Annotated in this window: 53 protein-coding genes (2 of these 53 only partly in view); 17 read left to right on the plus strand and 36 right to left on the minus strand. The window is 71.3% G+C overall.

Annotation, left to right across the window (positions count from 1 at the left end):
• Positions 1–72, plus strand: partial view of an aromatic ring-opening dioxygenase LigA gene (locus R0146_RS13200; protein WP_317690314.1) — the 3' portion only. It extends 387 nt beyond the left edge of the window; 72 of the gene's 459 nt are visible here — the last part of the coding sequence; the start codon falls outside the window, past its left edge; it ends in the stop codon at positions 70–72.
• A 32-nt stretch (positions 73–104) separates the two neighbouring features.
• On the opposite strand, the gene R0146_RS13205 is transcribed toward R0146_RS13200, so the two are convergent.
• Genes R0146_RS13205 through R0146_RS13230 form a run of 6 tightly spaced genes read right to left on the minus strand, consistent with a single transcriptional unit; the run spans position 105 to position 6,477 of the window.
• The gene (locus R0146_RS13205) at positions 105–1,136 is read right to left on the minus strand and encodes an ABC transporter ATP-binding protein (protein ID WP_317690315.1); all 1,032 of its coding nucleotides are present in this window, start codon (positions 1,134–1,136) and stop codon (positions 105–107) included.
• On the minus strand, positions 1,136–2,272 hold the full coding sequence (locus R0146_RS13210) for an ABC transporter permease (protein WP_317690316.1): 1,137 nt from the start codon (positions 2,270–2,272) through the stop codon (positions 1,136–1,138). The genes R0146_RS13205 and R0146_RS13210 overlap by 1 nt, the downstream gene beginning before the upstream one ends.
• A complete protein-coding gene (locus tag R0146_RS13215; RefSeq protein ID WP_317690317.1) occupies positions 2,269–3,414 on the minus strand; it encodes an ABC transporter permease in 1,146 nt (381 codons plus the stop codon). The genes R0146_RS13210 and R0146_RS13215 overlap by 4 nt, the downstream gene beginning before the upstream one ends.
• Entirely contained in the window at positions 3,411–4,430 is a 1,020-nt protein-coding gene (locus R0146_RS13220; protein WP_317690318.1) for an ABC transporter ATP-binding protein, read from the minus strand. Before R0146_RS13220 ends, R0146_RS13215 begins: the two co-directional genes overlap by 4 nt.
• The gene (locus tag R0146_RS13225) at positions 4,427–5,215 is read right to left on the minus strand and encodes an HlyD family secretion protein (RefSeq protein ID WP_317690319.1); all 789 of its coding nucleotides are present in this window, start codon (positions 5,213–5,215) and stop codon (positions 4,427–4,429) included. The genes R0146_RS13220 and R0146_RS13225 overlap by 4 nt, the downstream gene beginning before the upstream one ends.
• Positions 5,216–5,217: 2 nt before the next feature.
• Positions 5,218–6,477, minus strand: coding sequence for an HlyD family secretion protein (locus R0146_RS13230; RefSeq protein ID WP_317690320.1), 1,260 nt, complete (start codon positions 6,475–6,477; stop codon positions 5,218–5,220).
• A 74-nt stretch (positions 6,478–6,551) separates the two neighbouring features.
• Between R0146_RS13230 and R0146_RS13235 the strand changes: the two genes are divergently transcribed.
• Together R0146_RS13235 and bluB are read left to right on the plus strand one after the other, a co-directional pair.
• The gene (locus tag R0146_RS13235; protein ID WP_317690321.1) at positions 6,552–7,034 is read left to right on the plus strand and encodes a DUF309 domain-containing protein; all 483 of its coding nucleotides are present in this window, start codon (positions 6,552–6,554) and stop codon (positions 7,032–7,034) included.
• Positions 7,035–7,282: 248 nt separating this feature from the next.
• Positions 7,283–9,058 carry a 5,6-dimethylbenzimidazole synthase gene (gene bluB / locus R0146_RS13240; protein WP_411567157.1) on the plus strand — a complete coding sequence of 592 codons (1,776 nt, stop codon included), beginning with the start codon at positions 7,283–7,285 and terminating at the stop codon, positions 9,056–9,058.
• Between the two features lie 120 nt (positions 9,059–9,178).
• On the opposite strand, the gene R0146_RS13245 is transcribed toward bluB, so the two are convergent.
• The 4 genes from R0146_RS13245 to R0146_RS13260 all read right to left on the minus strand — a co-directional run bounded on the left by R0146_RS13245 (position 9,179) and on the right by R0146_RS13260 (position 14,015).
• Positions 9,179–10,228, minus strand: coding sequence for a zinc-dependent alcohol dehydrogenase family protein (locus R0146_RS13245; RefSeq protein WP_317690323.1), 1,050 nt, complete (start codon positions 10,226–10,228; stop codon positions 9,179–9,181).
• A 203-nt stretch (positions 10,229–10,431) separates the two neighbouring features.
• Positions 10,432–12,129, minus strand: a complete 1,698-nt coding sequence (locus R0146_RS13250; RefSeq protein WP_317690324.1) for a glutamine--tRNA ligase/YqeY domain fusion protein — start codon at positions 12,127–12,129, stop codon at positions 10,432–10,434.
• Between the two features lie 72 nt (positions 12,130–12,201).
• On the minus strand, positions 12,202–13,275 hold the full coding sequence (locus tag R0146_RS13255; RefSeq protein WP_317690325.1) for a hypothetical protein: 1,074 nt from the start codon (positions 13,273–13,275) through the stop codon (positions 12,202–12,204).
• Positions 13,272–14,015 (minus strand): hypothetical protein, encoded by a 744-nt coding sequence (locus R0146_RS13260; protein ID WP_317690326.1) that lies wholly within the window; start codon positions 14,013–14,015, stop codon positions 13,272–13,274. The genes R0146_RS13255 and R0146_RS13260 overlap by 4 nt, the downstream gene beginning before the upstream one ends.
• A gap of 177 nt (positions 14,016–14,192) precedes the next feature.
• Between R0146_RS13260 and R0146_RS13265 the strand changes: the two genes are divergently transcribed.
• Positions 14,193–14,927 carry a glutamine amidotransferase gene (locus R0146_RS13265; protein ID WP_317690327.1) on the plus strand — a complete coding sequence of 245 codons (735 nt, stop codon included), beginning with the start codon at positions 14,193–14,195 and terminating at the stop codon, positions 14,925–14,927.
• Positions 14,928–14,931: 4 nt separating this feature from the next.
• Here R0146_RS13265 and R0146_RS13270 read toward each other — a convergent pair whose 3' ends face one another.
• Positions 14,932–16,068 (minus strand): hypothetical protein, encoded by a 1,137-nt coding sequence (locus R0146_RS13270; RefSeq protein ID WP_317690328.1) that lies wholly within the window; start codon positions 16,066–16,068, stop codon positions 14,932–14,934.
• Between the two features lie 87 nt (positions 16,069–16,155).
• Entirely contained in the window at positions 16,156–16,539 is a 384-nt protein-coding gene (locus tag R0146_RS13275; protein WP_317692411.1) for an FKBP-type peptidyl-prolyl cis-trans isomerase, read from the minus strand.
• A gap of 92 nt (positions 16,540–16,631) precedes the next feature.
• On the opposite strand from R0146_RS13275, the gene R0146_RS13280 reads away from it, so the two are divergent.
• Complete coding sequence (locus R0146_RS13280) at positions 16,632–17,288, plus strand: DedA family protein (RefSeq protein WP_317690329.1); 657 nt, start codon at positions 16,632–16,634, stop codon at positions 17,286–17,288.
• 55 nt (positions 17,289–17,343) lie between these two features.
• Here R0146_RS13280 and R0146_RS13285 read toward each other — a convergent pair whose 3' ends face one another.
• The 5 genes from R0146_RS13285 to glpX all read right to left on the minus strand — a co-directional run bounded on the left by R0146_RS13285 (position 17,344) and on the right by glpX (position 22,184).
• Positions 17,344–17,871 carry a DUF1697 domain-containing protein gene (locus tag R0146_RS13285; protein ID WP_317690330.1) on the minus strand — a complete coding sequence of 176 codons (528 nt, stop codon included), beginning with the start codon at positions 17,869–17,871 and terminating at the stop codon, positions 17,344–17,346.
• A 24-nt stretch (positions 17,872–17,895) separates the two neighbouring features.
• Complete coding sequence (locus R0146_RS13290; protein WP_317690331.1) at positions 17,896–18,528, minus strand: GtrA family protein; 633 nt, start codon at positions 18,526–18,528, stop codon at positions 17,896–17,898.
• A 100-nt stretch (positions 18,529–18,628) separates the two neighbouring features.
• On the minus strand, positions 18,629–20,041 hold the full coding sequence (locus R0146_RS13295) for a decaprenylphosphoryl-beta-D-ribose oxidase (protein WP_317690332.1): 1,413 nt from the start codon (positions 20,039–20,041) through the stop codon (positions 18,629–18,631).
• Positions 20,042–20,119: 78 nt separating this feature from the next.
• Positions 20,120–21,049 (minus strand): proteasome assembly chaperone family protein, encoded by a 930-nt coding sequence (locus R0146_RS13300; RefSeq protein ID WP_317690333.1) that lies wholly within the window; start codon positions 21,047–21,049, stop codon positions 20,120–20,122.
• A gap of 130 nt (positions 21,050–21,179) precedes the next feature.
• Positions 21,180–22,184: a class II fructose-bisphosphatase gene (gene glpX, locus R0146_RS13305; RefSeq protein ID WP_411567206.1), complete on the minus strand. Its 1,005-nt coding sequence runs from the start codon at positions 22,182–22,184 to the stop codon at positions 21,180–21,182.
• A 448-nt stretch (positions 22,185–22,632) separates the two neighbouring features.
• Here glpX and R0146_RS13310 point away from each other — a divergent pair, with 448 nt between their 5' ends.
• The 3 genes from R0146_RS13310 to R0146_RS13320 all read left to right on the plus strand — a co-directional run bounded on the left by R0146_RS13310 (position 22,633) and on the right by R0146_RS13320 (position 25,711).
• Positions 22,633–23,409 (plus strand): transposase, encoded by a 777-nt coding sequence (locus R0146_RS13310; protein WP_317690335.1) that lies wholly within the window; start codon positions 22,633–22,635, stop codon positions 23,407–23,409.
• A complete protein-coding gene (locus R0146_RS13315) occupies positions 23,406–23,945 on the plus strand; it encodes a hypothetical protein (protein WP_317690336.1) in 540 nt (179 codons plus the stop codon). Before R0146_RS13310 ends, R0146_RS13315 begins: the two co-directional genes overlap by 4 nt.
• 239 nt (positions 23,946–24,184) lie before the next feature.
• Positions 24,185–25,711: an Hsp70 family protein gene (locus tag R0146_RS13320; protein ID WP_317690337.1), complete on the plus strand. Its 1,527-nt coding sequence runs from the start codon at positions 24,185–24,187 to the stop codon at positions 25,709–25,711.
• A gap of 50 nt (positions 25,712–25,761) precedes the next feature.
• Here R0146_RS13320 and R0146_RS13325 read toward each other — a convergent pair whose 3' ends face one another.
• Entirely contained in the window at positions 25,762–26,241 is a 480-nt protein-coding gene (locus tag R0146_RS13325) for a Rieske (2Fe-2S) protein (protein WP_317690338.1), read from the minus strand.
• 95 nt (positions 26,242–26,336) lie between these two features.
• Here R0146_RS13325 and R0146_RS13330 point away from each other — a divergent pair, with 95 nt between their 5' ends.
• The gene (locus R0146_RS13330; RefSeq protein ID WP_317690339.1) at positions 26,337–26,972 is read left to right on the plus strand and encodes an HAD-IA family hydrolase; all 636 of its coding nucleotides are present in this window, start codon (positions 26,337–26,339) and stop codon (positions 26,970–26,972) included.
• Here R0146_RS13330 and R0146_RS13335 read toward each other — a convergent pair.
• The 14 genes from R0146_RS13335 to R0146_RS13400 all read right to left on the minus strand — a co-directional run bounded on the left by R0146_RS13335 (position 26,945) and on the right by R0146_RS13400 (position 44,933).
• Entirely contained in the window at positions 26,945–27,361 is a 417-nt protein-coding gene (locus tag R0146_RS13335) for a YchJ family protein (RefSeq protein WP_317690340.1), read from the minus strand. The two genes, R0146_RS13330 and R0146_RS13335, sit on opposite strands and share 28 nt — an antisense overlap.
• Before the next feature lie 106 nt (positions 27,362–27,467).
• Positions 27,468–27,965: a thiol peroxidase gene (gene tpx / locus R0146_RS13340; protein WP_317690341.1), complete on the minus strand. Its 498-nt coding sequence runs from the start codon at positions 27,963–27,965 to the stop codon at positions 27,468–27,470.
• A gap of 86 nt (positions 27,966–28,051) precedes the next feature.
• Entirely contained in the window at positions 28,052–28,582 is a 531-nt protein-coding gene (locus R0146_RS13345) for a flavodoxin family protein (RefSeq protein ID WP_317690342.1), read from the minus strand.
• 186 nt (positions 28,583–28,768) lie between these two features.
• Positions 28,769–30,613: a dihydroxy-acid dehydratase gene (gene ilvD, locus R0146_RS13350; protein ID WP_317690343.1), complete on the minus strand. Its 1,845-nt coding sequence runs from the start codon at positions 30,611–30,613 to the stop codon at positions 28,769–28,771.
• A 153-nt stretch (positions 30,614–30,766) separates the two neighbouring features.
• Complete coding sequence (locus R0146_RS13355) at positions 30,767–35,623, minus strand: NAD-glutamate dehydrogenase (protein ID WP_317690344.1); 4,857 nt, start codon at positions 35,621–35,623, stop codon at positions 30,767–30,769.
• A 142-nt stretch (positions 35,624–35,765) separates the two neighbouring features.
• Positions 35,766–36,485 carry a sirohydrochlorin chelatase gene (locus R0146_RS13360; RefSeq protein ID WP_317690345.1) on the minus strand — a complete coding sequence of 240 codons (720 nt, stop codon included), beginning with the start codon at positions 36,483–36,485 and terminating at the stop codon, positions 35,766–35,768.
• The gene (locus tag R0146_RS13365) at positions 36,485–37,780 is read right to left on the minus strand and encodes a sulfate adenylyltransferase subunit CysN (RefSeq protein WP_317690346.1); all 1,296 of its coding nucleotides are present in this window, start codon (positions 37,778–37,780) and stop codon (positions 36,485–36,487) included. The genes R0146_RS13360 and R0146_RS13365 overlap by 1 nt, the downstream gene beginning before the upstream one ends.
• Positions 37,780–38,652: a sulfate adenylyltransferase subunit CysD gene (gene cysD, locus R0146_RS13370; protein ID WP_411567207.1), complete on the minus strand. Its 873-nt coding sequence runs from the start codon at positions 38,650–38,652 to the stop codon at positions 37,780–37,782. The genes R0146_RS13365 and cysD overlap by 1 nt, the downstream gene beginning before the upstream one ends.
• Before the next feature lie 65 nt (positions 38,653–38,717).
• Positions 38,718–39,395 carry a phosphoadenylyl-sulfate reductase gene (locus R0146_RS13375; protein WP_317692412.1) on the minus strand — a complete coding sequence of 226 codons (678 nt, stop codon included), beginning with the start codon at positions 39,393–39,395 and terminating at the stop codon, positions 38,718–38,720.
• A gap of 128 nt (positions 39,396–39,523) precedes the next feature.
• Entirely contained in the window at positions 39,524–41,245 is a 1,722-nt protein-coding gene (locus R0146_RS13380; RefSeq protein WP_317690348.1) for a nitrite/sulfite reductase, read from the minus strand.
• A 179-nt stretch (positions 41,246–41,424) separates the two neighbouring features.
• Positions 41,425–42,384 carry a ferredoxin family protein gene (locus R0146_RS13385; protein WP_317690349.1) on the minus strand — a complete coding sequence of 320 codons (960 nt, stop codon included), beginning with the start codon at positions 42,382–42,384 and terminating at the stop codon, positions 41,425–41,427.
• Positions 42,385–42,503: 119 nt separating this feature from the next.
• Entirely contained in the window at positions 42,504–42,947 is a 444-nt protein-coding gene (locus R0146_RS13390; RefSeq protein WP_317690350.1) for a (deoxy)nucleoside triphosphate pyrophosphohydrolase, read from the minus strand.
• Positions 42,948–43,080: 133 nt separating this feature from the next.
• Positions 43,081–44,223, minus strand: a complete 1,143-nt coding sequence (locus R0146_RS13395; protein WP_317690351.1) for a bifunctional metallophosphatase/5'-nucleotidase — start codon at positions 44,221–44,223, stop codon at positions 43,081–43,083.
• The gene (locus tag R0146_RS13400; protein WP_317690352.1) at positions 44,220–44,933 is read right to left on the minus strand and encodes a metallophosphoesterase family protein; all 714 of its coding nucleotides are present in this window, start codon (positions 44,931–44,933) and stop codon (positions 44,220–44,222) included. Before R0146_RS13400 ends, R0146_RS13395 begins: the two co-directional genes overlap by 4 nt.
• Before the next feature lie 122 nt (positions 44,934–45,055).
• On the opposite strand from R0146_RS13400, the gene R0146_RS13405 reads away from it, so the two are divergent.
• Complete coding sequence (locus R0146_RS13405; RefSeq protein WP_317690353.1) at positions 45,056–45,796, plus strand: copper homeostasis protein CutC; 741 nt, start codon at positions 45,056–45,058, stop codon at positions 45,794–45,796.
• Between the two features lie 50 nt (positions 45,797–45,846).
• On the opposite strand, the gene lpdA is transcribed toward R0146_RS13405, so the two are convergent.
• A complete protein-coding gene (lpdA, locus tag R0146_RS13410; protein ID WP_317690354.1) occupies positions 45,847–47,253 on the minus strand; it encodes a dihydrolipoyl dehydrogenase in 1,407 nt (468 codons plus the stop codon).
• A 218-nt stretch (positions 47,254–47,471) separates the two neighbouring features.
• On the opposite strand from lpdA, the gene R0146_RS13415 reads away from it, so the two are divergent.
• From R0146_RS13415 to R0146_RS13435, 5 genes are all read left to right on the plus strand, one after another.
• Complete coding sequence (locus tag R0146_RS13415) at positions 47,472–48,995, plus strand: UDP-N-acetylglucosamine 1-carboxyvinyltransferase (protein WP_317692413.1); 1,524 nt, start codon at positions 47,472–47,474, stop codon at positions 48,993–48,995.
• Between the two features lie 53 nt (positions 48,996–49,048).
• Entirely contained in the window at positions 49,049–49,903 is an 855-nt protein-coding gene (pdxY, locus tag R0146_RS13420) for a pyridoxal kinase PdxY (protein WP_317690355.1), read from the plus strand.
• A 122-nt stretch (positions 49,904–50,025) separates the two neighbouring features.
• Positions 50,026–50,874: a glycerophosphodiester phosphodiesterase family protein gene (locus R0146_RS13425; protein ID WP_317690356.1), complete on the plus strand. Its 849-nt coding sequence runs from the start codon at positions 50,026–50,028 to the stop codon at positions 50,872–50,874.
• Positions 50,861–52,222: an MFS transporter gene (locus tag R0146_RS13430; RefSeq protein WP_317690357.1), complete on the plus strand. Its 1,362-nt coding sequence runs from the start codon at positions 50,861–50,863 to the stop codon at positions 52,220–52,222. The genes R0146_RS13425 and R0146_RS13430 overlap by 14 nt, the downstream gene beginning before the upstream one ends.
• A gap of 71 nt (positions 52,223–52,293) precedes the next feature.
• Positions 52,294–52,683, plus strand: coding sequence for an RNA polymerase-binding protein RbpA (locus tag R0146_RS13435; RefSeq protein WP_317690358.1), 390 nt, complete (start codon positions 52,294–52,296; stop codon positions 52,681–52,683).
• 132 nt (positions 52,684–52,815) lie between these two features.
• Here the strand turns inward: R0146_RS13435 and R0146_RS13440 are convergent, their stop codons facing one another.
• Together R0146_RS13440 and R0146_RS13445 are read right to left on the minus strand one after the other, a co-directional pair.
• Positions 52,816–53,631: a glycosyltransferase gene (locus tag R0146_RS13440; protein WP_317690359.1), complete on the minus strand. Its 816-nt coding sequence runs from the start codon at positions 53,629–53,631 to the stop codon at positions 52,816–52,818.
• 9 nt (positions 53,632–53,640) lie between these two features.
• A complete protein-coding gene (locus tag R0146_RS13445) occupies positions 53,641–54,246 on the minus strand; it encodes a hotdog fold domain-containing protein (protein ID WP_317690360.1) in 606 nt (201 codons plus the stop codon).
• A gap of 131 nt (positions 54,247–54,377) precedes the next feature.
• On the opposite strand from R0146_RS13445, the gene R0146_RS13450 reads away from it, so the two are divergent.
• Together R0146_RS13450 and R0146_RS13455 are read left to right on the plus strand one after the other, a co-directional pair.
• Positions 54,378–55,331 (plus strand): 5'-3' exonuclease, encoded by a 954-nt coding sequence (locus R0146_RS13450; RefSeq protein ID WP_317690361.1) that lies wholly within the window; start codon positions 54,378–54,380, stop codon positions 55,329–55,331.
• Complete coding sequence (locus tag R0146_RS13455; RefSeq protein WP_317690362.1) at positions 55,328–55,954, plus strand: antibiotic biosynthesis monooxygenase; 627 nt, start codon at positions 55,328–55,330, stop codon at positions 55,952–55,954. The genes R0146_RS13450 and R0146_RS13455 overlap by 4 nt, the downstream gene beginning before the upstream one ends.
• A gap of 205 nt (positions 55,955–56,159) precedes the next feature.
• Here R0146_RS13455 and R0146_RS13460 read toward each other — a convergent pair whose 3' ends face one another.
• Positions 56,160–56,714: the end of a sensor histidine kinase gene (locus R0146_RS13460; RefSeq protein WP_317690363.1), read on the minus strand. Its footprint extends 645 nt past the window's final position; the window shows 555 of its 1,200 coding nt (coding positions 646–1,200); its start codon lies beyond the right edge, outside the window; its stop codon occupies positions 56,160–56,162.

Below are 56,714 nucleotides of genomic sequence, written 5' to 3' on the forward strand. Positions count from 1 at the left end.
ATGGGCGTCGGCGTGCTCAGCTGCGCCACCGCCAGCGTCACCCGCACGCCCCGCGCCGCCCGCAAGCACTGATCCCGCTCCGCCCGGTGGCACCGGATCGCGTGCTACCGGGCGGTGACGAGCCCGACGAACACGTCTTCCACGGAGGGCTCGACCGATCGTACGGTGACGTCGGGGAAGCCGGCCGCCGCCAGGCGTCGGGTCAGGTCGTCGGGATCGGTCCCGGGCGCGGTGACCCGGAGCGCCCCTTCGGAGAGGTGGACGTCGCGGACGTCGCTGGCGGCCTCCAGCCAGGCGTGCACCGCGTCCGGTTCCGGGCCGTGGACCTCGAGCACCGGTGTCCCGCCGGTGACCAGGTCGCGTGGTGTGCCGTCGGCGACGATCCGGCCGCGATACATGAAGGCCAGCCGGGTGCAGTTGGCCGCCTCGTCCATGTAGTGGGTGGTGACGAAGAGCGTCACCCCTCGCCCGGCCAGGTCGTGGAGCAGGTCCCAGAACTGTCGGCGGGCGACCGGATCGACGCCGGAGGTCGGTTCGTCGAGGAACAACAGCTCCGGCTCGTGGATGGTCGCCGTCCCCAGCGCGAGGCGCTGGCGCCAGCCGACCGACAGATCCGCCGTCAGCTCCCTCTCGCGGCCGCGCAGGTCGGCCATCTCCAGGACGTATTCCCGCCGCCGTGCGTACGTCTCCCGGGAGATCCCGTGGACGCCGGCGTAGAAGCGCATGTTCTCCTCGACGGTGAGATCCTCGAAGGGGCTGAACCGCTGGGACATGTAGCCGATCCGGTGGTGGATCGCCTCCGGATGACGGGCGACGTCGGTGCCGAGCACCTCGATCTCCCCGGAGCTGGGGGCCAGCGCGCCGGTGAGCATCCGGATCGTGGTGGTCTTGCCCGATCCGTTGGGGCCGAGGAAGCCGAAGACCTCCCCGCGCCGGACCGCGACACTGATCCCGTCGACCGCCGCGAAGCTCCCGAACGTACGACGCAGGTCCTGCACCCGGACCGCGAGGTCGGGATCGGCGGCCGGTGCCGGCTCGGCACGGCCGCGTGGGACCGGCTCGGCACGGCCGCGTCGGACCGGCTCGGCACGGCCGCGTCGGACCGGCTCGGCACGGCCGCGTCTGAACAGCCTCATCACGCCCCCCGCAGTCGGCGGCGGACCGCGAGCAGCGCCGCGCCGAAGATCAACACCGCGAATCCGACCAGGGCCAGCAACGGACCTGCCATCGCGGCGAACCCCGCACCGTGCACGAAGGCGCCCCGCAGGACGATCAGCACATGGGTGAGCGGGATGGCGTACGCCACCGGCAGCAGCACCCGGGGCATCGACTCCAACGGGAAGATGTAGCCCGACAGCAGCATCGCCGGCAGCAGCAGGAACATCACCGTCTGTTGGGCCTGGTGGCGGGTGCGGGAGACCACCGAGATCAGCAGGCCCAGGCCGAGCGCCGTCAGCATGAACAACAGCAGGCCCACGACGACCACTCCGACGGCGGCCGGACCGCCGTTGAAGGGCACCCGGAACCAGGTGACGGCGACGACCGCCACCAGGGTGGCCTGGGCCAGGGCGACCAGCGTGTAGGGGATCACCTTGCCGATCAGGTACTCGGTGTGGGTGATCGGGGTGACGAACATCTGCTCCAGGGTGCCGGATTCGCGCTCCTTGACCACCGCCTGGCTCATCACCACGGTGATCGAGATCATGCAGATGATGCCGATCAGCCCGGGCAACATGCTGTTGACGGCGCGGATCGACGGGTTGTACGCCACCCGGATCCGGGCGTCCAGTCCGGGGGCGGCCGTCGTGTCCACGCCGTACGCCGCGAGCCGGTGGGCGTTGACCTGCTGGACGATCTGGGTCGCGTAGCTGAGCGCCACCCCGGAGGTCTGACCGTCGGCGCCGTCGACGATCACCCCGATCGGCGCGGTCTCGCCACGGTCGAGGGCCGCCTGGGTGCCCTCCGGCACCACCACCGCGACCGAGATCGTCGCGCTGTCCATCAGCGGGCGGATGCCGGCCTCGGAGACCGGATGGGCGTCGACGGTGAAGTAGCCGGAGGCGGTGAACGCCTCCGCCACCTGGCGCGAGACCGCACTGTGGTCGAGGTCCACGATGGCGGTGGGCAGGTGGGTGACGTCGGCGGCCACCACGTAGCCGAACATGATCAGCTGCAGCACCGGCATGGCGAAGATGATCCGCAACAGGAGTGGGTCGCGCCGCAGCTGTTTGAACTCCTTCCAGACCAGCAGCCGGATCCTCGCCGGGCTCATGGCGTCCTCCGGCGCGCGAGCACGGTCGCGACCAGGCCGACCAGACCGGCGTACGCGGCGAGCTGGATCAGCGGGACCCACAGCTCGGCGAATCCGGCACCGCGCAGGAAGACACCGTGCGAGATCGAGACCAGGTAGCGGGCCGGGAAGGCATAGCTCAGCCACCGCAGCCACACCGGGATCGAGGCGAGCGGGAACGCCAGGCCGGAGAGCAGGAAGGAGGGCAGGAAGGCAATCATCAGCGCGAGCACGTTCGCTGTCTCCATCGACGGGCTGACCGCCGACACGATCAGCCCCAGGGCCAGGCAGGCCAGGATGAACACCGCCGAGGCGACGACCAGCAGCGGCACGCTGCCCCGCAACGGGACGCCGAACATCCCGATCCCCAGCGCGACGATGACCGACAGGTCGAGGAAGGCCAGCAGGGTCCAGGGCAGCATCTTGCCGACCAGCAACTCGGCCGGCCGCAGCGGGCTGACCTGCATCTGCTCGAACGTGTGCAGGTCACGCTCCCGAACCAGGCTGGTCGCGGTCTGCTGGACCGTGACGATCATGATGATCACCACGACCAGACCGGGGATGAGGAACAACGACGAGCGCCGCTCGGGGTTGTACCAGGTGCGCGAGCGCGGTTCGAGCAGGCCGACGCCACCGGTCAGCGCGGCCCCCTGCCGGTCGGCCCAGGCTGCGGTGAGCTGACCGCCGTACCGGGCGTTGAGAGCGATGGCGTACGCCTGGCCGATCCGGGCGGCCTGGACGTCGGCACCGTCGACCAGGACCGCCACCTGGGCCTTCTCCCCCGCCGCGACCGCCCGCCCGAAGCCTGCCGGCACGACCACCGCAACCCGGACCCGGTTCTCCCGGAACAAGGTGTCGACCTGTGTCAGGTCGGTCGCATCGGTCTGCACGTCGAAGAAGCCGGACGCGCTGTAGCTGCGGACGTACGCCCGGCTGGCGGCCGACCGGTCCTGGTCGACCACGACGGTCGGCAGTTGGCCGACGTCGAAGCTGACCGCGTAGCCGAAGAGCACCAGCTCGATCACCGGCAACAGCAGCACCACGGCCAGCGAGCGCGGGTCGCGGAGCAAGTGCCGGAACTCCTTACGGGTGATCGCCCCCACCCGGGCCAGGGTCGCTCTCATGGTCGCGATGCCGCCCGCCCGGCCTCGGCCAGCACCACGAAGGCGGCCTCCATGTCGGGCCGCACGACGACGACCTCCTCGGCGGTGATGCCCGCGGCGGCCAACACCGGGGTCAGCTCGTCGGGGGTGTGGCCGGGGGCCAGCAGCACCCTGGCCGCGTTTCCCCGCAGGTGTGCGGAGCGTACGCCCGGTCGGCCGGTCAGCACGGCCACCACCTCGCGCGGGGCCGGCGCCCGTACCTCGCACAACACTCCCGGCACGTCGGCGGTGATCTGCTCGGGCGTCCCGCGAGTGGTGATCGTGCCAGCCGCCATGAACGCCACCTCGGTGCAGCGCTCCGCCTCGTCCATGTACGGGGTGGCGACCAGGATCGTGGTGCCGGCCCGGTGCAGGTCGGCGAGGATCCGCCAGAACTCACGCCTCGACACCGGATCGACGCCGGTGGTCGGCTCGTCCAGCAACAGCAGGTCCGGCTGGTGCATCAGCGTGGCGGCGAGCATGCACTTCTGCTTCATCCCGCCGGAGAGTGTGCCGAAGGGCCGACCGGCGAACTCCGCCATCCCCATGCCCGCCAGCAGCCGGGTGCCCCGTTCCCGCCGCCGACCGGCGTCCACGCCCCGCAGAGTGGCGAAGAAGTCGAGGTTCTCCCGGACGGTGAGGTCGGGGTACATGAAGGTCTGCTGGGACATGTAGCCGATCCGCGGGGTCACCGCCCGGGGCCGGCGGGTCACCGAGGCGCCGCAGACGACGGCGTCGCCGGTGTCGGGGCGCAGCACGGTGGCGAGCAGTCGCAGCAGGGTGGATTTGCCCGCTCCGTCCGGGCCCAGCAGGCCGAACACGGCCCCGGTGCGGACGTCGAGGTCGACCCGGTCGACGGCGACGACCTCCCCGAACCGCCGGGACAGGCCGTGGGCGGAGATCGTTCCGGGCGCGCCCCTGTCGGGGCCGCGGGTGACGTCCGGGGCGTCGGTCCGGTTGTCGTCTCCCGGGCCGCCGAGGCGCCTGGACCTGTTCATCGCAGCGCCACGTCCACCGGCAACCCGGCCTTGAGCGCCCCCGAGGTGTCGTCGATCCGCACCCGCACCTCGTAGACCAGGGTGATCCGCTGGCTCTTCGTGACGATGTCGTGCGGGCTGAACTCCGGGTCGGTGGCGATCGTGATGACCGTTCCGTGCCGGATCGTCGCGTCGAGGTCGGAGGTGATGTCGACCGGCTGTCCCACGCGGACCTCGCCGAGACGGGGCTCGGGCAGGTAGACCCGAACGTACGGCTGGGCAGGGTCGACGAGGGTCACCAGGGTCCGTCCGGGCGACGCATTCTGACCGACGTTCGTGCTCACCGTGGTCACGACGCCGGCGTGTGGCGCCCGGACCGTAGTGAGGTCGCGTTGCACCTCGGCGATCGAGCGGGCGGCCTCGGCCTGGGTCTGCCGGGCCCGGGCAGCGTCCAGATCGGCGGCCGACACCTTGTCGGCCCGGGCCTGGCGGACCGCCGCCTGGGCGGCCGCCACCCCGGCGTCGGCCTGCTGCACCTGCAGTGCCGCCGCCCGGTCGTCGAGGCGCACCACCACGTCGCCCTCCGCGACCCGGGCCCCCTCGACGACACCGACCTCGGTGATCCGGCCGGCGGTGGCGGCGGCGACCTGGTAGGAGGTCGTCTCCACGATCCCGGTGAGTGCTGCCGACGGTGCCGGTGGGGTCCGCGACCGCCACCAGTACCACCCGCCGAGGCCGGCGGCGACCAGCACCAGTGCCGCCACCGCGGCAAGCAGTGCCCTCGGGGGACGATGCGTACGGGCCATGGTCATCGGTCTTTCGGTGTGGTGGGGCAACGCCCCAGGACGAGGTCGAGCGGTGCGCCGGCCGGCAGGGCGTCGCCCTCGGCGGTGAGCCGGAGCGCCACCGCGCGGGTGAGATGGATGTCCTCCCCGGCGTACGAGGACGGTGGCAGCTCCGCGCGGTCCCCGACGACGGTGACGGTGGCGGCCCGGGTGCCGGCCAGCCAGTCGGCCCGTACGGTCGCCGGCGTCCCGGCGCACAGGTCCTGGGCTGCGGCCGGGGTGACCCACGCGGTGACGGTGCTGGCGCCGTCGGGTCGCAGGTCGACCAGCGTCGCCCCGGCCGCCAGGACGTCGCCGACGGTGGCGCTGTGGGTCACCGTGCCGGCGACCGGCGTGGTGACGGTGGTGGCGCGGACGGCCTCTTCGGCGAGCCGGACGGCCGCATCGCTGCCGTCGGTGGCGAGCCGGGCGAGCTCGGTGGCGTTGTCCAGCTGATGCTCGGCGTCGACGAGCCGCGCGTCGGCGGCATCCAGTCGGGCGCGCGCCGTCCGGGCCTGGGCGAGGCCGGTGTCCAGCCTCTGCAGACCGGCCGCCAGCGCGGCCAGGGCCGTGACGGGATCCGCCGCCGGTGAGCGGGGCTGTGCCGCGGCGCCCGAGGGCGGATCGGGGCTGGTCGGTGTCGGAGCCGCTTGTCGAGCGGTGGGCGCCGTGATGGCCCGGAAGGCGGCGAGTTGCTCCGCCAGCCGGCTGCGGGTGGCGGTCAGCTGCGCGATGGTCGCGTCGAGTGTGGCACGCTGATCGGTCAGGTCGCGGCGGGTCGTCGCCACGTCCTGGCGTCGCGACTCCAAGGAGGTGACCAGCGAACGTGCCACCGCCGCGTCGGAGCGGGCGAGACGCAGTGCCGCGGTCACGGCCGAGTCGTCCACACGGGCCACGGTGTCCCCCACCGCCACGTGGGTGCCCGGCCCGACCGCCTGCACGACCCGCACCGGAGCGGCGAGGGGCGCCCCCACACCGGCGGTCGGCGCACCGGTGCCGCTCGCCGTGCCGGCGACCGATGGATCGCTCGCACCCGAGACTCCGGAGACACCGGGAGCAGCGGCCGAGGACGGCGCCGGCGAGGGCAGCATCCCCGGAGCGGCCGCGGGCGGGAGCAGCGGTGCGGCAAGTGTGACCGTGTCGACCTGCACCGTGCCGGCGATCGGGGGTGCCGCCGACGCGCAGGCGGCGAGCGGGAGCACGAGCACACCCCACAGCACCGCGCGTACGCTCGACCTGATCACGGCACCAGCGTCCTCGCCGACCGGACCGCCCGCAAGAGCAACGGCGATTCCCAGGGCGAGTACAGACTGGAGGTATGACGACGCGAGATCGCGATGCCTCCGGACGTCCGGCCAACGCCCGCCCGCGCGATGCACTGGGCCGGCCGCTGGCCCGCGGGCAGCAGGACGTCGGTGAGCGGGTGCCGCAGCGTCTCCGCACCCCGACCGAGGCACTGGACGCTGCGCAGGACTACTTCGACCGGGGTCTGCCGTTCCAGGCCCACGAGGTCCTCGAGGATCAGTGGAAGGCGTCGGAGCCACGGTGGCGTGGTCTCTGGCAGGGGTTGGCGCAACTCGCCGTCGCACTGACCCATCACCGCCGCGGCAACCTCCGTGGCGCCGCCTCGGTGTCGGCACGGGCGGTGACGCGGCTCGAGCCGTACGCGTCCACCGGGCCGTACGACATCGATGTGCCCGCGCTGCTGGCTTGGGGCCGGGCCCTGGCAGCCGACCCGAGCGGTGAGGTGCCGGTCCCGGTGCTGCGCCGGATCGGGGCCGCCGGCCCGATGCCGGTGTGATCTATCCCCGAGTGACCTTCATCGCGGCCGGGCAACCCCACCCGGGATGAAGGATTCCGGAGGACACCCACTCGGATCCGCGAGTCTCGCCGGCGAGGAAGCCCTCGACGGGTGACGATGGGGCGCACACAAAGAAAGGTACAGCTGTGTCGGACGGTCCCCATCCTTCCTCGCCCGATCAGGCCCCGTCGGCCACCCGGACGCCATCGCCGTGGCCCGGTGAGGGGCCCGCGGTGTGGCCCCGGCCGGTGCCGACCATCGGGGACACCAGCTCCGCCCGCTCCCGTGGTGACGATCCGGCCGGATGGGCGTTTCCCCCGGCCGATGTCGCGGCACTACGTCGCATCATCGATGCTCGCCGGGACATCCGTCGGTTCCGTTCCGATCCGGTTCCGTCCGCCCTCGTACGACAGGTGATCACCGCCGGACACCACGGGCCCTCGGTGGGGCACTCCCAGCCCTGGCGGTTCATCGTCGTCGACGACCCGCAGCTCCGTGATCGGGCGGCGGCGATGGCCGATCGGGCGCGGCTGCAGCAGGCCGGTCGACTCGAGGCCGATCGGGCGGCCCGGCTGTTGGATCTGAAGCTCGAGGGGCTACGCGAGGCGCCGTTGGGGGTCGTGGTCGCCTGTGATCGGCGGGTCCCCGCCGTCGGCGTGCTGGGCAGGGCGACCTTCCCCGATGCTGATCTGTGGTCCTGCGCTGCGGCGATCGAGAACATGTGGCTCACCGCCCGGGCGCTGGGGCTCGGCATGGGCTGGGTGACATTGTTCGAGCCCGAAGCGCTGGCCGACCTACTGGGGTTGCCCGACGGCGTGGAGACGCTCGGTTGGCTGTGCCTGGGCTGGCCGGATGAACGCCCGCCCGCCCCAGGCCTCGAACGCGTCGCCTGGTCGAAGCGCCTGCCGCTCGAGGATGTCCTGATGCACGACCGATGGCCGACCGGCGAGCAACCGGCGCGTCCGCCCTCCCACCTGCGGGTCAGTGCACCGTCCCAGGACCGGATGGTCGGGGCCACCGACCGGGCCGACGAGCTGTTGTCACCGCCCGGATCGCTGGGACTGCTGGACCGGGTGCTGGACCGTCTCATCGCCATCGGCGGTGCGGACCTCGACGGTGGCACGCTCGTGCTGGCCGGCACCGATCATCCCGTGGTCTCCCATCGGGTCAGCGCGTTCCCCGCCAGCACCGGCCACGACGTGATGGAAGCGGCAGTGGCGGGACGCTCGGTCGGCGCCGTGGCGGCCGTCTCGGCCGGCCTCGACATCGTGGTCATCGACGCCGGGATGGACGGAGCGCCCGTGCCGGGGGCACGCGCACGGCGGCCCCGCGACACGCGCGGCGACCTGGTCGGGACGGACGCGCTGAGCAGCGCGGACGTGGACCGGCTGCTGGAGGCGGGCCGAGCCATCGGCCGGGAGGTCGCCGGGCGGGGGCTGGTGGCGCTCGGGGAGGTCGGCATCGGCAACACCACCGTGGCCGCTGCGCTGACCTGTGCGCTGACCGGCATCGAGCCTGCGGCGGCCGTCGGATTGGGATCCGGAGCCGATGCCGAGATGGTGGGGCGCAAGCTCCTGGTGGTCGAATCGGCTGTCGCCCGATGGGCGGGGCGGGTGGTCCCGCGCGCCGGCGACCACGCCCCCGTGGTGACCGGACCGGACGTCGTACGTGGACTGCTGGCAGCCCTCGGTGGCGGTGAGATCGCGGTGCTGACGGGCGTGGTCCTGGGGGCCACCGAGGCCGGCTCACCGGTGGTGCTCGACGGCCTGGCGGGCTCCCTTCCGGGATTGTGCGCGGTGCGGATCGAGCCGGCCGCCCAGGCCTATCTGGTGGCCGGCCAGGTCAGCCGGGAGAGGGCCCACCGGATCGTCCTCGACGAGCTGGGCCTGGAACCGGTGGTGGACCTGCGGCTCCGGGCCGGGGAGGGGGTCGGGGCGTGCCTGGCATCCTCGCTGATCCTGCAGGGGTTGGCGATCCGCCGTCATGCCGCCCGGACGACCGACTCCGGGACACCGACGCCCTGAGCCGGCGGCCCTGAAGAGAGACTGACCCCCGAGCATCGGGCCCGGACCGCCGGACCACGGCCGGACGGTGCGGCGCCCCCCACAACTCGGCTCCGGGCGCCGTTCAGCGGCCGACCGGGCTCAGGCGGTCATCACCACCTTGAGCGCCTTCGTCCGGGCCGCGTGCCCGAAGGTGTCGTACGCGTCGACGATCTGGTCGAGGCGGAAACGGTGGGTCGCCAGCCTGTCGACCGGCAGCTTGCCCTCGGCGATCATCTTCAACAACATGTCGCCGGTCACCGCGTTGACCAGGCCCATCGAGATGCGGATGTTGTCGCTCCACTTCTCGTTGACCGGCAGGTCGACCGACGTGCCGTGGACGCCGACGTTGGCCACCTGCCCACCGGGTCGGATGATCGACAGGGCGGCACCGAAGGTCGTCGGCAGGCCGACCGCTTCGATCGCCACGTCGACACCGAGCCCGTCGGTCAGGCCGCGTACGGTGTCGGCCCAGCCGTCGGTCCCGGAGTTCACCGTGTGGGTCGCGCCGAAGACGCTCCTGGCCAGGTCGAGCCGGTTGTCGTCCAGGTCGACCGCGATCACCCGGGACGCACCGTGCAGACCGGCGGTCATGATCGCCGCCAGTCCCACCGGGCCGGTGCCGATCACCGCGACGACGTCACCGGGCTTGACCCCGCCGTCACGGACGCCGATCTCGTAGCCGGTGGGCAGGATGTCGGAGACGAAGAGTCCCTGCTCGTCGGTGACCCCGGCGGGGAGGTGGTAGAGGCTGGTGTCGGCGTACGGGATGCGGACGTACTCGGCCTGGACGCCGTCGATCAGGTGACCGAGGATCCAGCCGATCCCGCCGACCGTCTGGCAGTGACTCGGCAGTCCCTTGCGGCAGTAGCTGCACGTCCCGCAGCTCGTGATGCACGAGATGATCACCCGGTCACCGACCGCGAAGTTGCCGACGGCGGAACCCACCGCGGTGATGGTGCCGACGCCCTCGTGGCCGAGGATCCTCCCGTCGGTCACGGTGGGCACATCGCCCTTCATGATGTGCAGATCGGTGCCACAGATCGTGGTGGTCTCGACCTTGACGACGCAGTCGGTCGGCTCCTGGACGGTGGGGTCCGGCACGTCTTCCCATGCCTGCTGGCCGGGCCCGTGATACACCAGCGCTTTCATGTCCCGCTCCTTTGCGAGTGCCGCGCCGACGCCGATGCATCGGCGACGGGCCACGCGGTGGACGCCCGGGCACCCCCAGGAGGCTCAGGACTCTGGAGGCTCAGGCCCCAGGCTCAGGACCCCAGGCTCAGGACGCTGGGCTGCCCGGATGCCGAAATGTGACCCTCGCCACAAGGGTAATCCGGCGGGGGTCGGCGGGTGGCCTACTTGCCCTGACGCTTCTGGATCGCCGCCCACTCGTCGCGCAGCCCGACCGTACGGTGGAACAGCATCGGCGTCCGCGGATCGTGGGCGAAGTAGCCCAGCCGCTCGAACTGCACGACCTCCCCGGGCGCCGTGTCGGCCAGCGCCGCCTCGACCTTGCAGCCGGTGAGCACCTCGCGGGAATCGGTGTTCAGGTCGTCCAGCGGCTCGCCGGTCGCCGCGCCGGGCGCCTCGGTGGAGAACAGCCGGTCGTAGAGCACCGCGGTGGCGTCGACGGCGTGGGCCGCCGACACCCAGTGCATGGTCGACTTCACCTTGCGGCCGTCGGAGGCGGTGCCGCCGCGGCTGTCCGGATCGTACGTGCAGTGCACCTCGACCACGGTGCCGTCGACGTCCTTCACCACGTCGGTGGCGGTGACGAAGTAGGCACCCCGCAGCCGCACCTCACGGCCCGGGGACAGTCGGAAGTACTTCGGCGGCGGCACCTCGGCGAAGTCCTCCTGCTCGATGTAGAGCTCGCCGCTGAAGGCCACCTCACGGGTGCCGTCGGCCTCGTCCTCCGGGTTGTTGACCACCGAGAAGTGTTCGACGACGGGGCGGCCGTCCGCGTCGGTCGGCCAGTTGGTGATCACCAGCTTGAGCGGGCGGAGCACCGCCATCCGGCGCTGCGCGGTGCGGTTGAGCTCACGGCGGACGAACGACTCCAGCAGCTCGATGCTCGGGCGACTGTTCGTCCGGTTGACCCCGACGTAGCGGCAGAAGTCTCGGATCGCAGCCGGCGGGTAGCCGCGCCGGCGCAGCCCGCTGAGGGTGGGCATCCGCGGGTCGTCCCAGCCGTCGACCAAGCCGTCGCGGACCAGCTTCGCCAGCCGGCGCTTGGAGGTGACCGTGTGGGTCAGCTCCAGCCGGGCGAACTCCATCTGCTGCGGCTGGTCGCCGGGCAGCGGCAGCTGCTCGAGGAACCAGTTGTAGAGCGGGCGGTGCGACTCGAACTCCAGCGTGCACAGCGAGTGGGTGACGCCCTCGATCGCGTCGCTCTGGCCGTGCGCCCAGTCGTACGTCGGGTAGATGCACCAGGCGTCGCCGGTGCGGTGGTGGTGGCCGCGGCGGATGCGGTACATGATCGGGTCGCGCAGCTGCATGTTCTCGTGCTGCATGTCGATCTTCGCCCGCAGCACCCGGGAGCCGTCGGCGAACTCCCCGGCCCGCATCGCCCGCAGCTTGGCGAGGTTCTCCGCCGGCGTGGTGTCGCGGAACGGGCTCTCCACGCCCGGCTGGCCGTAGCCGCCGCGCTGCGCGGAGATGGTCTCGCCGTCCTGCTCGTCCACGTACGCCAGGCCCCGCTCGACCATCAGTTCGGCCCAGGCGTAGAGCTGCTCGAAGTAGTCGGAGGCGTAGACGACCTCCTCGGGGGTGTACCCGAGCCAGCGGATGTCGTCGATGATCGACGCGACGAACTCCTCGTCCTCGGTCTCCGGGTTGGTGTCGTCGAAGCGGAGCTTGCAGGTGCCGCCGAAGTCCTCGGCGACGCCGAAGTCGACGGTGATCGCCTTGGCGTGACCGATGTGGAGGTAGCCGTTGGGCTCCGGGGGGAAGCGGGTCTGCACCCGGCCGCCGTACGTCCCCTGCTCGTTGTCGCGACGCACCGTGTCGCGGACGAAATCGCTGGCGGGAACGGCGGTCTCGGGGGAGGTCATGGCCGCCAAAATATCACGTGGCCCGCCGTGGCCAGGCCCCGCCGACCGGCCCCGACGGGCCACCGACGGGTGCTATGAACTCGTCGAGCCGCTCCGCCGCCGGCGGCGGCGACGCCGCAGTGGCGAGGGTCGTCGCGGGTGGCCCGGCCGGTTGGCCGGCTTGACCCGTGCCGGAGGCGTGCCGGGCGCACGCCACGTCGCCAGCCCCGCCTCGACCAGGGTGCTGCAGATCGTCTGCACGGTGATCTCGCGTCCGGTCGATCCGTCGGGCAGCTTGGTGGCGTTGGACAGATAGCTTCCCCGGCCCAGGTGCTTCAGCGGACCGATGCTGCGGATCGTCAGCCGACCGTCGGCCAGTGCGCGGTTCCACGAGCTCTTCGGCCGGATCGCCCAGCGTCCCGGGAACAGTCCGGCCGCCCCCTGCACCCAGTCACGGCTGCCCTTGAAGTGCCACAGGTGGGTCAGCTTGTCCAGCCCCGGGTCGGCGTCCATGAACCCGCCGACCGACATCAGGTGCACCGGCGCTCCGGTGGCGGCCAGGTACCAGCTGGCGCCCAGGGCGATCTGGGCGCCGCCGCTCCACGACAGCAGCACGATCGGCCGCTTGTCGGCGGGGTGATAGCCGGCGTCCAGCAGCTCGTCCCAGATGACGTTGGCGATGCCCAGGGAGTAGAGCGGCCCGTAGCGCCGGTCGAGCGAGACGAGGACCTGCAGGGCGTTGCGGACGTTGATGACGATCCGGGCCAGCGGGGCCATCGGGCCGCCGTAGGTGTGGCGGTGCACGATCCGCCACCACCAACTGCTCAGCCGCGCCTCCAGCAGGCCCTGGTTGGTCATCGAGTACGGGTAGATCTGGCTCACCAGGCCGATGCCGTCGAGCTTGGTGCGGACAGCGTCGAGCAGTGGCCGTTCCCCGGCCAGACTCGCCTCCGGCTCGAACGCGCCCACTCCCGAGATGTAGACGATGTAGCTGGTGTGCTCGTCCCGGCCGCCCCGCTCCGCGGCGACCAGGTCGTGGACCCGCTCGGCCCGGCGTTCGGACTCCTCCAGGCTCTGCGTGGCCCACCAGTGCATCGACTCGTTGGGGGCCAGCAGGGCGAAGAAGAGCAGCGCCAGCAGGGCGCCGAGCAGGATGTGCCCGATCACCGGCGCTCCCTCTGCTCGACCCGGTCCGGCTCCTGCTCGACCCGGTCCGGCTCGTGCTGGGCCCGGTCCGGCTCGATCAACCAGCCGTTGAGGTCGGCCTCGCTCCCCTCGATGGTGGCCTGCTCCAGCACATAGCGCGACGAGTCGTAGAGCGGCCGGCCGGTCGCCCTACGCCACAACACGTCGCGGATGCGGGCCAGCAGCGGGCTGTAGACCGCCGACAGCGCCCAGACGGCGAGGAACGTGCCGAGGGCGATCGCCCCGCTGCGCCACAGTGTGGTCGCGTAGAGGTCGCGGATGATGCTCCACAGGATCAGCAGTGACCACGCCATCAGGGCCCGGTCGATCGCCGGACCGAGCACAGGGATGGCGGTCGCGAAGCCGAGCACCAGCGGCGAGCAGGCCCACAGCACGGCCCAGACGACCTGTTCGGCGGGAACGTGACTGCCGATCATGAGCACGCCCGTCACCCAGACGAGCAGGCCCAGCAGGGCGTACGTCAGCACCAGGGTGACGAAGTTGAGCGCCATCACGAACACCATGCCGCCCCGGCGCATCCGGTTGACGGCGAGCACGACGGAGCGGCCGAGCAGGATCGAGACACACGCGCCGACGGCCACCAGGATGGCCGCGGTGTGGCCCAGCGGCCCGGCCGAGGCGCGGACCACGTCCAGCCGGAGGGTGAGGGCGTCCAGCCAGCCCGCCGTGGTCTGGGAGAGGATCGCGCCGATCAGTCTCATCGCAGTCCCCTTTCCTTCCGGCGATCATCGGCCCCGTGCCTGAGGCACCACTGCATCCTGAGGCACCACTGCATCCTAATGATCGTTCGGGCCCGATGGCTGCGGACGGGTGGGCGCGGGTGTGCCATTCCGTGGAGCGGTCGGCCGGCTCCTGGGGTGACGCGGCAGACTACCGGCATGCGCCCTTTCCTGCTCCTGGCGACCCGTGCCGAGGACGCCATCGCCGATGACGAGTTCGAGGCCTTCCGCCGTCTCGGCGGGCTGGGCACCGACGACCTGGTGCGGATCCGTGTCGACCGCGAGCCGCTCGGCGAGCTCGATCTGGACGCCTGGTCCGGGATCGTGCTGGGCGGCAGTCCGTTCAACTCCTCCGACCCGGCCGAGGGCAAGTCGGTGGTGCAGCGAGAGGTCGAGGCACTGCTCGCCGGGGTGGTGGACGTGGTGGTCGAGCAGGACTTCCCCTTCCTGGGCGCCTGCTACGGGGTCGGCACGCTCGGCGCCCACGAGGGCGCCGTGGTGGACCGTACGTACGGCGAGGCGGTCGGCCCGGTGACGGTCGAGCTCACCCTGGCCGGTCGCCGGGACCCGATCTGCGCCGGGCTGCCAGCGCGCTTCGACGCCTTCGTGGGGCACAAGGAGGCGGTCCGGGAACTGCCGCCGGGGGCGGTGCTGCTGGCCACCTCCGACCCCTGTCCGGTGCAGATGTTCCGGATCAAGCGCAACCTCTACGCCACCCAGTTCCATCCCGAACTGGACGCCGACGGGCTGAGCCGGCGGATCGAGGAGTACAAGCACAACGGCTACTTCCACCCGCACGAGTCGGAGGGGCTGAAGGAGCTGGCCCACCGCTCCCCCGTCCCGCACCCGCGCCGGCTGCTGCGCAACTTCTTCCGGACCTACGCCAGGGACTGACCGGTCACCGGGGGCGTCGCCGGCCGGTCTCGTCGAGGTAGGACTCGAGTCGCTCCGCGTACACCGACAGGTCCGGGCCGACGAAGGTGCCCGGCGGGACCTCCCGCTGGACCAGAGCCCACGCCGTGCCGCGCACCCGCGCCTCGGCCGCCTCCATCGAACGGACCGCTTCGGCCAGGGCCCGGTGGGTCTCGTTCTCCTCGACCAACACCCGCCGGCCGAGCCGGAGCGCTTCGTCCGCCACCATGTCGCCGACGCTGGGCCAGTAGCTGCGCCGCCAGCGTTCCCGCCGGGAGGTGGGACGGAACTCCCGCTCGAAGCGCACCAGGCTGGCGGTGACGCTCTGCAGGGCGTCCTCGCTGCGGTCCACCAGCTGGTGCAGGTAGGCCGGAGGGACCTGTTGGCCCAGCTCGTCCATCGCGTCGAGCAGCCGCCGACCCTGAGGGCCGGCCGGCCCGGTGGTGAGGGTCGCCGGACCGCCCAGGCCGCCCATCAGGTCAGCCACCGAGCCCAGCCCTGATCCCACCATCCCGGCGATCTTGCCCGGATCCAGGCCGAGGGAGGCCAGGCCGGGCACGTGCCCGAGGAAGCGGTCGACGGCCTGGGCCGCAGCACCGGCGAAGTCGTCGGCCCCGCCTCGCTCCGGAGCCGCCGTCGGGCGGCCGGACTCCAGCGCCCCGGCGATCGCGGGATGTCCTGGCAGGGCGGTCCGGGACAGTGCGGTCAGCAGCCCGTGCGAGACGTCGGCGGCCAGCCGGCGGGTGTCGCCGGAACGGGCCTGCTCCAGCCCGTGGGTCGCCGAGGAGCGGGTGGCCCGGGCGATGTCGAGATCGTCGTGGGTCCGCCGGGCATCGTCACGATGGGCCGGCGGCAGGGCCGCGACGGTCTCCTGGATGACCAGCACCGCCTCGTCGGCGGAGGTGATCTCCGCGGCGGCGACGGCCCGTACGTGCGGGGACTCGCTCAGCTCGCGGGCCCGCCAGAGCACCTCGGCAGGGGTGGTCGTCGTCCCGCCGATCGTCAGCGGCCGGCGGGCGGCGGCGGTGACCCGTGCCCGGTGCACCGCGACGGTGACCCACCCGAGGCCGGCGACCACCACCAGGGCGGCCATCACGGCGACGACGATCAGGGCGATCTCCACAGGGTCCTCCGGTCTCGGGGCGGGGGCGGTCAGGGCGCCTGGGGTCAGGGAACGCCGCCCTGACCCCAAGGGTAGGCCGTGGTCGCCTCAGTCCTGCGCGTCGATGCCGACCAGGTCGCAGACGAACACCAGCGTCTCGCCGGGGCGGATCTCCGGGCCGGCACCACGGTCGCCGTAGCCGAGGAAGGCCGGGATGACGAGTCGGCGGCGGCCACCGACGCGCATCCCCTTCACCCCCATGTCCCAGCCCCGGATCACCTGGCGTCCGCCGAGGGTGAACGAGAGTGCCTCGCCACGTTCCCAGGAGGAGTCGAACTCCCGTCCGGTGCTGAGTGCCACCCCGACGTAGTGCACCCGGACGGTGTCGCCCTTCGCGGCGACGGCGCCGTCACCGACCACCAGGTCCTTGATCTCCAGGTTGGCCGGCGGGCGGCCCTGCGGGAGCTCGACGTCAGGCTTCCCGTTCTGCATATCGGTCATGTCCCGACCCTATCGGTGCCGCCGGCCCGTCCGGCCCGACGTGGGAGACTGGAGGAGCCCCGGCCCCGGACGAAAGCAGGCGCATGCTGCACCAGCTCACCGAGTTCATCCTCGGCGCGACCACCTCGGTGTGGGCGTACGCCCTCCTGGCGGTGCTCATCATCGGCGACGCGCTGATCCCGGCCGTGCCGAGCGAGTCGGTGGTGATCTCGATGGCCTCGCTGCTGGTGCACGAACATCCCTGGCTGCTGCCGCTGCTGTTCCTGGTGTCGGCCGGCGCGGCTTGGTGCGGCGACAACATCGCCTACTCGGTCGGCCGGTCCCGCTGGCTGTCCGGCAGTTCGCTGTGGCAGCGGCCCCGGATCGCCGGGCCGTTCGCCTGGACCCGCGACGAGCTTTTCCGCCGGGGCGCGACCTTCATCATCGTCGGCCGGTTCATCCCGGGCGTACGGATCGTCATCAACCTGGTCTGCGGGGTCGTCGGCTACTCGCGGCGCCGCTACATGCGGGTGGTGGTCGTCAGCTCCAGCCTGTGGGCGCTGTACTGCGTGCTGATCGGCAGCCTGGCCGGCGCCTGGTTCGCGGACAACCCGCTGATCGGCATTCTGGTGGCGATCGCCGCCGGCATGGTGCTGGGGCCGATCATCGACTGGATGTTGCGGCGTACGGTGCTGCGCGGCACGCCCGGGCCGGCGACCGACGCGGTGGACCCTGCGCCGCCGGAGGACGCCGAGTCCTGACGGCGGGACGTACGCCGGGGTCGGTGCCTCCCGCGGTCGTCGGCGTCCCCGCGGGTCAGAGCATCTTCTCCAGGGTGTTGAGGTTGCGGTTGGTCGTGGTGGCGCGGAATCGCCGCTGCCCGAGGACCTTGCTGAACGGCGTGCTGAGGGTCGAGCCCTTCGGGCAGGACCAGTAGACGACGCTGGTGCCGGCGGCCACCCGCTCCCGGTCACCGCCGGGCTCGTGGGCGGCGGTCTGGGCGAGGTCGACCAGGTCGGCCGCGACCTGGTCGGTGGCACAGAGGATCGCATAGCGATGGTGGTCCGGCTCGGCCGGGAAGGGGTAGCCGGCGACGACCGCGGCCAGTTCGGCGCGCGGCAGCACCTGCACGTGGGCCTCGTAACCGAAGGTCGACGTGAGCGCCTCCTCGATCATCGGGCGCAGCGCCCGCGGCTGCTCGGCCGAACTGAACGTCACATTGCCGGTCTGCAGATACGTCCGGACATCGTCCAGGCCGACGTCGGCCAAGCAGTCGCGCAGCTCGGGCATCGGCACCCGTACGCCACTGACATTGATGCCCCGCAGGAACATCGCGTAGTCCATCACTCGACCTCCCGGCTCTCCCGCTCAGCTCCGCACCCGGACCGCGTCCGGCTCGGTGTCGTCCGACCCGGTGCCGTCCGACCCGGACGCGTCGACCTCGGTCCCGGTCGGCTTTGGGTCGGTCGGGGCCGTGGCGCCCGGCGTGGTCGCGGCGGCCCGCACCGGGCGGGTCTCGGCACGGAACACGATCCACCGCATGCCGACGTACGTCCACAAGCCCTCGCAACAGGCGGCGATCAGTCGGGCGAGCTGGAACTGCACGCCGAGCATCTCCAGGCCGGTGCCGACGCCCTGCAGCAGGACGAAGTAGTTCACCAGCACGACGAAGGCGTAGCGGACGGTCTGCGGGCCGACGGGGGCGCGGGAGTGGAAGTTCAGCCACCGGTTGAGCAGGTAGGCCAGCACCAGGGCGGTGCCGTAGCCCACCGTCGTGGCCACCGGATAGGGCGCACGGACTCCCCGGAAGACCAGGGTGAGGACGGCCATGTCCACCCCGAAGGTGAACAGGTTCAGGATGGCGTACCCGATGAAGTCCGGTGGGATGATCCGCCCGATCCGGTCCGGCAACAGGCGCCACAGGCCCTGGCGCATCGACAGGAAGCGGTCGGCTGCGCTGCGACGCGTGGTCGTCGAGGGGTCGGGCGCGGAGGGCTGCACAGCCTCAGCGTACGCGCCGGGTCCAGGATCCGGCCCCGCTGGCGTTCCGGGGTCTCTCAGCGGACCGTGGCAGGCGCCGCCGGGCACCGTCGACGAAGGGTCAACACAGCTCCAGCCGGCGGCCCATGTCGGACAGGAACAGGCCGTCCGGATCGACCCGGCGACGGGTGGCGATCCACTCCCCGATCCGCGGGTACATCCGGTGGAAGTTCGCCGCGCTGGTCCGGGAGTCCTTGGCCGTGTAGAGGCGTCCGCCGAACTCCAGCACCCGCGCGTCGAGCTCGTTGAGGAAGGTGTCCAGTCCGCGGCGGATCGGGAAGTCGACACAGACGTTCCAGCCGGGCATCGGGTAGCTCAGCGGCGCCTGGTTGCCGGGGCCGAACAGCTTGAAGACGTTCAGGAAGGAGTAGTGCCCCGACCGTTGGATGTCACCGATGATGCTCTTGAACTCCTCGACAGCGGCCGGCGGCACGACGAACTGGTACTGCAGGAAACCCTCAGTGCCGTACGCCCGGTTCCACTCCCCGAACAGGTCGAGCGGGTGGTAGAACTGCGTCAGGTTCTGCACCTTGCCGGTGTAGTTGCCGCTCTTCAGATACCAGGCGGTGCCCACGGCGGTGAAGGTGTACTTGTTCGCCAGTCCGTTCGGGAAGATGTCGGGCAGGGTGACCAACGTCGGCGCGTCGAACGCCAGCGGATCCTTGCGGAGCTTGGCCGGGAGTTCATCGAGCTTCGCCAGCGACCCGCGGGAGATCGCGGCACGGCCCAGCTTCGGCGGCGCGCTGATCGCGTCGAACCAGGCGCTGGAGTACTCGTACCGCGATTCCGAGCCATCGGTGTGCACGGCGATCGTCTCGTCCAGGTCGTGGGTGACGACGCCGTCGGCGATGAAGTAGGCCGTCTCCGTACGGGTCATCGACAACCGGGCCCGCAGGATGATGCCGGTGAGGCCGATGCCGCCGATCGTCGCCCAGAAGATCGAGGCGTCCGGGTCGTCGGGAGTGCCCTCCGGGGTGAGCTCCAGCACCCGACCGTCGGCCACCAGCAGTTGCATCCACCGCACGTGGTCGCCGAACGAGCCGGCACTGTGGTGGTTCTTGCCATGCACGTCGTTGCCGATCGCACCGCCCACGGTCACCTGGCGGGTGCCGGGCAGGACGGACACCCACAGCCCGTACGGCAGGGCGGCCTTGATCAGCGTGTCCAGGCTCACCCCGGCGTCGACGTCCACCGTGGCGGTGTCCGGATCGATCGAGTGGATGGTCGCCAGCGCGGTCATGTCGATGACGAGGCCGCCGCCGTTCTGCGCGACGTCACCGTACGATCGGCCGAGTCCGCGGGCCAGGACGCCGCGGCCGCCGTCGGCCCGACGGTCGGCGGCGGCCCGGACGGCCTCGATGACCGTCTCGGGATCGTACGGGTGCAACACGTCCGCGCGGGACGGCGCGGTGCGTCCCCAACCGGACAGGATCTCGGAGGTGGTGGGGTCGCTGGAGGTGACTGAGGTGCTCATCGGGGCCAGCCTACGACGTCCGGTCGGAGTCGGTGGCGGTGGCCCGGACGGTGTCGCGGGTCGGCACTCCGCAACGGGTCAGCCCTGCGGCGCTTCGTCCCCGGACGGCGGCTCGTCCAGGCTGCGGAGGAACTTCTCCGCCTCGGCGGCGATCTCGTCGGCGCTGGGCAGGTCGGCCGGCTCCGGCGCGGCCTCCAGCCGGCGCTCCCCCATGAACCGGTCGTACTGGTGCTCCAGGTCGGCGACCATCTCCCGGGTCTCGTCGGAGGACGCCACCTGCGAATCGATCTCGGCACGGACCGCGGATCGGACCAGCTCCAGCGGGGAGGTCGGCAGCGACACGCCGGTGGCCTGCTGCAGCGCGTCGATCACGGCCAGCGCGGAGTCCGGGTAGTCCCCGGGAGCCAGGTAGTGCGGCACATGGGCGGCCAGGCCGATCACGTCGTGGCCGGCCTCGCCGAGGCGCAACGCGAGCATCGACGGGAAGGAGGCCCGCATCCGGACCGTGCCGAAGAGCGGCCGGTTGCCGGGGATCAGCTCGGGCCGCGACGCCCAACGCGTCACCTGCACCGGTCGGGTGTGCGGGGTCGACATCGGGATGCCCTGGACGAAGACGGTGGTGCGCACCGCGTGGTCCTCGACCAACCGCTCGATGGTCGCGGCGAGTTCCTCCCAGCGGAAGTCCGGTTCCGGGCCCTGCAGCAGCAGGAAGGGCGTCCCGTTGCGGTCGGTCGCCTCGAGCAGCACCAGCTCCGGCGGGTCGTAGTCGGTGAACCGGTCGCCGGCGAAGGTGATCCCCGGCCGGTCGGCGCGGTGGTCCACCAGCACGTCCGCGTCGAAGGTGCCGATCCGATGGCTCGACAGACCGTCGACGACCTGCTGGTCGACCAACCGCTGGGTGTGCCCCGCGTCGAGGAAGCCACCGAGGGTGACGATCAGGGTGTCGATGCGGATCCGGCGAGGATCGATGTGGGACGCGTACGCGAAGAGCGGCATGGACTCCGACACGGTGACCTTCCCTGGGGGAGACGACTGGACACCACCAGAACGCCGCGACCGGGCCGGACATTCCCGCCGCCCCGGTCGCCCGCCGCTCTCGACCGGCAGGCGGTCCGGACCCGGTCCGCCCCCGGACGGGCTACTTCCAGTCGATGCCGGCCACCTCGTGCCGGCGCTGGTACTCCTCGACCTTGTCGAGGTGGTGGTAGGCGTCGACGTAGCGGATGGTGCCGGAGGCGGAGCGCATCACGATCGAATGGGTGCGGGCGCCGCCGTCGGGCAGGAAGCTCACGCCCTCGACCAGGTCGCCCGGCGTGATGCCGGTGGCGACGAAGAGGGTGTTGTCACTGGTCACCAGGTCGTCGGTGTCGAGGATCCGGTCCAGGTCGTGACCGGCGTCGAGCGTACGCTGCCGCTCCTCGTCGGAGGTCGGCGCCAGCCGGGCCAGGATCCGGCCGCCCAGGGCCTTCATCGCGCAGGCGGTGACGACGCCCTCCGGGCTGCCGCCGATGCCGGCCATCAGGTCGAGGCGGGGCATGTCGGGGTGTGCGGCCATCACCGCGGCGGCGACGTCACCGTCGGTGAACAGCCGGGTCGCCGCCCCCGCCTCGCGGACGTCGGCGATCAACTGTTGGTGGCGGTCCCGATTCAGCACGCCCACGGTGATCTGGTCGACAGGCTTGCCCTTGGCCTTCGCGACCTTGCGGATGGTGTCGCCGATCGGTGCCTCCAGGTCGATCACGTCGGCGGCGTCGGCCCCCACGGCCAGCTTGCGCATGTAGAAGCACTCCTTGGGGTTGTACATGCTGCCGCCCTCCGCACCGGCGAGCAGCGCGATCGAGTTGCGCATGCCCCAGGCGAGCAGTCGGGTGCCGTCGACCGGGTCGACCGCGATGTCCATCGCCGGGCCGTCACCGGTGCCGACCTTCTCGCCGTTGGCGAGCATCGGCGCCTCGTCCTTCTCCCCCTCGCCGATCACGATGGTGCCGTCGATCCGGACGTGGGACAGCACCTCCCGCATGGCGCCGACGGCGGCACCGTCGCCGGATTCCTTCTGGCCACGTCCGGCCCAGCGTGCGGCCGCCAGTGCGGCGGCCTCGGTGGCCCGCATCAGGTCGAGGCCGAGATTGTGGTTGGAGAGCATGTACTTCTGGGGCGTGACGTCCGACACGGGGTCCTCCTGGCAGGGCGAGTGCGCTTGTCGGGGCCAGCTTTTCGTGTCCGGGGGGCGGTCCGCCAGCCGGTCGCGGTGGAGTGCCCCCCTGTGGAACGGCCGAGGTGCCCCGGCCGAAGTTTCCGCGTCGAGTCGGCCGCGGAACCTCCCTGCACAGCCTTCCCTCCGGCACCCCCTCCCCTCCCGCACCCCTCACCTCCCGGCACCCCCTCACCTCCCGGCACGCCCTCACCTCCCGGCGCAGCCTCCCTCACACACAAACGCTCAGCTCTTCACCTCGCCCGTGCGTTGGTGCTGAATGACAGACACCTCTGCACGGGCGACATGCAGAGGTCGTCGAATGTGTCTGAGCGGCGCAGCGGGAGGAGATGCTCGTCGCGACCTTGCCACCTCTCCGTCAAGGCTGGAGACTGAATTCATGGCAATGAAGGATGTGGACTTCAAACGAGTGTTCGTGGTGACCGCCGACCAACGGCGCAGTCGCCGCGGGCCCGACCGCGTCCCCGAGGCCCTCGACGCGGTGGCGACGGTGCCGGCCGAGCATGTCCTGCTGCCGTTCGAGCGGACCGCGGGCGACGAGATCCAGGGCCTGCTGGGCAGCGCCGTCGGAGTGGTGGCAGTGGTCCGGCGCCTGGTGCGGCTGCGGGACTGGCGGATCGGGATCGGTGTCGGCGCGGTCGACCTGCCGCTGGCCACCTCCACCCGCGCCGCCCGTGGCACCGCCTACCTCGCAGCGCGGACCGCCGTCGAGCAGGCCCGCGGACCGTCGGTGGGGATCGCCCTGCGGGACGGCCGCGCGCAGACCGCTGCCGGGCCGGCGCAGGAGCCTGCGGCGCCGACGGCGGTGGCCGACGCTGCCGACGCGGCGGTCTGGAGGGCGGAGTCCGCCCTGCTGGTGTGGGGAGCGCTGCTGGTGCGGCGCTCGGCCGAGGGATGGGAGGTGGCCGACCTGCTCGACGACGGGCTCAGCACCACGGCCGCTGCCCGGACGCTCGGGATCAGTGCCTCGGCCGCCAGCCAGCGGACGACCCGGGCGGCGTACGCCGAGGACCGCCGGGGTGCCGCACTGGCGATCACACTGCTGGCGGAAGCGGCCGCCCGAGGCGCGGATGTCAGCCCCGTACGGCAGGATGACAGCGTCCCGCCCGAGCACGGGAGTCCGGCCACGGACGGACGTCAGGAGGAGGCCCGATGATCCCGATCATCCACGCGCTGCTCGAGACGGCCGTCATGGTGGCCGGCGCGCTGCTGGCCGTCGGCATCGGCGGGCCGATCGTGACAGCGGTCTTCCGCCACGTGGACCGGGCCGAAGGGGTGACACCCCCGACACTCGGGTCGGGTGCCGATCCTGCGAAACGTACGGATGCCGCCGCCGTCAGCACCGGCACCGAGGACGCCGGCGCCACTGGCACCACCAGGACCACCGAGGCCACCGGGACGAGGGAGGCCGAGGCGGTGCCCGAAACACAGAGTCTGCAGGGAGCCGCCCGGGTGCTGCGCGGAGGCCGGTGGATCGGGCGGCTGGAGCGGCTGACCATCTTCGTCAGCCTGGTCGCCGGCTACCCGAACGGGGCGGCGGTCGCGGTAGCGGTGAAGGCCCTCGCCCGCTACCCGGAACTGAAGTCGACCACCAGCGCGGCGGCCGAGCGGTTCATCATCGGCACCTTCGTCTCGGTGCTCTGGGCGGCCGGCTGTGCGGCACTGGCAAGCTGGATCGTGACGCTCTTCTGACGGGCCGCGACCCGTTCCCGGGCCTCCGACTCCCTGCCGAGCTGCCCCGGCACCCTGCCGAGGGGTTGCATTGTCCGGGTGAGGACGGGGCGTGGCAGCACCTCCACCCCCGCCGTTCCGCCATTCGGCACAGATCGGTGTGTCAGAAGTCCGTCGACGCCCCGCCGGGCCTCTCCTGGTGCGGACCCGCGGGGGGCCCGCAGCGACGCTCGGGGACCGCCGGTTGCTAGGGTCGGCGTATGCGCTTGGGCATCGATTTGGGCACCACTCGCACGACTGTCGCGAGTGTCGATCGGGGCAACTATCCGGTGGTGAGCTTCCTCGATTCCGCCGGGGACTCGCACGAGTTCTTTCCGTCCGTCGTCGCCCTCGTCGGCGACCGGTTCTGCTACGGCTTCGAGGCCCTGACCGCCGCGGGACAGGGCGCGCCGCTGCTGCGGTCGTTCAAGCGGGCGCTCGGCGCGGGGGACGTGAACGCCGATTCGACCGTCCTGATCGGGGACCGGGAGGTCCCCCTGCTGGACGTGCTGACCGGCTTCCTGGTCGCCACCCGCGAGGCCCTGGCGTCGGCGTCGAGCATCAGCGACACGTACGAGCCGTCGACCGCCGAAGCGACCGTGGTCGCCGTCCCCGCCCACGCGCACGGTGCCCAGCGTTTCCTCACCCTGGAGGCGTTCCGGCGCGCCGGGTTCGCGGTGACCGCGATGATCAACGAGCCGTCCGCCGCCGGATTCGAGTACACCCATCGGCAGGGACGGACGCTCAACTCCAAGCGGACCCGGGTGATCGTCTACGACCTCGGCGGCGGCACCTTCGACGCGTCGCTGGTCAACGTCGACGGCGTCGACCACGAGATCATCGGCTCGCTCGGCCTGAACATGCTCGGCGGGGACGACTTCGACGCGGTACTGGCCGACTGCGCCCTGGACGAGGCGGGCCTCGACCTGGACGACCTCGACCTGCCGACGTACGTACGCCTCCTCGACGACTGCCGTGACGCGAAGGAACACCTGTCGCCCCAGTCGCGCCGCATCCCGGTCGAGGTGGACGCCCGGCCGGTCACCGTCCAGGTCGACAACTACTACACCCGCGCCACCCCGCTGGTGGAGGCGTCGATCGCGGCGATGGCCCCGTTGGTGGAGGACCTCGAGGGTGACGCCGCACTGGCCGCCGACATCGCCGGCATCTACCTGGTCGGCGGGGCCTCCGGCCTGCCGCTGGTGCCGCGGCTACTGAAGGACAGGTTCGGCCGGCGCGTGCACCGTTCGCCCTATCCGGCGGCCTCCACCGCGATCGGTCTGGCGATCGCCGCCGACGCCGAGGCCGGCTACTCGCTCGCCGATCGGCTGTCCCGCTGGTTCGGCGTCTTCCGGGAGGGCGACGCCGGGTCGACCGTCAGCTTCGACCCGATCCTCGGCCGCGACCAGCCGCTGCCCGACCACGGCGAACTGGTGATCACCCGCCGCTACCGTGCCGCGCACAACGTCGGGTGGTACCGCTTCGTCGAGTACACCGAGGTCGACCCCTCCGGCGAGCCGCGCGGCGACATCGCCCCGTTCGCCCAGATCGTCTTCCCGTTCGACGCCGCGCTGCAGCGCGACGGCATCGACGTGGAATCCGTCCCGGTGCAGCGCGGGCAGGGCCCGATGATCGAGGAGCGCTACGCCATCGACGCCAACGGCATCGTCCAGGTCCGGATCACCGACCTGACCACCGGCTACACCCGCACCCATGCGATGAGTCGGCCGCTGGCCGAGGCCGCCTGACAGTCCCGGCCGCCTGACAGTCCCGGCAGCCGGCCGATGCCGCCCGGGACTCACGCCGACGGCGACCCCGAGCCGGACGGTGTGGCCGCGGTGGAGGGCGACCACGGCGCCGTCGGGGTGGTCAGGGCCGGGGTGTGCACCGACAGCCTGTTCCCGCTCACCGTCACCGGGTACTCGGCCAGCGCCCGGATCGTCGGTCCGTGGGTCGGGTGACCGTCGACGATCGAGTAGCGGCTGCCGTGGCAGTCGCACTGGATCTCGTTGTCCTTCACCCGGGCCACCTGGCAGCCGGCGTGGGCACAGATGTTGGTGAAGGCGTGGAACTGTCCAGCGGTGGGCTGGGTGATCACGTACTTTCCCTGGGTGAGGACGATGCCGCCGCCCACCGGGATGTCCTTGGTGGGGATGTTCTCTCCGGTCTGCTGACCGGAGCTGGTACAGCCGCTGAGGAGTGACGGGCCCGCGACCGCGGCGACGGCCAGGCCTGTGACGCTGAGGACAGTGCGTCGGGTGAAGGTGGACACGGCCATGTCGAGCTCCTGGAAGGGATCAGAAACCCCGGGGCATCGGTCCCGGTCTCGGACGACAACCTTTGATCAATGCTAGGACCAGCGAGAATGAACGTGTGAGAACTCACAGCATCATCTGGGACATGGGCGGCACCCTCATCGACACCTACCCGTCGGTGGACCGTACGTTGGCCGCGGTCGTCACCGCGCACGGGCTTGCCCTGGGCGAGGCCGAGGTGGCCCGGATGACCCGGCGGGCCATCGCGTCGGCGATCGACGAGCTGTCCGTACGCTTCGCCGTGCCGCATCAGGAGTTCGACGCGGCGTACGGCGCCCTGAAGCGGTCCTGGGCGGTCACTCCCCCGCCGGTGATGGCCGGGGCACGGGAGGTCATCGCGCACGTCCGCAGCATCGGCGGCCGCAACATCGTCGTCACCAATCGCGACCGGACCAGTGCGACCGACCTGCTCGTCGCGACGGGACTGGAGATGGATGACCTGATCTGCCCCGGCGACGGGTTCCCGCGCAAGCCCGATCCGGGCATGTACCGGGCGGTGCTGGAGCGCCATCACCTCGACCCGACCGACTGCCTGGCCGTGGGCGACCGGGCGATCGACGCGGTCGCCTCGGAACAGGTGGGGATCCGGTGCGTCATCCTGGAGACCCCCGGGATCCCGGTGCTGGGCGAGGGCGAGCGGATCACCGACCTGCGCCGGTTGATCGATCAGTTGGCCGAGAAGCCGTCGACGTAGCGCCAGACGCCGTCGACGCGCTCGAAACGGCTGCGCTCGCGCAGGGTGCCGCGCTCGACACCGAGCCGGTAGTGAGCGGCGAAGGTCACCCAGCCCTCGGCGTCCTCCGCACCGCCGTCGACGACCTCGAGGATCTCGAGGCGGCGCCAGGTCAGCCCCGGCTCCGGAGCCAGGTCGTCCGGTCTGGTCCGCGGGTCCCAGGTGTCCGCCACGTAGTCGAGGTCGCTGCGGGCGTACGCACTGTAGCGGGCCCGCATCAGTGCCTCGGCCGTCTCGGCCGGGCGGGTGCCGTCATGGCGTGGGCCGCAACACTCCGCGTACCTACGCCCGCTCTGGCAGGGGCAGAAGTCGGTGGGCACGTGCTCTCTTCCTGGACGGTGCTGGGTCATGCAGGCTGCTGGGTCATGCAGGGTGCTGGGTCATGCAGGCTGCTGGGTCATGGACACCCCTGGCGGCACCGGACCGGCCGGTGCCGCCAGGGGTGTCCGGGAGGGGTCAGGCCAGCGCGGCGAGCGCGGCGTCGTAGTCCGGCTCGGTGCGGATCTCCGGGACGAGCTGGGAGTGCAGCACGGTGCCGTCGGCGTCGAGGATGACGACCGAGCGGGCCAGCAGTCCGCGCATCCCGCTGTCGGCGAGCTCGACGCCGTAGGCGGTGCCGAAGTCGGTGCGGAAGGACGAGCCGGTCACCACGTTGTCGAGGCCCTCGGCGCCGCAGAACCGGGCCGCCGCGAACGGCAGGTCGGCCGACGCGCAGATCACGACCGTGTTGTCCAGGCCGGCGGCCAGTTCGTTGAACCTGCGCACCGAGGTGGCGCAGACCGGGGTGTCGATGCTCGGGAAGATGTTGAGGATGACCCGCTTGCCGGCGTAGTCCTCGGACGTGAGGCCGGACAGGTCGCGCCCGGTGAGGGTCGCGACCGGCGCCTTGGTCCCGACGACAGGGAGCTCGCCCACGGTGTGGATGGGGGTCCCGTTGAGTGCAGTGGTTGCCATGTGATCTGGCCTATCACGGGTCGGGCGGCGCGCGCCAGCACCCCGTGCTGCCCCGTCGGCACGGGGTGCGGTGGGCCGGGTGTGGATCAGACCGCCGGTGGAGGGGCCGTCACGGTGGCCCCCGGATCGAGGTCGGCCAGCGCCATGCCCCACTCGTGGGCGCGCTGCAGCTCGCCGTCGGCCAGCCCGGTGGTGCGTGGATCCACCTGGAACGACTCCCCCGTCTTCGCCCCGTGGAAGCCGTTCGACTTCAGGGCGCGCGCGGCATCCCGGGCCGCGCTGGGCAGGAACGCGCCGGTGGTCCGGGTGTCGAAGGTCCGCACCAGCAACGCACGCCGCGGCGTAACCATGTCGATCCACTCGTGGATGCCGATCGCCGGGGAGGCCGGTGCCCCCTCGGCGACAGCCTTGGCCCGGGTCGCGGCGGTCGTCATCGCCATGTTGTGGGTCGGGGAACCGACGAGCAGCAGGGTCACATCGTCGGGGATCTCCCGCGGGGCGCTTTCGACCGGGTAGAGCGCGACGTGATGGCCCCGCTTGGTGAGCCCGGCCCCGATGGCCTCGGCGATGTGTCTGGTGTTGCCGAAACTCGACTCGCACACGATCAGTACGCCCACCGGTGCCCTCCCTCGGCCGGTCCACAGGATGATTGTCCAGTATCGCTGATCCCGCCCGGTCGTGACAGTCGGGGTGACGGATCGCCGCGAGGACGCCCCGGACAGCGACGTGCACCGGCGGGAGGACCGTCGGTGCACGTCGCTGTGATGAGGATCAGCTGTGGTGAGGGTCAGCTGTGGTGAGGGTCAGTCGAGCGGCCGGCGAGCGGCGCCCTTGTCCGCCGACTGCGCCAGGGAGGCGAAGATCTTCAGCGCCTGGGACACCTCGCGCTGACGGTTCGCCGGCTTCCAGCCCTGCTCGTCGCGGACGGCACGCCGAGCGGCCAGCTCCTCGTCGGCCAGCCGGACGTTGATCGTACGGTCCGGGATGGAGATCTCGATGATGTCGCCGTCCTCGATCAGGCCGATGGCGCCACCGGACGCGGCCTCCGGAGAGATGTGGCCGAGCGAGAGGCCCGAGGAGCCTCCGGAGAACCGGCCGTCGGTGATCAGCGCGCACTGCGGACCGAGGCCGATGCCCTTCAGGTACGAGGTCGGGTAGAGCATCTCCTGCATCCCGGGGCCACCCTTCGGGCCCTCGTAGCGGACGACCACGACGTCGCCGGCCTCGATCCGCCCGCCGAGGATCGCCTCGACCGCCTCCTCCTGGGACTCGGCGACCTTCGCCGGGCCGGAGAAGACCCACTGATCCTCGGGCACACCGGCGGTCTTCACCACACAGCCGTCCTCGGCGATGTTGCCCTTGAGGATGGCCAGCCCGCCGTCGGTGGTGTACGCGTGTTCGACCGAGCGGATGCAGCCGTGTTCGGCGTCGGTGTCCAGCGTCTTCCACCGGGTGGTGGAGGAGAACGGCTCGGTGGTGCGGACGCCGCCCGGAGCGGCGTGGAAGAGCTCGACCGCCTCGTCGGTGGCCGTGCCACTGCGGATGTCCCAGGCGTCCAGCCAGCTGGTCAGGTCCGGGCTGTGCACCGCGTGGACGGAGGTGTCGAGCATTCCGGCCCGGGCGAACTCACCCATGATGGCGGGGATGCCGCCGGCCCGGTGGACGTCCTCCATGTAGTAGTTGTGGGTGTTCGGGGCCACCTTGCAGATGCACGGCGTCTGCCGCGACAGGGCGTCGATGTCGTCCTGGTCGAAGTCCACGCCGGCCTGCTGGGCGGCGGCGAGCAGATGCAGGATCGTGTTCGTCGACCCGCCCATGCCGATGTCGAGGGTCATCGCGTTGGCGAAGGCCTCCTTGGTGACGATGCTGCGCGGCAGCACCGACGCGTCCCCGTCGCGGTAGTAGCGGTTCGCCAGGTCGACGGCCAGCGCGCCGGCGCGCTCGAAGAGGCCCTTGCGCGCGGCGGCGGTGGCCAGTGTCGAGCCGTTGCCCGGCAGCGACAGCCCGATCACCTCGGTGAGGCAGTTCATCGAGTTCGCGGTGAACATGCCGGAGCAGGAGCCGCAGGTCGGGCAGGCGGACTCCTCGATCCGGCCGATCTCGTCGTCGGTGACGCCCGGGTCGACCGCCGAGGTCATCGCGTCGATCAGATCGAGGCGGGTCTCCGCGGTGCCGTCGGCGTGGATGACGGCCTTGCCGGCCTCCATCGGGCCGCCCGAGACGAAGACGGTCGGGATGTTGAGCCGCAGCGCGGCGAGCAGCATGCCGGGGGTGATCTTGTCGCAGTTGGAGATGCAGACCAGGGCGTCCGCCTTGTGCGCGTTCACCATGAACTCGACCGAGTCGGCGATCAGCTCCCGGCTCGGCAGGCTGTAGAGCATCCCGTCGTGGCCCATCGCGATGCCGTCGTCGACCGCGATGGTGTTGAACTCCCGCCCGATGCCACCGGCCTCCTTGATCGCCTCGGCGACGAGGCTGCCCATGTCCTTGAGGTGGACATGACCCGGCACGAACTGCGTGAACGAGTTCGCGATCGCGATGATCGGCTTGCCGAAATCGTCGTTGGTGAGGCCGGTGGCGCGCCACAGCGCGCGGGCGCCCGCCATGTTGCGACCGTGGGTCGTGGTGCGGGAGCGCAGTTCGGGCATGGGTTCCTCCGTGGGGCGTGGGACCTCCCCAGACTAGGCGTACGGGCCAGCCCCGCGTGGCGTACGCCACGAAGTGATCGGCACGGTGAGGGAGATCCGGCGGCACCGGTCCTGACCCGACCGGGTCGGTGCGCCCGGGTCAGTGTGACGGTGTCAGTGCAACCCCGCCCAGCCGGACCGCGACACCGAGCGCAGGTGCCGCAACACCACCGACACCGCCGCCAGGCCCGGCTGCGGAAGTTCCTGGAGCTGCTGCAGCGAGCGGTGTGCGCGCTGGGCGGCCGCGGCGTTGTCCTCGATCCATTGCTGCAGACGCTGTTCCACCTCCCCCGAGCTCGGGGTGCTGGCGAGCACGGCAGCGGTGAGGGACTTGGCGGCGGCGTACACGTCGGCGCGGACGGCGCTGCGGGCCAGTGAGTCCCACAACTCGTCGCGGGGCAGCGTGCTGATGCTGGTGAGCAGCTCGTCGACGTCGAACTGCTCGGTGACCGCGAAGTACAGCTCGGCGACGTCGGTGAGGTCCTCCTCGGCGCGCCGGGCCAGGTCGGTGATGTCCAGCAGGGCGAAGGCGTCCAGCAGTCCCTCGGTCCACCGGGCGAGGTCCTCGGGGACGCCTGCCGCCATCAGTTCGGCGACGTTGGTCTCGAAGCGCACCCGCTCGGCGCCGTGCAGCAGCTCGTCCATCCGCTGCTCGAAGGCGGCCACCCCGGGTCGGTAGCGGTCGATGTCCGCGCCGAGGTCGGAGTGCGCCGGCCGCTCCAGGAGGATCCACCGGGTCGCCCGGTCGAGCAGCCGGCGCGACTCGCGGTGCAGTCGGGCCTGCACCGCCGTCCCGATCAGGTTGTCGAGGGACTTGACCCGGTGCATGAACCGGTCGATGTCGAAGACCTCGCGGGCCAGCACCAGTGCGCGGGCGATCTCCGGCATCGTCGCCCCGGTCTCCTCGTACGCCCGCTGGACGAAGGTCATCCCGCCCAGGTTGACCACCGAGTTGGCGACGACGGTGGTGATGATCTCGCGCCGCAACGGGTGGATGTCGGGCAGTCGGGGGAACCGTTCGAGGATCTGGCGGGGGAAGTAGCTGCGCAGCTCGTGGCCGAACCAGGCCTCGTCCGGCAGGTCGCTGGCGTTGATGGCCTGCTTGAGGTCCAGCTTGACGTACGCCAGCAGAGTCGCCCGTTCCGGGCTGGTCAGCCCCTGGTCCGCCTTCTCGCGGGCGCGCAGCCGGGCGTCGGAAGGCAGTGACTCGATGTCTCGGTCCAGCAGGCCGCGCTCCTCGAGGTAGCGCAGCAGCCGCAGGTAGGCGCCGAGTCGCTGGCCGCGCCGCTCCCGGGAGTGACCGAGCAGGACGTTCTGGCTGTAGTTGTCCTCCAGCACCAGCCGGGCGACCTCGTCGGTCATCTCCCGCAGCAGCCGGTTGCGCTGCTTGTAGGTGAGTTCGCCGATCTGGATCAGGCCGGTGAGCGGGATCTTGAGGTTCACCTCGTGGTCGGAGGTGTCGACACCGGCGGAGTTGTCGATCGCGTCGGTGTTGAGATTGATGCCGCTCAGGGCGGCCTCGATCCGGCCGAGCTGGCTGAACCCGAGGTTGCCGCCCTCCCCCACCACCTTCACCCGCAGCTCGCTGCCGTTGATCCGGACCGGGTCGTTGGCCCGGTCACCGATCTCGGCGTCCGACTCGTCGGTCGATTTGACGTACGTCCCGATGCCGCCGTTCCACAGCAGGTCGACCGGGGCCTGCAGCACCGCCCGGATCAGTTCGTGCGGCGACAGCTCCGCCGTCTCCTCGGGCAGGCCCAGCGCCGCGCGCATCTGCTCGCTGACCGGGATGGCCTTGAGCGTACGGGAGAACACCCCGCCGCCGGCGGAGATCAGCGTGCGGTCGTAGTCCTGCCAGGAGGATCGGCTCAGGTCGAACAGCCGACGCCGTTCGGCGAGCGAGACCGCCGGGTCCGGGTCGGGGTCCACGAAGATGTCGCGGTGGTCGAAGGCGGCCACCAGCCGGATGTGCGGCGAGAGCAGCATGCCGTTGCCGAAGACGTCGCCGGACATGTCGCCGATCCCGACGACGGTGACGTCCTCGCGCTGGATGTCGCGGTCCAGCTCGCGGAAGTGCCGTTTCACCGACTCCCAGGCGCCCCGGGCGGTGATCCCCATCGCCTTGTGGTCGTAGCCGGTGGAGCCGCCCGAGGCGAAGGCGTCGTCCAGCCAGTACGCATAGTTGCGGGCGATCGCGTTGGCGATGTCGGAGAACCAGGCGGTCCCCTTGTCGGCCGCCACCACCAGGTAGGTGTCGTCGCCGTCGTGGCGGACCACCCGGGGCGGCGGGATCGCCACCCCGTCGACGAAGTTGTCGGTGAGGTCGAGCAACGCGGCGACGAACAGCTGGTACGCCTCCCGGCCCTTGGTCGCCCAGCCCTCCCGGTCCACCGCCGGGTCCGGCAGTCCCTTCGGGTAGAAGCCTCCCTTCGCCCCGGTCGGCACGATCACCGCGTTCTTGACGATCTGGGCCTTCACCAGCCCGAGGATCTCGGTGCGGAAGTCCTCCCGGCGGCCCGACCAGCGCAGCCCCCCGCGGGCGACCTTGCCGAATCTCAGGTGCACGCCCTCGACCCGTGGGCTGTAGACCCAGATCTCGTACTGGGGGCACGGCAGCGGCATCCCGGGGATGGTGGCCGGCGCCAGCTTGAGCGCGACGGTCGGCTGGATGGTCGAGGCGTCGTGCGGGGCCTCGTGGGCGCGTTGGTAGTAGTTCGTCCGCAGCGTCCCGCGGATCACGCCGATGTAGCGGCGCAGGATCCGGTCCTCCTCCAGCGAGGGCACCGCCCCGACCATCGCGTCGAGCCGGGCGACCAGGTCGTCCTCGGCCTCGCGGCGCGGCGGATCGATGATCCGGCCGCCGAACAGGTCGGGGTCGAACCGTACGCCGAACAGCTCCACCATCAGCGCGGCGATGTCGGGGTGGGCGAGCAGCACCGAGCGCAGGTAGGTCTGCGAGTAGGCGATGCCGATCTGGCGCAGGTAGCCCGTCACCGCCCGCAGGATGACGATCTGGCGAGAGGTGAGCCCGGCCGCCAGCACCAGACCGTCCAGCTCGTCGGGCTCCGTACGCCCCTCCCAGGCTGCGGCGAACGCCTCCTGGAACCGCGCCCGGGTGTCCTCCCCCTCCCAGGTCGCCGCGCCGAGCGGGCGCAGACCGAAGTCGTAGACGTGGAAGACGATGCCGTCGGAGCGCTCCAGGACGTACGGACGCTCGCTGGTCACCTCGGTGCCGAGGTGGGTGAACACCGGCAGGATGCCGCTGAGGGACAGCCAGCCGCGGCTGTAGATCTTGAGCCGGCGCTCGTCGGCCGGGCTGGTCGGGGTGCGGTAGAGGTTGAGCCGCAGCTCGTCGGCGCCGATCCCCTCCAGCTCCCGCAGGTCGGCGGCGCCGACCCGGGGCGGGAAGGCCTCCTTGTACGCCGTCGGGAACCCACCGCGGTACGCCTCGGTGTAGAGGTCGCCGAGGCCCTCGCCGAACTCGTCGATCATCGCCGCGGCGAGGTCCTCGTCCCAGTCCCGGGTCGCCTCGACGATCTGGCTCTCCAGGTCGTCCGGGTCGACCTCGGGGACCGTGCGGCCGGGCGCCATGTGCAGGATGAAGTGCAGGGTGGCCAGCGGCGATTCGGTGGCCCGGGTGGTGTAGTCGACCGTCTCGCCCTGGAGCCGCTCGCGCAGGATCCGCGACACCTCCAGCCGGGCCGCGGTATTGTAGCGGTCCCGGGGCAGGTAGACCAGACAGGACATGAACCGGCCGAAAGGGTCGCGGCTGAGGAACAGCCGGGTGCGGATCTGCTCACGCAGCTGGACGATGGCCATCGTGTTGCGGGCCAGGTCGGCGATGTCGCAGCGGAACAGTTCGTCGCGCGGGTAGTTCTCCAGCTCGCTGAGCAGCGCCTTGCCGCTGTGCGAGTCCAGCGGGAACCCGGCCGCGTCGAGGACGGCGTTCACCTTGGACATCAGGTAGGGCACCTTCGTCACCGACTCGTGGTAGGCGCTGGAGGTGAACAGGCCGATGAACCGGTGGCTGCCGATCTCGGCGCCGTCGGCGGCGTACGTCTTGACGATCACGAGGTCCATGAAGGCGCGCCGGTGGACGGTGGCGCGGGTGTTGGCCTTGGTGATCAGCAGCGGGCTGCCGGCGTCCCAGGCGGCCTGTGCCTCGGGGGCGTCGAGCGACAGATCAGTGGCACCCTCGGCTCGACGCAGCACGCCGAGCCCGGTGCCGGGAACAGCATGCTGCGCGGCACCGGCTCCGCCGTCGAACCGTACGTACCCGAGGAAGACGAACTGGTCGTCCAGCAGCCACTCGAGCAGGTCCGTCGCCGCGGCCGCGTCGTCCCGACCGGACGCGGCCAGCGCGGCCGTCTCGGCGGCGGCCTCGCGGGCGTGGTCGGCCATCTGGGTCCAGTCGTCGAAGGCGCTGCGGATGTCGCTCAGCGCGGTGCGGACGGTGGTCTCCAGCAGCTCCAGCGCCTCCCGGTCGGTGGTGCGGACCACCTCGTAGTGCATCCAGGACTCGTCGAGACCGACGGTGGTCGGCCAGGGACCCCGGGCGGCGACGTCGCGCAGGGTGCCGTCCTCGGCCCGGTCGACGGTCATCTGCGGATGGGTGACGAACCGGACGTTGGCGCCCGCCGCCATCAACGCGGCGGACACCGAGTCCACCAGGAACGGCATGTCGTCGATGACGATCTGCAGCACGGTGTTGCGCGTCCCCCAGCCGTCCGTCTCCACCGTGGGGGTGAACACCCGCACCCGGGTCTCACCCGGCAGGCGACGCTCGGCCAGCTGCCGGTGGGACAGGGCCGCGCCCAGCAGATCCTCCGGCCGCAGGGTGGCCAACGTCTGGGTGCTCAGGTCGCGCCAGAAAGCGCTCAGCAGCGCCGTGACCTCCTCCGGGTCCATCCCCTCGGCCCGTTCGGCGCCCGCGGCGAGCAGGGCTTCACGCTGTTCACGAGACACGGCCATGGCGGCACCGACCTCCCAGTCGTGGGCGGCGCTCGGTCGTCGGGCAGGCGATGCCGTCGGCAGACGATGTCGTCGGGCAGGCGACGTCATCAGGAAGGCGATGTCATCAGAAAGGCGATCGGGCACCTCGATGTCGCGGATTCTACGCGGCGCGGTCCTCCCGCAGGGCGGGAACCGCTGCGTACGCCTCGACGATGCGCCGGGCGACGAGACCGGTGACCTGCGGGTGGTCGCCCAGCACCGCGGCCGTCGTGGCGCCCGCCGGCCCGGCCGCCGCGGCGATCCGGTCGGCGAAGAACCCCGGGGCGAGCAGGTACGGCACCACCGTCACCCGGCGCGCGCCCGACGCCCGCAGGGTCGCCACGGCCTCGGCCACCTCGGGGCCGGCGCCGGAGGCGTACGCCACCAGGACCGGGACCCCGAGGACCCGGCTCAGCAGGTCGCCGGCCTGGCGGGTCTCGCTGCGGCCCACCGGATGGGAGGTGCCGGCGGCGGCGAGCACCACCGCGACCGGCGCGGGATCGACCTCCCGCACCCGGTCGGCCAACGCGGCGACGACCTCCCCGGCGGGTCCCAGGTGCGGTGTGACCACGGGGCGGCCGCCGGGGACGCCGGTCAGGGCCTGCGGGATGTCCACCAGCACGTGGTAGCCGGTCCCCAGCAGCAGCGGCACCACGACGTCGGGAGCGACGGCCGCGGCGAGGTCGGCGAACGCCGGCGCGCCGGTGGACAGCCAGCCCACCTCGACCCGGGCCGCCAGCCGGTCGGCGACCGCGCGGGCGATCGCCTGCACCACCGGGGCGGCGGCGGGGTCGCGGCTGCCGTGCGCGGCCAGGATGACCGTGCCGCCCCGGGGTGGCATCAGATCACCCAGTCGGTGTCGCCGTTGCCGTCGGGGTCGGTGCTGACCACCATGCCCGCGGCAAGCGTGCCGGCCTGCTGCGGATCGACCAGCAGGAACGCGCCGGTGTGCCGGGCCCGGGCGTACGGCTCGGTCGGCAGGTCGGCCGCCAGGTGCAGCCGCACCCGGCCGATGTCGTTGAGCTCCAGCCGCTCGGCCGGCTGACCGACCAGGGTGTCGAGGTCGAGTGCGGCGTCGATCGTCCGGACGACGGCCTGGACCGTACGGGCACCGTTCTTCACCAGCACCCGGGCCCCCTCGACCAGCGGACGCTCGGCCAGCCAGCAGACCAGCGCGTCGAGGTCGCGGGTCGGGGTCGGCCGGTCACCGGCGGCCGAGATCAGGTCGCCGCGGGCGATGTCGATCTCGTCGGTCAGCCGCAGGGTCACCGACTGCGGGGCGTACGCCTCGTCGAGCTCCTTGTCGGCCAGGTCGATGCCGGCGACCCGGGTGTGCTTGCCGGACGGCAGGACGACGATCTCGTCCCCGGGCCGGACGACCCCGGCGGCGATCCGGCCGGCATAGCCGCGGTACTCGCGGTGCCGCTCGTCGAGGGCGCCGGACTGCGGGCGGATGACGTACTGCACCGGGAAGCGCAGCGGCTGGGTGCGCGGGTCGTCGCCCGAGGGCAGCTCCTCCAGCACCTCCAGCAGCGCAGCCCCGCCGTACCACGGGGTGAGCGAGGACCGGTCGGCGATGTTGTCGCCGACCAGCGCCGACACCGGGATGACGGTGACGTCGGTGACGCCCAGGCCGTTGGCGACGTGGCGGATGTCGGTCTCGACCGCGCGGAACGTCGCTTCGTCATAGTCGACCAGGTCGATCTTGTTCACCGCGACGACGACGTGCGGGACGCGCAGCAGCGAGGCGACCGCGAGGTGGCGCCGGGTCTGCTCCAACACCCCGTGGCGGATGTCGACCAGCAGCACGATGACGTCCGCGGTGCTGGAGCCGGTCACCGTGTTGCGGGTGTACTGCACATGGCCGGGGCAGTCGGCGAGGATGAACGAGCGGCGCGGGGTGGCGAAGTAGCGGTAGGCCACGTCGATGGTGATGCCCTGTTCCCGTTCGGCGCGCAGGCCGTCGGTGAGCAGTGCCAGGTCCGCCCCGGTGAGACCGCGTTCACGGCTGACCCGCTCCACCGCATCCATCTGGTCGGCCAGGATCGACTTGGTGTCGTGCAGCAGCCGACCGACCAGGGTCGACTTGCCGTCGTCCACCGAGCCGGCGGTGGCCAGGCGAAGCAGCGTGCTCATCAGAAGTAGCCTTCCTTCTTGCGGTCCTCCATGGCCGCCTCGGAGAGGCGGTCGTCGGCGCGGGTGGCGCCCCGTTCGGTCAGGGTGGTGGCGGCGACCTCGGCGATCACCCGGGCCACGTTGTCCGCGTCGGACTCCACCGCGCCGGTGCACGACATGTCACCGACGGTGCGATAGCGCACCCGCTTGCGGACCACGGTCTCGTCCTCCCGCGGCCGGGAGACCGGCGAGTCGGTCAGCCACATGCCGTCGCGGCGGAAGACGTCGCGCTCGTGGGCGTAGTAGAGGCTGGGCAGCTCGATGTTCTCGCGCTCGATGTAGCGCCACACCTCCAGCTCGGTCCAGTTGCTCAGCGGGAAGACCCGGACGTGTTCGCCGGGGCGGTGCCGGGCGTTGTAGAGGTCCCACAGCTCGGGGCGCTGGTTGCGGGGGTCCCACTGGCCGAACTCGTCACGCAGGCTGACGATCCGCTCCTTGGCGCGGGCCTTCTCCTCGTCGCGGCGCCCGCCCCCGTAGACCGCGTCATAGCGGCCGGCGGCGATGGCGTCGAGCAGCGGCTGGGTCTGCAGCGGGTTGCGGGTGCCGTCGGCGCGCTCCACCAGGCGGCCGTCGTCGATGTAGTCCTGCACCTTGGCGACCACCAGGGTCAGCCCGAGCCGCTCGACCGTACGATCCCGGAAGTCGAGGACCTCGGGGAAGTTGTGGCCGGTGTCGACGTGCAGCACCGGGAACGGCACCCGGCCCGGCCAGAAGGCCTTGGCGGCGAGGTGCAGCATCACCACGGAGTCCTTGCCGCCGCTGAACAGCAGCACGGGGCGCTCCAGTTCCGCGGTCACCTCGCGGAAGATGTGGATCGCCTCGCTCTCCAGCATGTCGAGCTGGCTGAGTTCATACGGGCGGGTGGGGGCGTCGTCGAGAGGGGTCACGAAGTCGGTGCTCACAGGTGGATCCCGCATTCAGTCTTGGCGAGTCCGGCCCAGCGGCCGGCTCGCGGGTCTTCGCCGGGTGCCACCCGACGCGTGCAGGGCTCGCAGCCGATCGACGGGTAGCCGTCGGTCAGCAGCGGGTTGATCGGGACGCCGTGGGTGCCGGCGTAGTCGATCACGTCGTCGAAGGTCCACGCGGCGAGCGGGTTGATCTTCACCATGTGGTGCGTCCGGTCCCATTCGACCAGCTTGGCGTTGCGGCGCAGCGCGTTGTCCTCGCGGCGCAGCCCGGTCACCCAGGCCTCGTAGCCGGCCAGCTCGCGGGCGAGCGGCTCCACCTTGCGCAAGGCGCAGCACCGGCCGGGGTCGCGGGCGAACAGGTCCTTGCCGTACTCGGCGTCCTGCTCGGCGACCGTCTGGCGGGGCAGCACGTCGATGACGTTGACCGGCAGGACGGTGGCGATCTCGGCCCGGGTGCCCAGGGTCTCGGCGAAGTGGTAACCGGTCTCCAGGAACAGCACGTCGACGCCCGGGTGCAGCGTGGACACCAGGTGCGGCAGCACCGTGTCACCGGCCATCGAGCAGGCGACGGCCAGCGCGTCACCGAACTCCTCGGCGGCCCAGGCCAGCACCTCCTCGGCGGTGGCCTCGGCGAAGCGTGCGCCGGCCTCCTCGGCGAGGGCCCGCAGCTCGTCCTCCGAGCGGCGCCGACCCGGACCATGGCTCGCCGGTGACGGGTCGGTCGTCGCCGGTCCGTCGACCGGAGACGGGGCGACGGGCCCCGGCCCGTCACCGATGGGGGTCTCGGATGCGGTCGTCACAGGAACTCCTTGTCATCACTGCGTGCCACCCAGGCGGAGAAGGTCTCCCCCGCCAGGCGCTGGTCCAGGAAACGTCGTACCACGCGCTCAACGTAGCCTGGAAGGTCCTCCGCGCTCACCTTGAGCCCGCGGACGGTACGGCCGAGGCCGGCCTCGTCACGGTCGGCCGACGCCAGGCCTCCACCCAGGTGGACCTGGAAGCCGAACTCCGAGCCGCCCAGCAGCTGGCCCTTCAGGCCGATGTCGGAGGTCTGGATCCGGGCACAGGAGTTGGGGCAGCCGTTGATCCCCAGACTGATCGGGGTGTCGAGGTCGACGCCGGCGAGGCGCTCCTCGAGCTCGTCGATCACCCGGGCGGCCAGCCCCTTGGTCTCGACGAAGGCGAGCTTGCAGTACTCGATGCCGGTGCAGGCCATCGTCGAGCGACGGAACGGGCTGGGCCGGGCGCTGAGGCCGACGGCATCCATCGCCGCGACCAGCTCCTCGACCTTGTCCGGGTCGACGTCGAGGACGAGCAGCTTCTGGTGCGGGGTGAAGCTGATCCGCCGCGAGCCGGCCGCCTCGGCCAGCTCGACGATCCTGGCCAGTCGGCTCCCGCCGATCCGCCCGACGGTCGGAGCGAAGCCGACGTACTTGCGGCCGTCCTTCTGGTCGTGGATGCCGACGTGGTCGCCGGAGGTGCCGTTGGAGACCGGGGCGATGCCGTCCGGCAACGTACGGTGCAGGTACTCGTCCTGCAGCACCTGGCGGAACTTCTCCGCGCCCCAGTCGGCGATCAGGAACTTCAGCCGGGCCTTGTTGCGCAGCCGGCGGTAGCCGTAGTCACGGAAGATCGAGATGACGCCGGCCCACACCTCGGCGGCCTCCTCGGGACGGACGAAGACGCCGATCCGCTCGGCGAAGCGCGGCGCGGTGGACAGCCCGCCGCCGACCCACAGGTCGTAGCCGACCCCGTGCTCCGGGTGACGTACGCCGACGAAGGAGATGTCGTTGATCTCGTGGACGACGTCGAGGCTCGGGTGCCCGGTGATCGCCGTCTTGAACTTCCGCGGCAGGTTGGTGAAGGCGGCGGTGTTGATGTACTTCTCGCGGATCTCCTCGATCAGCGGCGTGGGATCGATGATCTCGTCGGCGGCGATGCCGGCCACCGGGCTGCCGAGGAAGCCGCGCGGGGTGTCGCCGCAGGAGGTGATGGTGTCCAGGCCGACTTCGTCGAGCCGACGCCACAGCTCGGGCACGTCCTCGATCTGCACCCAGTGCAGCTGGATGTTCTGCCGATCGGTGATGTCCAGGCTGTCGCGGGCGAGGTCCTGGGAGATCGCGGCGATCGCGCGCACCTGCTCGGTGCTGAGGATGCGGCCGTCGACCCGGATCCGCTGCATGAAGTACTGCGAGGACAGCTCGGCGTCGGTGAGCTTGCCGGTCCGGGTGGCGTCGAGGGTCTGGTCGCGCTGGGTGTAGAGGCCCCACCAGCGCATCCGGCCGAAGAGGTCGTCGACCGGGATCGACGCGAAGCCTTCCTTGGCGTACGTCTCGAGGATCCGGTCACGGACGTTGATGCCGTCGTCCTCGGCCTTGAAGACCTCGTTGGGGTTGAGCGGCGTACGGCCGTCGACGGCCCACTGACCGTTGGAGCGGTCCTTCTTGGGGCCTCGGACGCGCTCCGCCACGGGGGCGTGTCCGGGGCTGGTCGTGGTGGTCGTACGGTCGTGGGACACCGGGTCTCCTCGGGCTTCGGGGCAGATCGTCACTGCCGCGTCCGACGGTCCGGACGCGCACCGGGTGTGCTGGGGGCAACACACCGTCGGTATCACCTGAGGTTAACCATCCCATAGTGAAAAGTAAAACCTGTGAGGCGTTCCACAGCCTTCCCGAGTGACGTGCCGCCCGGCGGCGCTCAATCGACCACCCGGGTGTGCCATCCGGCGACCGGGACCGGCGGTGTGCCACAGGATTCGGGGCGGAGTTCGTCGCTGACCGTACGGGTGACCTCGACGACCGTCCGGTCGGTGCCCGCCCCGACTGTCACCCGCCAGCGATCCTCGCCGAGCGGGCCGGCGGGCTGCACCGGCGGGCCGGGCAGGGACAGGTCCCCGGTGGCGCGGCGCTGGGCCAGTTCGGCCGCCTGCTGGGGGCGTTGCAGGCAGCTGCGCCCGCGGTAGTGGGCGGCGTCGGCCAGACCGGCCGGGATGCGGCCGAGGTCTGCGGCGTGCAGTGCCGCCACGATGCTCGTCTGGTCCAGGCGGGCGTACGAGACCCCGTACGGCAGCACGGTGGCGGTGGGGGCGAACCGATGTCCGCCGAGGTGGGTGGTCTCGACGACGCGCCCGGGTGCGGCCCGGTGGGCGATCGCCGCCAGTGGCCGACCGTCGAGTGCGCAGCACTGGTCACGTTTGCCGTTGGTGCAGACCAGCAGGACCGGCCGGGGATCGGCCGCCAGCTCGGGCAGCGCGGCGAGCAGCCGGTCGGGCGTCGGGTCGGCCAGCGTGTCGACGGGCAGCTCGAGCAGCCGCTCGGGCGCGGCGACCGTGCCACGGACCAGCCAGGGCCGGTCGGCCGGGCCGCCGCTGACGATCACCCGACGACTGGCGAGGTGGCGGTCGGGATGGGCGCCCGGCTCGCGCATCAGGGCGAACCGGCCGCCGACGGCGCTGACGGCGGCATCCAGCCGGGCGCCGACCTGCGGATCAAGCCGGGACTGTGTCGCGGCCTTGGCACCCCATGGTCCGTCCTGCTCGAGGACCACCCAGCAGACCGCCTCGGCGGCCGTCCCTGCCGCCTGTTCCCCCGCGTCGACGGAACGGAGCGCGCAGCGCTCGGTCGATCCGTGGGGGTGCTGCAGGTGTGTCCGGTCCATCGGTGCTCCTCGCCGTCGGTGCGGCCCGCAGGCGGGCCGACCACCACCATGCCACGTGGTGGCGGCGTCGGGGCGTGGGTGGTCGAAGCACCCAGCCGGTGACCGGCACCCCGCTCAGCTCAGGAGCGGGCCGCGGCGCCGATCATCAGGTCCCGCAGCGCGATCACGATCGCGTCGTCGGCGGGCAGCCAGCCGACGCTGTCCAGGTCGTCGAGGCCGAGCCACCGCAGCCGGTCGTGCGCCGGACCGGGGCGTACGTCGACGCGATCGGGAAGGGCGAGCCAGACCCGGATCCGCCAGCCCTCGACGATCGGCCACGCGCCGTCCGGCATCGGCCCGAGCAGCGGCGCGCCGACGGTGATCTGCAGGGACAGCTCCTCGACCAGCTCGCGGTGCAGCGCCGCGATCGGGTCCTCCCCCGGCTCGACCTTGCCGCCGGGGAACTCCCAGCCGCCGGCGTGGGAGGTGGCGTGGCGGCGGGCCGCCAGCAGACGGGTCGGCCGGGTCAGATCGTCGACCAGAGCGGCTGCGACGACGAGGTGCCGGTCGCGGGGGAAGCTCATGGGTGCCACTCTTTCACGCGCGCTGATCGACGGTGGAGGCAGGGGCGGCCGAGGCCACCGGGACGGCGATGGACGCCGCGACCGGGACGGTCACGGCGTCCATGCCGGCCGGTCCACGGCCGGAAGGATCGGCTCAGGAGACGGGAGTGCCGTCGACGGTGAGTGTCCAGTTGTGGACGAAGAAGTCGGCGGGGTCGAGGGTCTGGTGCGCCACTGCCCAGTCGATCAGCAGCTGGCGGATCTCGGCAAGGTCGTTGTAGACCACCGGGGCCTGGGCGATGTGCGGGAAGTTGCCGCCACCGGAGCGTCGGTAGTTGTTCACCGCGACCACGAACTGCTGGTCGGCGGCCACCGGGGTGCCGTTCAGCGTCAGGTTCTCGATCCGCTGGCCGACCGGCTGCGCGACGTCGATCTGGTAGTCGACGCCGGAGATGATGTCGTAGTTGTAGTCCCAGACCGTCTGGCCGCCGTACACCACCTGGGTCATCGTCTCGGGGTCGAAGGTGCCGCCGGCCGGGACCTGGCCGAAGTACTTGGCGGAGTTTTCGAGGTAGTCCTTGACCTGGGCGCCGGTCATCACGACGGCTTCCAGGGTGTTGTCGTAGATGTAGAGCCCGGCCATGTCGCGGACGGACACGTCGCCCTGCGGGAAGACCGCGGTGCGGCTGAACGGCGCGGCGATCGACAGCACCGGCAGGTCGGCGTACTGGCCGCCGGCGAGCGCCTTGGTGACCGTCTCGGTCTGGACCATCTGGATGTAGTCGATGATCGCGGTGTCCTTGTAGCGGCTCTCGGTGGCCGGCAGCTGCTGGGTGGACGTGGCGATCGTGGTGTTGACGTAGTCGACGGTCGCCCGGTGGTCGGCCGCGGTCGCGTCGAGCACCTTCTGGCTGGCCGGGTAGTGGGCCGGATTGAGGGAGGCGGCGCTGGCCTTGGCGACCTGCCACTTCCCCTTGACCTTGGTCAGGTCGAAGGTGACGTCGGCGACGGTCTGGGCGAAGTTGCGGGGCTGGACCATCAGCACCTGCGTGCCGTCGACCTTGTTGGCGATGTACTGCTGGGTCACCAGCTGGTGGGTGTGGCCCATCACGATGGCGTCGATGCCGGGCACCTGCTCGGCGATCTGGTCCGACGGGTTCTCGGGGCCGAGGGTGGTGGTGTCGTAGCTGGACGGGCCGGTGCCGGCGTGGCTCATCACCACGACGATGTCGGCCCCGGCCGCGCGCACCTGCGGCACCCACTTCTTGGCGGAGGTGACCATGTCCTCGATGGTCACCAGATCGACGTGACCGTGCCCAAGCCCGGCCTGAACTTCTTGGCGGAGGTGACCATGTCCTCGATGGTCACCTTGCCCTCGAGGTTGGCCTTGTCCCAGATCATCGAGCCGGGCGTGGTGATGCCGATGATGCCGATCTTCACCGGCTTGTTGTCGGTGGTCTTGCGGGTGAGGATCGTGTAGGGCGTGAACACCGGCTGGCCGGTCGTCGCGTCCAGCACGTTCGCCGCGAGCAGCGGGTCGTTCAGCTGGTCGCGGTAGGTGGTGAGCAGGTCCATGCCGTAGTTGAACTCGTGGTTGCCGATGTTCTGTGCGTCGTAGCCGATCGCGTTGTACGCGGCCGCCATCGGGTGGGTCGCGCCGGTCTCGGTGATCGGGGCCTGCTTCGCGGCGTACGTGGTCAGTGGAGTGCCCTGCAGGGCGTCCCCGTTGTCGACCACGACGACGGAGTCGGCGCCCCGCTCGGCCCGGACCGCGTCCACCACGCCGCCCACGTTGGCCAGCCCGACGGTGTTGCCGAACTTGTCGGCGTACGCCTTGTCGGCGAAGTAGTCCCAGTTGTAGACCCGGCCGTGTACGTCGGTGGTGGCCAGCATGGTCAGTTCGGCGCCCTGGCCCGCGCGGGGGGCCGGAGCGGCGTTGGCGGTGGTCATCCCCAGCGAGCCCATCGCCACGGCAAGGGACACCGCCAGTGCCCACGTCTTGCGCATCCTGATCTCCTCAGAGTCATCTCAGATTCAACGGTCGAGCGCACGGTAGGCCGGCGCGCTGACCGCGTCGTGACGTGAGGGTGAACGGGAGGTGCCTGCCGCATCGGCTGTAGCGTGAGGCCATGCCGATGCTCGAGATCGCCGTGCAGGACCCCGAGGGGATCGCCGTCGCCCGCGACCATGGTGCCGACCGCATCGAGCTTTGCACGGCACTCGCCCTCGGCGGCCTGACCCCCTCCCGCGCCCTGATCGATGCGGCTGTCGCCTCCGGGCTGCCGACCCACGTCCTGGTGCGGCCACGGGCCGGGGACTTCACGTATTCCTCCGTCGAGCGGGCCGTCCTGCTGGCCGATGTCCGCGTCGCGCTCGAAGCCGGCGCCCACGGCGTCGTGATCGGCGCGCTGCGGGAGGGTGGCGTCGACACCGACCTGGTGGCCGGGATCCGCGCCGAGGCCGCCGACGTCGACGTCACCTTCCATCGGGCCTTCGACGTGGTCGCGGATCGGGGCGCCACCCTTCAGCTGCTGGCGGAGCTCGGCGTCGACCGCATCCTCACCTCCGGAGGCGCCGATCGCGCCCCCGACGCGTGCGAGGAACTCGCTCGGCTGGTCGCTCTCGCGGACGGCCGGATCCAGGTGATGGCGGGCTCCGGCATCGACGCCTCCACCGTCTGGCCGATCCTCGCCACCGGGGTCGATGCGGTCCATGCCTCCGCCAAGCGCCTGGTCAGCGAACCGCTCGCCGTACGGCTCGGTGGGCTCGCCACGGCAGGCGCCTTCTCGAGGGAGGTCACCGATCCCGGCCAGGTCGCCGCATTGCGGGCAGCGGTGGACAGCGACACGCACGCGGGCCCGGGCCGGTGAAAGTACCACCGGCCCGGGCCCGCTCGGGATGACGATCAGAGGGTGATCGGTCAGAGGTTGATCATGTGGCCCACGATGCCCTCGGCGGCCTCCTTGAGGGCCTCCGACAGGGTCGGGTGGGCGTGCACCGTACGGCCGACCTCCTCGGCGGTGAGGTCCCAGGTCTGGGCCAGCACCAGCTCGGGCAGCAGCTCGGTGACCTCCGGGCCGATCATGTGCGCGCCGAGGATCTCGCCGTAGGTGGCATCGGCGACGATCTTGACGAAGCCGACGGCGTCGCCCAGGCCCTGCGCCTTGCCGTTCGCGGAGAACGGGAACTTGGCGACCTTGACGTCGTAGCCGAGCTCCTTGGCCTTCTCCTCGGTGTAGCCGAAGGCGGCGATCTGGGGCTGGCAGTAGGTGGCGTGCGGGATCATGTCGTAGTTGATCGGCATGGTCTCGGCGCCGGCGATGGTCTCGGCGGCGACGACGCCCTGGGCCTCGGCCGTGTGCGCGAGCATCAGCTTGGCGGTGACGTCACCGATCGCGTAGACGCCGGGCACGTTGGTGCGCATGTAGTCGTCGATCTCGATGGCGCCGCGCTGGGTCAGCGCCACGCCGGTGTTCTCCAGACCGTAGCCCTCGGTGCGCGGGGCGAAGCCGAAGGCGGACAGCATCGTGTCGGCCTCGAGGACCTGCTGCTCGCCGCCGGCGGCCGGCTCGACGGTGATCCGCACCCCGGTGCCGGTGTCCTCGACGTTCTTGACCGCGGTGCTCGTGAGGACCTTGATGCCGAGCTTCTTGTACGCCTTCTGCAGCTCCTTGCCGAGCTCGGCGTCCTCGACCGGGATCATCCGGTCCAGGTATTCGACGATGGTGACGTCGACCCCGTACGAGTTGAGGACGTAGGCGAACTCGGTGCCGATCGCGCCGGCGCCGCCGATGATGATCTTCTGCGGCACGCTGTCGGAGAGGATCAGCTCCTCGTAGGTCAGCACATTGGCCGAACGCTGCATGCCGGGCAGCATCCGGGTGACCGAGCCGGCGGCGATGATCACGTTGTCCGCCGTGATGGTCTCGACCGTGCCGTTCGCCAGGGTGACGTCGATGGTCTTGGCGTCCCGGAAGGTGCCCCAGCCGTCGAACTCCTGGATCTTGTTCTTCTTCATCAGGAAGTGGACGCCCTTGACCATCTTGTCCGAGACCTGGCGCGACCGGGCGTACGCCTTGCCGTAGTCGAGCCGCACCTCGCCGTCGATGCTGAAACCGAAGAGGTCACGCTCGTGGGTGAAGATGTGGGCCAGTTCGGCGTTGCGCAGCAGCGCCTTGGTCGGGATGCAGCCCACGTTCAGGCAGACGCCCCCCCAGTACTGCTTCTCGACAACGGCGGTCTTCAGGCCCAGCTGGGCGGCGCGGATCGCCGCTACGTACCCACCGGGCCCGGCGCCCAGGACAACGACGTCAAAGTGTGCGGTCATGGCCTCCACCTTAACCAGCGCGCGCCCGCTGTGTCGTCGCGACGGGTGCCTCGGACCAGGGTCGGTTGCACCAGGCGGCACGCGGGTCATCCTCCCGTTCCGCCGGCCGGTCGGCGGGGTCCACGGTCGGGACGCGACGGCGGCTTCGTTGCCCCGACGGGGCCGTGGGTTAGGCTGGCGCGGTGACTTCTCGCTCCACCGCCTTGCAGATCGGCACGATGATCCGCGACGCCCGTGAGCAGCGCGGGCTCTCCCTGGAAGCCCTCGCCGCCAAGCTGGACACCCAGTCCTCGACCCTCGAGGAGGTGGAGAGCGGTGCGGTGAGCGCGTCGATCGACCTTGTCAACCGGATCGCGCAGGCCCTCGAGGTCGGGCCGGAGGCGAAGGCCGCCGAGGCGGTCCCGCAGCCGATGCACCCGACCAAGCCCACCCCGATGCACCTCACCATCGAGGGCGGCCGGCAGCTGAGCGGCGCGATCGACGTACGGTCCTCGAAGAACGCGGCGGTCGCGCTGCTCTGCGCCTCGCTGCTCAACCGCGGCCGTACGGTGCTGCGCAAGATCGCCAAGATCGAGGAGGTCAACCGGATCTGCGAGGTGCTGATCAGCATCGGCTACCGGATCTCCTGGATCAACGAGACCGATCTGGAGTTGATCCGCCCCGAGGAGCTCGACCTCGACTCGATGGATGTCGCCGCGGCGCGGCGGACCCGGTCGATCATCATGTTCTTCGCCCCGCTGATGCACTTCTACAACGAGTTCAAGGTGCCGTACGCCGGCGGCTGTGACCTCGGGGCGCGGACCATCGAGCCGCACCTGCAGGTGCTGCGGCACTTCGGCCTCGACGTGGTGGCCACCGAGGGCTTCTACCGCTGCATCGCTGCCGACGTGCACGCCCCGGAGCGGGCCGTCGTGCTGACCGAGCGTGGCGACACCGTCACCGAGAACGCGCTGATGGCAGCGGCGATGGTGGAGGGTCCGGTGACGATCCGCAACGCCTCGCCGAACTACATGGTGCAGGACCTGTGCTTCTTCCTGCAGGCGCTGGGCGTACGGATCGACGGCGTGGGCACCACCACGCTGGTGGTCCACGGCGTCAAGGACGTCAACGCCGATGTCGAGTACTACCCGTCCGAGGACCCGATCGAGGCGATGAGCCTGATCACCGCGGCGATCGTGACGAAGTCGGAGCTCACCATCCAGCGGGCGCCGATCGAGTTCCTCGAGATCGAGCTGGCGATCCTCGAGGAGATGGGCCTCGACGTCACCGTCACCGACGAGTACTTCGCCGACAACGGGCGCACCCGGCTGGTCGACATCACCGTCCGTCCCTCGACGCTGAAGGCGCCGATCGACAAGATCCACCCGATGCCGTTCCCCGGCCTCAACATCGACAACCTGCCGTTCTTCGCGGTGATCGCCGCCGAGGCCGAGGGCCAGACCCTGATCCACGACTGGGTGTACGAGAACCGGGCGATCCACCTGCTCGACCTGGCCAAGATCGGCGGCAACATCCAGCTGCTCGATCCGCATCGGCTGATCGTCAACGGCCCGACCAAGTGGCGCGGCCGCGAGGTCACCTGTCCCCCGGCGCTGCGCCCGGGCGTCTGCCTGCTGCTGGCGATGCTCGGCGCGAAGGGCGAGTCGGTGCTCCGTGACGTCTACGTCATCAACCGCGGCTACGAGGATCTGCCGAACCGGCTGAACGCGCTGGGCGCCAACGTCCGGGTGACCACCGGCTAGCCATCTGCTGGCCGCGGGCGGGAGCCTGCGGAGCGTACGGCACCATGGAGCCCATGACCTCGATCCTGTCCATCCAGTCCTCCGTCGCGTACGGCCACGCCGGCAACTCCGCGGCGGCCTTCCCGTTGATGCGGATGGGCGTCGAGGTCTGCCCGGTGCTCACCGTGCATTTCTCCAACCACACCGGTTACGGCGCGTGGCGCGGCCCGCTGTTGGATCCTGCCGACGTCCTCGACGTGGTCCGCGGGATCGACGAGCGGGGCGCGTTGGCCGGCTGCGACGCGCTGCTGTCCGGCTACCTGGGCAACGGGGCGACCGGGGCGACGGTGCTGGCGGCGGCCGAGCTGCTCCGGGAGCGCAACCCCGACGCGGTGTGGTGCTGCGATCCGGTGATGGGCGACGTCGGGCGCGGCTTCTTCGTCCACGAGGACGTCCCGCCGATGTTCCGCGACCGGGTGGTGCCGATGGCGCAGATCCTCACCCCGAACCACTTCGAGCTCGACCAGCTGGTCGGCCGGGAGACCCACACCCTGGACGAGATCCTCGCGGCGGTCGACGAGCTGCGCGACCGGGGCCCGCGGACGGTGCTGGTCACCTCGATGGTGAGCACCGACACCGACCCGTCGACCGTCCAGATGCTCGCGGTCGACGACGCCGGCGCCCACCTGGTCACCACCCCGAGGCTGGACGCCTATTTCGTCGGCTCCGGGGACGTCACCTCGGCGATCTTCCTGGCCCACCTGCTCGCCAGCGGCGCGGCCCGTACGGCCGCGGAGCACACCGCCGCCTCGATGTTCGGTCTGCTGCGCCGCACCCTGGAACTCGGCCGCCGGGAGCTGGCGCTGGTCGACGCCCAGGACGAGTTCGTCGCCCCGACGCGGACGTTCACCGCCGACCGGGTGCGCTGAGCCGCTGCCGGGCCGGGCCGGGCCGGGCCGGGCCGGCCTGCGGGCCCGGCTCCGCACCATGCTGCGGAGCCGGGCCGGGACGGCGTCACCCGTTGGTCACCTGTTTCTGCTGGGATGGCCTCATGCCCGTCTCCGATCTGCCGTTCTTCGCCCCGCCGTTCCTCGCCCTGGCGCACCGCGGGGGATCCACGTACGCCCCGAACGTGGGCCGGGAGAACAGCCTGCACGCCTTCGGCGAGGCCGTCGCGCTCGGCTACACCCATCTCGAGACCGATGTGCACGCCACCCATGACGGCGTCCTGGTGGCGTTCCACGACGACCGGCTGGAACGGGTGACCGACCGCACCGGGGTGATCGCCGAGCTGGACCACGCCGACGTCGCCGAGGCCCGGATCGGCGGGACCGAGCCGATCCCGACCCTGGACGAGGTGTTCGAGGCGTTCCCCGACACCTTCTTCAACATCGATCTGAAGGCCGACGGCGCCGTCCGGCCGCTGCTGGCGGTGATCAACCGGCACCGCGCCCAGCGGCGGGTCAACGTCGCCTCCTTCTCGGCCCGCCGGCTGCACGACTTCCGGCGGCTCGCCGGCAGCCAGATCTCCACCTCGGTCAGCCCGCTGGGGGTCGCCTGGTTCCGGATGGTGCCGGTGCTGCCCCGCCTGCTGTCGGTGCCCGGCAACGTGCTGCAGGTGCCGCACTGGACGCCGCTGCCGCGGACGGTGGGGTCGCTCCCGGCGGGCGTGCTCGACCTGGCCCGCCACGACCTCCGCGGCGACGAGGTGCGGGTGGTCACCCGCAGCCTCGTCGACGCCGTCCACGCGGCCGGCAAGAAGCTGCACGTGTGGACCATCGACGACCCGGTCGAGATGGTCGAACTCATCGAGCTGGGCGTCGACGGTCTGGTCAGCGACCGGATCGACGTCCTCAAGGACGTCCTGGTGGAGCGGGGGCTGTGGCATGGCCGGGACTGAGCTCGGGCTCGAGCAGGGCGCACCGCGCCCGCTGCACGTACGGTTCGGGCGGCGGGCCCGGATCTGGTCGTGGGTGTCGTACGACTGGGGCTCCTCGGCCTTCTCCGCGGTGATCGTCACCTTCGTCTTCGCCACCTACCTCACCGGGACGGTGGCCGCGAAGGACGGGGCGATCAGCGGGGCGACCGCGCTGAGCATCTCCACCGCGATCGCCGGGGCGGTGATCGCCCTCACCGCGCCGATCATGGGCCAGCAGTCCGACAGCGGCGGGCGACGCCGCAGCCTCGCCCTGTGGACCGGCATCGTCATCGCCGCGACCGCCGCCATGTATGCCATCCGCCCCGACCCGTCCTTCCTGGTCGCCGGCCTGGTGCTGCTCGGTGTCGGCACAGTGGCGATGGAGTTCGGCAACGTCTCCTACTACGCGATGCTCAAGCAGGTCTCCGGGGACGACGACATGGGCCGGGTGTCCGGTCTGGGCTGGGCGATGGGCTACACCGGCAGCATCTTCCTGCTGCTGCTCGCCTACTTCGGCTTCATCGCCGAGGGCAACTGGTTCGGTGTGCCGTCCACCGACGGCCTGGGCGTACGGGTCGTCTGCCTGCTGGTGGCCGTCTGGTACCTCGTCTTCGCGGTCCCGGTGTTCCTGGCCGTCCCCGATCCGGCGCGTGGAGCCCGGTCGGTCCGGTTGGGGGCCGGCGGCGCCTACCGCACGCTCTTCCGCGACGTCCGCGACCTGTGGCACGACGACCCGGCGGCCGTACGATTCCTGATCGCCTCGGCGATCTACCGCGACGGCCTGGCGGCGGTGTTCACCTTCGGCGCCGTCCTCGCGGTCAGCGTCTACGGGATGCCGGCGAGCATGGTGCTGATCTTCGGGGTGGCGGCCAACCTGGTCGCCGCCGTCGGCGCCGGCATCGGCGGGCTGGCGGAGGACCGGGTCGGCGCGCGGCCGGTGATCATGGCCTGCATCATCGGCCTGGTCGCGTCGGCCGTCGTGCTGCTGTTCGTCCACGGCACCGGCATGTTCTGGATCTTCGGCCTGGCCCTGTGCCTGTTCGTCGGCCCGGCGCAGGCGTCGTCACGGTCGATGATGGCCAGGATGGCGCCGGCCGAGCGGCAGGGACAGATGTTCGGTCTCTACACCACCTCCGGCCGGGCGGTGTCGTTCCTCTCCCCCGCCCTGTTCGCGGCGTTCGCCGGCCTCACCCACCAGGACCGCTGGGGCATCGTGGCGATCGTCCTCGTGCTCGCCGCGGGCGGGGTGCTGTTGCTGCGAGTTCCGGCGGTCAAGGGAAGGTCCCACGCTGTCTTGGCCCGGACCGCTACGCTGGACGACGACCGGTAGGCGTGGCTCGGGGAACAACCACACCGTCGTACGCGTTCATCGGTCGTGCCGGCAATCCTAGGAGGTAGCACATGGCTGATCGTTCTCTGCGCGGATCCGGCCTCGGATCCAAGAGTTTCGAGGACGAGGTGGGTGTGGACTTCGCACCGCGCCAGGAAGTGGGCTTCGACTGCCCCCAGGGACACCATTTCGAGATGACCTTCGCCGAGGAGGCCGAGCTGCCGACCGTGTGGGAGTGCCCGCGGTGCGGCCAGGAGGCCAAGCGGTCCGACGGGGTCGAGCCCGAGGTGAAGGAGGCGAAGCCGCCGCGTACGCACTGGGACATGCTCCTGGAGCGCCGTTCGCTCGCCGATCTGGAGGAGCTCCTCTCGGAGCGGCTGGAAGAGGTCCGGACCACCGGTGCGATCAGCACCGACGAGTACATGCGCCGGACCACCCCGCCGTCGAAGAAGCATCGCTGACCGACACCGCTCGCCGACCGACAGCACGGCACGAGCCCCGGACCACAGGGTCCGGGGCTCGTTCGTGTCCTGGCCACGTTCGTGTCCTGGCCACGTACGCGTCCTGGCCACGTACGTGTGGCGTCGGCGCCGTCAGGAGGCCGGGGTGACCCCGCGCGGGCCCTTCCCGACCAGCCGACGGAGCTGGTCGCCGCGCCGCTTCACACCCCAGACGGTGGTCCGGGCCAAGGACTCGAAGAAGATGCTGCCGTCCAGCTTCGACTCGCCGTACTGGCGCTCCTCGAAGGTGATCGGCACCTCCACCACGGAGTGACCGGACTCGATCGTGTTGATCGTCATGTCGGTCTGGAAGAAGTAGCCGGCCGCGGCGATGTTGTCCAGGCCGATGTCACGCAGCGTCTGGGCGCGGAAGACGTTGTAGCCGCCGGTGATGTCCCTGACCCGTACGCCCAGCAGGATCCGGGTGTAGAGGTTGCCGGCACGGGAGAGGTACTCGCGCGACTTCGGCCAGTTGACCACCCGACCGCCCGGCACCCACCGCGACCCCTTGACCATGTCGGCACGCTCCAGCGCCGCCAGCAGCAGCGGCAGCTCCTCGGGGCGGTGGGAGCCATCGGCGTCCATCTCCACCAGCACGTCGAAGCCCTGCTCCAGCCCCCACCGGAACGCTGCGACGTACGCGGCCGCCAGCCCCTCCTTGCCCTTGCGGTGCAGGACGTGGATCCGGGCGTCCGCGGCCGCCATCCGATCGGCGATGTCGCCGGTGCCGTCCGGGGAGTTGTCGTCCACCACGACCACATCGGCCGACGACACGGCAGCACGCAGCCGGCCGACGATCGACTCGATGTTCTGGGCCTCGTTGTAGGTGGGGATGCAGACCAGCACCCGGCGTTCAGACCCCTCCGGGGTGTGCTGGGCGGTGCTGGTCCTGGTGGTGGGCTGGGTCATTGTCCTGTGTCATTCCTCGTTGTGGTCGGTCGCCGCCTGGGTGCGCGACCGGAGTTCCGCGGTGCGCTTCTCGATCTGTTCCCGAGCGTCCCGCGTCCACCGCAGCCAGGTCTCCTGGAGATCCCGCAGACCGGCCCGGGGATCGAGCTCCGGGCGGTCGGGGACCTCCGCCACCTGGGTGCCCCACGGCGCCGGCGGCTCCGGCAGCGGGTTGGCGACCACGACCGTCGCCGTCGCCCGGGCGACCACCAGCGGTCGTTCCAGCACGTACGAGGCGGTGGGGGCCAGCTTCGCATTGTCCTCGTCCAGGCGCTGGGCCTCGCGACAGATCACCCGGGCCTCCATGCCCAGCTCACGGCTGGTGCTGCCGACACCCACGACGAACGCCTCGACCTCCAGCACGTCCCCCGCGTAGATCGGGGCGAGGAAGTCGATCTCGTCGTACGCCACGACGGCACCCTCGTCGGCGTCGGTGCGGATGCACACCTCGGTGGCCGCATCGGACAACAGGGACATCGTGTACGAATGATCGACCTGGCTGCCCGAGTAGTGGGTGTGGTTGTGGCCGACGTACCGACGGTGGGTGACGGTGAGGCCGATGCGGGGATCGCTCATGGGACCACGATACCGGTCGTCAGCGCGGCGTTCGGCCCGGCTCTCCGCGCTGACGGGGAGGGATTCAGCAGGCCGACGGGGATGGATCGGCGGGCTGACGGAGGACACCCGCGGACGGCAGGATGGACCCCATGGCCCCGTCGCAGCTGCTCGTCGTCGACACCTCGTATCTCTTCTTCCGGGCGTTCCATGGAGTGCCCGGCACGCTCCGCAGCCCCTCGGGGGCCCCGATCAACGCGATCCGCGGCACGCTGGACACCATCGCCCGGCTGCTGGAGGACCGCCGTCCCAGCCACCTCGCGTGCGCCTGGGACCAGGAGTGGCGGCCCGCCTGGCGGGTCGACCTGCTGGCCTCGTACAAGACCCATCGGGTCGCCGCCGACGGGCACTCCGAGGAGATCCCCGAGGAGCTGCTGGCACAGATCCCGGTGATCCGCCGCGCACTGACCGCCCTGGGACTGCCCGTCCTCGGTGCTCCCGCAGCGGAGGCCGACGACGTCATCGGCACCCTGGCCGCCCTGTTCGCCCCGACCGGTCCGGTGACGGTGGCCAGCGGCGACCGCGACTTCACCCAGCTCGTCGACGATGCGACCGGTGTCGGGTTGCTCACCCCGGTGGGGCGTACGCCCGGGTGGCGGGAGATCCACGAGGCGCAGGTCCGCGAAGCGTACGGCGTCGCCCCGGCGGCGTACGTGGAGCTGGCCAGCTTGCGTGGCGACAGCTCGGACGGCATCCCCGGTGTGCCCGGGATCGGCGACAAGACCGCGGCCCGCCTGCTGGAGCGCTACGGCGATCTGGCCGGCGTCCGGCGGGCCGCCGCGGACGGAGTCGTCGAGCGGGGCGGGCTCACCGCCCGGCAGGCCGAGGCGATCCGGGCTGCCGCCGACTACCTGGACGTGGCGCCGCGGGTGATCCGGATCCGCCGGGACCTGCCGCTCGGGATCACCGCCGAGGACCTGACACTGCCCCGTACAGTGGCCGATCCCGCCGCCTGGTCGCAGCTGGTCGAGACGTACGGTCTCGGCTCCTCCGCCGGCCGGCTGCTCCAGACGCTCGGCCTGCCGACCCCGGAGGGCGCACGATGACCTCGACGGGGCAGTCGGCTCCCGAACCGACGGCGATCACCCGGATCGCGACCCGCTACGCCAGAGCGGGCCACGAGCACGAGTACGAGGAGCTGGTCCGCGAGATGTTCTCCCTGATGCGGGAGAAGCCGGGCTTCCTCGGTGCGGACCTGATCCCGCCCGAAGAGCCGGGCGACCCCTACCACGTGGTGGTCCGCTACCGCGACGACGCCGGGTTCGCCGCCTGGGACGCCAGTCCGGAGCGGGTCGGGATCATGGACCGGATGCACGCCGTCGCACTCGGTGAGCCCGTGCACCGGCGGCTGACCGGTCTCGAGGCGTGGTTCGAGCCGGCGGTGGTCCCGGCGAGCATGAACCCGCCGAAGCATCGGATGGGGCTGGTGACGTGGATCGGGATCTGGCCCACCGCCACCCTCGTCATCTGGTTGCTGAGCACGGTGCCGGTGTGGCCGGGTGGGCGGGCCCTGCTGGCGCCGGTGCCGTTCCTGCTGCGGACCGCGATCATCACGCTCTGCATCACCGTGGCGATGACCTACCTGGTGATGCCGCGGCTGCTGACTCCGCTGTTCAAAGGATGGTTGGTCGCCGGCGCGCGGAAGGCTGCGGCGAAGGCGAGACGGTGAGCGTCCGGCCGGACCCGACGCTCACCACCACCGACGCTCACCACACCCGACGCTCACCACACCGGCGTGGCCGACGGACGGGCTCACGGCGCGTGCGACGAAGCCGCGGGCTGCCGTCCGTCGGCCCCCTGACATCACGATCCCCGTGGGGATCGCCCCCCGAACACCGCAGACTCTAGGGGGCGCAGATCGGCCCTGAACAGGGTCAGGAGTGAAAACCCCCCGAACGGGGGGCGACGCTGCCTCTTGCAGGCGTACGTACCTCACTGAGCACGGGGATCTGCACGGTGACGGTCCACCGCCCGTCCTCAGACCCGGCGCGGAAGTAGCCACCGAGCCGCAGGGCTCGCGACTCCATGTTCGCCAGCCCGTGGTGTCCTCCGGCACCGAGCAGGGTGTCGGGCTGCGCATCAGCGGCCCGCACCGTGTTGGACACCTCCATCGCGACCGTCTCCTCGGAGACCTGGACCATCACGTCCACGCCTGCTGATCGGGGCGAGTGCCGCAGGATGTTCGTCGTGCATTCCTGGAGGATCCGGATGCACTCGATCTGGATCGACGGCGACAGCGTCGAGGCGATCGCCGCGTCGCTGGCGACGCGGACGGTGCGCCCGCTGCTGCGCAGTACATCGACCAGGTCGGACAGTTCCTTGTCGAGGTCGATCGAGGTCGCGGCGTCGTCGAGCGGAGCACGGTTCTCCAACACGTCGACGATGTGGTGCATGGCCATGATCGCCTCGTCCAGCGACGAGCCGACGGC

This window comes from Raineyella sp. LH-20, assembly GCF_033110965.1.
GTDB lineage: Bacteria > Actinomycetota > Actinomycetes > Propionibacteriales > Propionibacteriaceae > Raineyella.

Coding starts and splice junctions, on each gene's coding strand:
- R0146_RS13315 (WP_317690336.1), top strand. CDS start 23,406: ATGATCCCGATCATCCACGCGCTGCTCGAGACGGCCGTCATGGTGGCC.
- R0146_RS13430 (WP_317690357.1), top strand. CDS start 50,861: ATGGCCGGGACTGAGCTCGGGCTCGAGCAGGGCGCACCGCGCCCGCTG.
- R0146_RS13265 (WP_317690327.1), top strand. CDS start 14,193: ATGCGCCCTTTCCTGCTCCTGGCGACCCGTGCCGAGGACGCCATCGCC.
- R0146_RS13445 (WP_317690360.1), bottom strand. CDS start 54,246: ATGAGCGATCCCCGCATCGGCCTCACCGTCACCCACCGTCGGTACGTC.
- R0146_RS13385 (WP_317690349.1), bottom strand. CDS start 42,384: ATGGACCGGACACACCTGCAGCACCCCCACGGATCGACCGAGCGCTGC.
- tpx (WP_317690341.1), bottom strand. CDS start 27,965: ATGGCAACCACTGCACTCAACGGGACCCCCATCCACACCGTGGGCGAG.
- R0146_RS13360 (WP_317690345.1), bottom strand. CDS start 36,485: ATGCCACCCCGGGGCGGCACGGTCATCCTGGCCGCGCACGGCAGCCGC.
- R0146_RS13435 (WP_317690358.1), top strand. CDS start 52,294: ATGGCTGATCGTTCTCTGCGCGGATCCGGCCTCGGATCCAAGAGTTTC.
- R0146_RS13335 (WP_317690340.1), bottom strand. CDS start 27,361: ATGACCCAGCACCGTCCAGGAAGAGAGCACGTGCCCACCGACTTCTGC.
- R0146_RS13225 (WP_317690319.1), bottom strand. CDS start 5,215: ATGGCCCGTACGCATCGTCCCCCGAGGGCACTGCTTGCCGCGGTGGCG.
- glpX (WP_411567206.1), bottom strand. CDS start 22,184: ATGCTCTCCAACCACAATCTCGGCCTCGACCTGATGCGGGCCACCGAG.
- R0146_RS13235 (WP_317690321.1), top strand. CDS start 6,552: ATGACGACGCGAGATCGCGATGCCTCCGGACGTCCGGCCAACGCCCGC.
- R0146_RS13390 (WP_317690350.1), bottom strand. CDS start 42,947: ATGAGCTTCCCCCGCGACCGGCACCTCGTCGTCGCAGCCGCTCTGGTC.
- R0146_RS13425 (WP_317690356.1), top strand. CDS start 50,026: ATGCCCGTCTCCGATCTGCCGTTCTTCGCCCCGCCGTTCCTCGCCCTG.
- R0146_RS13260 (WP_317690326.1), bottom strand. CDS start 14,015: ATGAGACTGATCGGCGCGATCCTCTCCCAGACCACGGCGGGCTGGCTG.
- R0146_RS13365 (WP_317690346.1), bottom strand. CDS start 37,780: ATGAGCACGCTGCTTCGCCTGGCCACCGCCGGCTCGGTGGACGACGGC.
- R0146_RS13450 (WP_317690361.1), top strand. CDS start 54,378: ATGGCCCCGTCGCAGCTGCTCGTCGTCGACACCTCGTATCTCTTCTTC.
- R0146_RS13295 (WP_317690332.1), bottom strand. CDS start 20,041: ATGAGCACCTCAGTCACCTCCAGCGACCCCACCACCTCCGAGATCCTG.
- R0146_RS13310 (WP_317690335.1), top strand. CDS start 22,633: ATGGCAATGAAGGATGTGGACTTCAAACGAGTGTTCGTGGTGACCGCC.
- R0146_RS13210 (WP_317690316.1), bottom strand. CDS start 2,272: ATGAGCCCGGCGAGGATCCGGCTGCTGGTCTGGAAGGAGTTCAAACAG.
- R0146_RS13440 (WP_317690359.1), bottom strand. CDS start 53,631: ATGACCCAGCCCACCACCAGGACCAGCACCGCCCAGCACACCCCGGAG.
- R0146_RS13400 (WP_317690352.1), bottom strand. CDS start 44,933: ATGCGCAAGACGTGGGCACTGGCGGTGTCCCTTGCCGTGGCGATGGGC.
- R0146_RS13280 (WP_317690329.1), top strand. CDS start 16,632: ATGCTGCACCAGCTCACCGAGTTCATCCTCGGCGCGACCACCTCGGTG.
- R0146_RS13275 (WP_317692411.1), bottom strand. CDS start 16,539: ATGCAGAACGGGAAGCCTGACGTCGAGCTCCCGCAGGGCCGCCCGCCG.
- R0146_RS13205 (WP_317690315.1), bottom strand. CDS start 1,136: ATGAGGCTGTTCAGACGCGGCCGTGCCGAGCCGGTCCGACGCGGCCGT.
- lpdA (WP_317690354.1), bottom strand. CDS start 47,253: ATGACCGCACACTTTGACGTCGTTGTCCTGGGCGCCGGGCCCGGTGGG.
- R0146_RS13415 (WP_317692413.1), top strand. CDS start 47,472: ATGATCCGCGACGCCCGTGAGCAGCGCGGGCTCTCCCTGGAAGCCCTC.
- R0146_RS13320 (WP_317690337.1), top strand. CDS start 24,185: ATGCGCTTGGGCATCGATTTGGGCACCACTCGCACGACTGTCGCGAGT.
- ilvD (WP_317690343.1), bottom strand. CDS start 30,613: ATGCCCGAACTGCGCTCCCGCACCACGACCCACGGTCGCAACATGGCG.
- cysD (WP_411567207.1), bottom strand. CDS start 38,652: ATGCTGGAGAGCGAGGCGATCCACATCTTCCGCGAGGTGACCGCGGAA.
- R0146_RS13355 (WP_317690344.1), bottom strand. CDS start 35,623: ATGGCCGTGTCTCGTGAACAGCGTGAAGCCCTGCTCGCCGCGGGCGCC.
- R0146_RS13455 (WP_317690362.1), top strand. CDS start 55,328: ATGACCTCGACGGGGCAGTCGGCTCCCGAACCGACGGCGATCACCCGG.
- R0146_RS13285 (WP_317690330.1), bottom strand. CDS start 17,871: ATGGACTACGCGATGTTCCTGCGGGGCATCAATGTCAGTGGCGTACGG.
- R0146_RS13245 (WP_317690323.1), bottom strand. CDS start 10,228: ATGAAAGCGCTGGTGTATCACGGGCCCGGCCAGCAGGCATGGGAAGAC.
- R0146_RS13250 (WP_317690324.1), bottom strand. CDS start 12,129: ATGACCTCCCCCGAGACCGCCGTTCCCGCCAGCGATTTCGTCCGCGAC.
- R0146_RS13325 (WP_317690338.1), bottom strand. CDS start 26,241: ATGGCCGTGTCCACCTTCACCCGACGCACTGTCCTCAGCGTCACAGGC.
- R0146_RS13405 (WP_317690353.1), top strand. CDS start 45,056: ATGCCGATGCTCGAGATCGCCGTGCAGGACCCCGAGGGGATCGCCGTC.
- R0146_RS13215 (WP_317690317.1), bottom strand. CDS start 3,414: ATGAGAGCGACCCTGGCCCGGGTGGGGGCGATCACCCGTAAGGAGTTC.
- pdxY (WP_317690355.1), top strand. CDS start 49,049: ATGACCTCGATCCTGTCCATCCAGTCCTCCGTCGCGTACGGCCACGCC.
- R0146_RS13220 (WP_317690318.1), bottom strand. CDS start 4,430: ATGAACAGGTCCAGGCGCCTCGGCGGCCCGGGAGACGACAACCGGACC.